This is a genomic window from Planifilum fimeticola, from assembly GCF_003001905.1.
Classification (GTDB): domain Bacteria; phylum Bacillota; class Bacilli; order Thermoactinomycetales; family DSM-44946; genus Planifilum; species Planifilum fimeticola.
Genome location: NZ_PVNE01000025.1, coordinates 1 through 55557, shown reverse-complemented (window position 1 = coordinate 55557; position 55557 = coordinate 1). Strand labels below are relative to the sequence as shown.

64 protein-coding genes and 1 other annotated feature (1 of these 65 only partly in view) are annotated in these 55557 nt (G+C 58.1%); of the genes, 51 read left to right on the top strand and 13 right to left on the bottom strand.

Annotated elements, in window-relative coordinates; translation table 11 throughout:
* The 17 genes from CLV97_RS13970 to obgE form a co-directional block, all read left to right on the top strand.
* Positions 1–29: the 3' end of a nitrilase-related carbon-nitrogen hydrolase gene (locus CLV97_RS13970; RefSeq protein WP_106346140.1), read on the top strand. Its footprint begins 787 nt before the window's first position; 29 of the gene's 816 nt are visible here — the last part of the coding sequence; its start codon lies beyond the left edge, outside the window; it ends in the stop codon at positions 27–29.
* A gap of 142 nt (positions 30–171) precedes the next feature.
* Positions 172–933, top strand: a complete 762-nt coding sequence (locus tag CLV97_RS13965) for a prepilin peptidase (protein WP_106346139.1) — start codon at positions 172–174, stop codon at positions 931–933.
* 44 nt (positions 934–977) lie between these two features.
* On the top strand, positions 978–1970 hold the full coding sequence (gene pilM / locus CLV97_RS13960) for a type IV pilus biogenesis protein PilM (protein WP_106346138.1): 993 nt from the start codon (positions 978–980) through the stop codon (positions 1968–1970).
* On the top strand, positions 1967–2542 hold the full coding sequence (locus CLV97_RS13955) for a PilN domain-containing protein (RefSeq protein ID WP_106346137.1): 576 nt from the start codon (positions 1967–1969) through the stop codon (positions 2540–2542). The genes pilM and CLV97_RS13955 overlap by 4 nt, the downstream gene beginning before the upstream one ends.
* Positions 2539–3297, top strand: a complete 759-nt coding sequence (locus CLV97_RS13950; protein ID WP_106346136.1) for a hypothetical protein — start codon at positions 2539–2541, stop codon at positions 3295–3297. Before CLV97_RS13955 ends, CLV97_RS13950 begins: the two co-directional genes overlap by 4 nt.
* Before the next feature lie 86 nt (positions 3298–3383).
* On the top strand, positions 3384–4541 hold the full coding sequence (locus tag CLV97_RS13945; RefSeq protein WP_106346135.1) for a hypothetical protein: 1158 nt from the start codon (positions 3384–3386) through the stop codon (positions 4539–4541).
* A 138-nt stretch (positions 4542–4679) separates the two neighbouring features.
* Positions 4680–5297: a Maf family protein gene (locus CLV97_RS13940; RefSeq protein WP_106346134.1), complete on the top strand. Its 618-nt coding sequence runs from the start codon at positions 4680–4682 to the stop codon at positions 5295–5297.
* Between the two features lie 85 nt (positions 5298–5382).
* Entirely contained in the window at positions 5383–6066 is a 684-nt protein-coding gene (gene radC / locus CLV97_RS13935) for a RadC family protein (RefSeq protein ID WP_106346155.1), read from the top strand.
* Between the two features lie 190 nt (positions 6067–6256).
* Entirely contained in the window at positions 6257–6934 is a 678-nt protein-coding gene (locus CLV97_RS13930) for a septum site-determining protein MinC (protein ID WP_106346133.1), read from the top strand.
* A gap of 13 nt (positions 6935–6947) precedes the next feature.
* A complete protein-coding gene (minD, locus tag CLV97_RS13925) occupies positions 6948–7742 on the top strand; it encodes a septum site-determining protein MinD (RefSeq protein WP_106346132.1) in 795 nt (264 codons plus the stop codon).
* A 101-nt stretch (positions 7743–7843) separates the two neighbouring features.
* The gene (locus tag CLV97_RS13920) at positions 7844–8617 is read left to right on the top strand and encodes a M23 family metallopeptidase (RefSeq protein ID WP_170070546.1); all 774 of its coding nucleotides are present in this window, start codon (positions 7844–7846) and stop codon (positions 8615–8617) included.
* Positions 8610–9476, top strand: coding sequence for a M50 family metallopeptidase (locus CLV97_RS13915; protein ID WP_106346130.1), 867 nt, complete (start codon positions 8610–8612; stop codon positions 9474–9476). Before CLV97_RS13920 ends, CLV97_RS13915 begins: the two co-directional genes overlap by 8 nt.
* A 134-nt stretch (positions 9477–9610) precedes the next feature.
* Positions 9611–9681: a sequence feature (ribosomal protein L21 leader region), on the top strand.
* A 13-nt stretch (positions 9682–9694) separates the two neighbouring features.
* Positions 9695–10006, top strand: coding sequence for a 50S ribosomal protein L21 (rplU, locus tag CLV97_RS13910; RefSeq protein WP_106346129.1), 312 nt, complete (start codon positions 9695–9697; stop codon positions 10004–10006).
* A 5-nt stretch (positions 10007–10011) separates the two neighbouring features.
* Entirely contained in the window at positions 10012–10353 is a 342-nt protein-coding gene (locus CLV97_RS13905; protein WP_106346154.1) for a ribosomal-processing cysteine protease Prp, read from the top strand.
* A gap of 17 nt (positions 10354–10370) precedes the next feature.
* Positions 10371–10655 (top strand): 50S ribosomal protein L27, encoded by a 285-nt coding sequence (gene rpmA, locus CLV97_RS13900; protein ID WP_106346128.1) that lies wholly within the window; start codon positions 10371–10373, stop codon positions 10653–10655.
* Positions 10656–10890: 235 nt separating this feature from the next.
* Positions 10891–11643, top strand: coding sequence for a Spo0B domain-containing protein (locus CLV97_RS13895; protein ID WP_106346127.1), 753 nt, complete (start codon positions 10891–10893; stop codon positions 11641–11643).
* A 7-nt stretch (positions 11644–11650) separates the two neighbouring features.
* Complete coding sequence (gene obgE, locus CLV97_RS13890; protein ID WP_106346126.1) at positions 11651–12928, top strand: GTPase ObgE; 1278 nt, start codon at positions 11651–11653, stop codon at positions 12926–12928.
* 3 nt (positions 12929–12931) lie between these two features.
* Here the strand turns inward: obgE and CLV97_RS13885 are convergent, their stop codons facing one another.
* Positions 12932–13834, bottom strand: coding sequence for a fructosamine kinase family protein (locus CLV97_RS13885; RefSeq protein ID WP_245891597.1), 903 nt, complete (start codon positions 13832–13834; stop codon positions 12932–12934).
* Positions 13835–14302 carry a low molecular weight protein-tyrosine-phosphatase gene (locus tag CLV97_RS13880; protein ID WP_106346125.1) on the bottom strand — a complete coding sequence of 156 codons (468 nt, stop codon included), beginning with the start codon at positions 14300–14302 and terminating at the stop codon, positions 13835–13837.
* Between the two features lie 371 nt (positions 14303–14673).
* On the opposite strand from CLV97_RS13880, the gene CLV97_RS13875 reads away from it, so the two are divergent.
* Positions 14674–15222 (top strand): YdbC family protein, encoded by a 549-nt coding sequence (locus CLV97_RS13875; RefSeq protein ID WP_106346124.1) that lies wholly within the window; start codon positions 14674–14676, stop codon positions 15220–15222.
* A gap of 658 nt (positions 15223–15880) precedes the next feature.
* On the opposite strand, the gene CLV97_RS13870 is transcribed toward CLV97_RS13875, so the two are convergent.
* Positions 15881–16279 (bottom strand): Asp23/Gls24 family envelope stress response protein, encoded by a 399-nt coding sequence (locus CLV97_RS13870; RefSeq protein ID WP_106346123.1) that lies wholly within the window; start codon positions 16277–16279, stop codon positions 15881–15883.
* Between the two features lie 153 nt (positions 16280–16432).
* Here CLV97_RS13870 and CLV97_RS13865 point away from each other — a divergent pair, with 153 nt between their 5' ends.
* The 6 genes from CLV97_RS13865 (at position 16433) to CLV97_RS13840 (ending at position 21655) form a co-directional block, all read left to right on the top strand.
* Positions 16433–16882, top strand: a complete 450-nt coding sequence (locus CLV97_RS13865) for an ACT domain-containing protein (RefSeq protein ID WP_106346122.1) — start codon at positions 16433–16435, stop codon at positions 16880–16882.
* Positions 16883–16939: 57 nt separating this feature from the next.
* Positions 16940–18013: a threonine synthase gene (thrC, locus tag CLV97_RS13860; RefSeq protein ID WP_106346121.1), complete on the top strand. Its 1074-nt coding sequence runs from the start codon at positions 16940–16942 to the stop codon at positions 18011–18013.
* Positions 18000–18956, top strand: a complete 957-nt coding sequence (gene thrB / locus CLV97_RS13855; RefSeq protein ID WP_106346120.1) for a homoserine kinase — start codon at positions 18000–18002, stop codon at positions 18954–18956. The genes thrC and thrB overlap by 14 nt, the downstream gene beginning before the upstream one ends.
* On the top strand, positions 18953–19837 hold the full coding sequence (gene pheA / locus CLV97_RS13850) for a prephenate dehydratase (RefSeq protein WP_106346119.1): 885 nt from the start codon (positions 18953–18955) through the stop codon (positions 19835–19837). The genes thrB and pheA overlap by 4 nt, the downstream gene beginning before the upstream one ends.
* Before the next feature lie 244 nt (positions 19838–20081).
* Positions 20082–20999 (top strand): branched-chain-amino-acid transaminase, encoded by a 918-nt coding sequence (gene ilvE, locus CLV97_RS13845; protein ID WP_106346118.1) that lies wholly within the window; start codon positions 20082–20084, stop codon positions 20997–20999.
* A gap of 149 nt (positions 21000–21148) precedes the next feature.
* Positions 21149–21655, top strand: a complete 507-nt coding sequence (locus CLV97_RS13840; protein WP_106346117.1) for a GNAT family N-acetyltransferase — start codon at positions 21149–21151, stop codon at positions 21653–21655.
* Positions 21656–21698: 43 nt separating this feature from the next.
* On the opposite strand, the gene CLV97_RS13835 is transcribed toward CLV97_RS13840, so the two are convergent.
* From CLV97_RS13835 to CLV97_RS13820, 4 genes are all read right to left on the bottom strand, one after another.
* Entirely contained in the window at positions 21699–22109 is a 411-nt protein-coding gene (locus CLV97_RS13835) for an acyl-CoA thioesterase (RefSeq protein WP_106346116.1), read from the bottom strand.
* A 195-nt stretch (positions 22110–22304) separates the two neighbouring features.
* Positions 22305–23297 carry an ABC transporter permease gene (locus CLV97_RS13830; protein ID WP_106346115.1) on the bottom strand — a complete coding sequence of 331 codons (993 nt, stop codon included), beginning with the start codon at positions 23295–23297 and terminating at the stop codon, positions 22305–22307.
* Entirely contained in the window at positions 23290–24216 is a 927-nt protein-coding gene (locus CLV97_RS13825) for an ABC transporter ATP-binding protein (protein WP_106346114.1), read from the bottom strand. The genes CLV97_RS13830 and CLV97_RS13825 overlap by 8 nt, the downstream gene beginning before the upstream one ends.
* Positions 24217–24222: 6 nt before the next feature.
* The gene (locus tag CLV97_RS13820) at positions 24223–25026 is read right to left on the bottom strand and encodes an SGNH/GDSL hydrolase family protein (protein WP_170070545.1); all 804 of its coding nucleotides are present in this window, start codon (positions 25024–25026) and stop codon (positions 24223–24225) included.
* A gap of 161 nt (positions 25027–25187) precedes the next feature.
* On the opposite strand from CLV97_RS13820, the gene CLV97_RS13815 reads away from it, so the two are divergent.
* The 5 genes from CLV97_RS13815 to CLV97_RS13795 all read left to right on the top strand — a co-directional run bounded on the left by CLV97_RS13815 (position 25188) and on the right by CLV97_RS13795 (position 29709).
* Complete coding sequence (locus CLV97_RS13815) at positions 25188–26000, top strand: LysM peptidoglycan-binding domain-containing protein (RefSeq protein WP_106346112.1); 813 nt, start codon at positions 25188–25190, stop codon at positions 25998–26000.
* 44 nt (positions 26001–26044) lie between these two features.
* Entirely contained in the window at positions 26045–26986 is a 942-nt protein-coding gene (locus CLV97_RS13810; RefSeq protein ID WP_106346111.1) for a phosphotransferase, read from the top strand.
* Positions 26987–27189: 203 nt separating this feature from the next.
* Positions 27190–28047 carry a nitrilase-related carbon-nitrogen hydrolase gene (locus tag CLV97_RS13805; RefSeq protein WP_170070544.1) on the top strand — a complete coding sequence of 286 codons (858 nt, stop codon included), beginning with the start codon at positions 27190–27192 and terminating at the stop codon, positions 28045–28047.
* A complete protein-coding gene (locus tag CLV97_RS13800; protein WP_245891595.1) occupies positions 28044–28895 on the top strand; it encodes an NAD+ synthase in 852 nt (283 codons plus the stop codon). The genes CLV97_RS13805 and CLV97_RS13800 overlap by 4 nt, the downstream gene beginning before the upstream one ends.
* A gap of 52 nt (positions 28896–28947) precedes the next feature.
* Positions 28948–29709 carry a YebC/PmpR family DNA-binding transcriptional regulator gene (locus CLV97_RS13795; RefSeq protein WP_106346109.1) on the top strand — a complete coding sequence of 254 codons (762 nt, stop codon included), beginning with the start codon at positions 28948–28950 and terminating at the stop codon, positions 29707–29709.
* 57 nt (positions 29710–29766) lie between these two features.
* Here the strand turns inward: CLV97_RS13795 and CLV97_RS13790 are convergent, their stop codons facing one another.
* A complete protein-coding gene (locus CLV97_RS13790) occupies positions 29767–30234 on the bottom strand; it encodes a DinB family protein (protein ID WP_106346108.1) in 468 nt (155 codons plus the stop codon).
* 604 nt (positions 30235–30838) lie between these two features.
* On the opposite strand from CLV97_RS13790, the gene CLV97_RS13785 reads away from it, so the two are divergent.
* The 8 genes from CLV97_RS13785 (at position 30839) to yajC (ending at position 36793) form a co-directional block, all read left to right on the top strand.
* Positions 30839–31651 (top strand): polysaccharide deacetylase family protein, encoded by an 813-nt coding sequence (locus CLV97_RS13785; RefSeq protein WP_106346151.1) that lies wholly within the window; start codon positions 30839–30841, stop codon positions 31649–31651.
* Positions 31652–31739: 88 nt separating this feature from the next.
* Positions 31740–32240 carry a crossover junction endodeoxyribonuclease RuvC gene (gene ruvC, locus CLV97_RS13780; protein ID WP_106346107.1) on the top strand — a complete coding sequence of 167 codons (501 nt, stop codon included), beginning with the start codon at positions 31740–31742 and terminating at the stop codon, positions 32238–32240.
* The gene (gene ruvA, locus CLV97_RS13775; RefSeq protein WP_106346150.1) at positions 32237–32863 is read left to right on the top strand and encodes a Holliday junction branch migration protein RuvA; all 627 of its coding nucleotides are present in this window, start codon (positions 32237–32239) and stop codon (positions 32861–32863) included. The genes ruvC and ruvA overlap by 4 nt, the downstream gene beginning before the upstream one ends.
* A gap of 1 nt (position 32864) precedes the next feature.
* Complete coding sequence (ruvB, locus tag CLV97_RS13770; protein WP_211295760.1) at positions 32865–33860, top strand: Holliday junction branch migration DNA helicase RuvB; 996 nt, start codon at positions 32865–32867, stop codon at positions 33858–33860.
* Entirely contained in the window at positions 33857–34075 is a 219-nt protein-coding gene (locus CLV97_RS13765) for a DUF2905 domain-containing protein (RefSeq protein WP_106346105.1), read from the top strand. Before ruvB ends, CLV97_RS13765 begins: the two co-directional genes overlap by 4 nt.
* A 119-nt stretch (positions 34076–34194) precedes the next feature.
* Positions 34195–35226, top strand: coding sequence for a tRNA preQ1(34) S-adenosylmethionine ribosyltransferase-isomerase QueA (queA, locus tag CLV97_RS13760; protein ID WP_106346104.1), 1032 nt, complete (start codon positions 34195–34197; stop codon positions 35224–35226).
* 83 nt (positions 35227–35309) lie between these two features.
* Positions 35310–36443, top strand: a complete 1134-nt coding sequence (gene tgt / locus CLV97_RS13755; RefSeq protein WP_106346103.1) for a tRNA guanosine(34) transglycosylase Tgt — start codon at positions 35310–35312, stop codon at positions 36441–36443.
* A 56-nt stretch (positions 36444–36499) separates the two neighbouring features.
* Positions 36500–36793: a preprotein translocase subunit YajC gene (gene yajC, locus CLV97_RS13750; protein WP_245891593.1), complete on the top strand. Its 294-nt coding sequence runs from the start codon at positions 36500–36502 to the stop codon at positions 36791–36793.
* A gap of 45 nt (positions 36794–36838) precedes the next feature.
* On the opposite strand, the gene CLV97_RS13745 is transcribed toward yajC, so the two are convergent.
* Both CLV97_RS13745 and CLV97_RS13740 read right to left on the bottom strand, forming a co-directional pair.
* Complete coding sequence (locus CLV97_RS13745; RefSeq protein WP_146130500.1) at positions 36839–37678, bottom strand: phosphatase PAP2 family protein; 840 nt, start codon at positions 37676–37678, stop codon at positions 36839–36841.
* A gap of 215 nt (positions 37679–37893) precedes the next feature.
* Positions 37894–38289 (bottom strand): TIGR04086 family membrane protein, encoded by a 396-nt coding sequence (locus CLV97_RS13740; RefSeq protein WP_245891589.1) that lies wholly within the window; start codon positions 38287–38289, stop codon positions 37894–37896.
* 124 nt (positions 38290–38413) lie between these two features.
* On the opposite strand from CLV97_RS13740, the gene CLV97_RS13735 reads away from it, so the two are divergent.
* A complete protein-coding gene (locus tag CLV97_RS13735) occupies positions 38414–39127 on the top strand; it encodes a DUF421 domain-containing protein (protein WP_106346101.1) in 714 nt (237 codons plus the stop codon).
* Here CLV97_RS13735 and spoVB read toward each other — a convergent pair.
* Positions 39124–40707, bottom strand: a complete 1584-nt coding sequence (gene spoVB, locus CLV97_RS13730) for a stage V sporulation protein B (protein ID WP_106346100.1) — start codon at positions 40705–40707, stop codon at positions 39124–39126. The genes CLV97_RS13735 and spoVB overlap by 4 nt on opposite strands.
* Positions 40708–40961: 254 nt before the next feature.
* On the opposite strand from spoVB, the gene CLV97_RS13725 reads away from it, so the two are divergent.
* The 9 genes from CLV97_RS13725 to CLV97_RS13690 all read left to right on the top strand — a co-directional run bounded on the left by CLV97_RS13725 (position 40962) and on the right by CLV97_RS13690 (position 50798).
* Positions 40962–41840, top strand: coding sequence for a hypothetical protein (locus CLV97_RS13725; protein ID WP_106346099.1), 879 nt, complete (start codon positions 40962–40964; stop codon positions 41838–41840).
* A gap of 140 nt (positions 41841–41980) precedes the next feature.
* Positions 41981–43462 (top strand): sensor histidine kinase, encoded by a 1482-nt coding sequence (locus tag CLV97_RS13720; protein WP_106346147.1) that lies wholly within the window; start codon positions 41981–41983, stop codon positions 43460–43462.
* Positions 43434–44126 carry a response regulator transcription factor gene (locus tag CLV97_RS13715; protein WP_106346098.1) on the top strand — a complete coding sequence of 231 codons (693 nt, stop codon included), beginning with the start codon at positions 43434–43436 and terminating at the stop codon, positions 44124–44126. Before CLV97_RS13720 ends, CLV97_RS13715 begins: the two co-directional genes overlap by 29 nt.
* A 248-nt stretch (positions 44127–44374) precedes the next feature.
* Positions 44375–44887 (top strand): DUF2269 family protein, encoded by a 513-nt coding sequence (locus CLV97_RS13710; RefSeq protein WP_106346097.1) that lies wholly within the window; start codon positions 44375–44377, stop codon positions 44885–44887.
* A 243-nt stretch (positions 44888–45130) separates the two neighbouring features.
* Entirely contained in the window at positions 45131–45442 is a 312-nt protein-coding gene (locus tag CLV97_RS13705) for a post-transcriptional regulator (RefSeq protein WP_170070543.1), read from the top strand.
* A gap of 138 nt (positions 45443–45580) precedes the next feature.
* On the top strand, positions 45581–46819 hold the full coding sequence (gene secD / locus CLV97_RS18245) for a protein translocase subunit SecD (RefSeq protein ID WP_170070542.1): 1239 nt from the start codon (positions 45581–45583) through the stop codon (positions 46817–46819).
* Positions 46809–47711 (top strand): protein translocase subunit SecF, encoded by a 903-nt coding sequence (secF, locus tag CLV97_RS18240; protein ID WP_170070541.1) that lies wholly within the window; start codon positions 46809–46811, stop codon positions 47709–47711. The genes secD and secF overlap by 11 nt, the downstream gene beginning before the upstream one ends.
* Positions 47712–47947: 236 nt before the next feature.
* The gene (recJ, locus tag CLV97_RS13695; RefSeq protein ID WP_106346096.1) at positions 47948–50347 is read left to right on the top strand and encodes a single-stranded-DNA-specific exonuclease RecJ; all 2400 of its coding nucleotides are present in this window, start codon (positions 47948–47950) and stop codon (positions 50345–50347) included.
* Complete coding sequence (locus CLV97_RS13690) at positions 50286–50798, top strand: adenine phosphoribosyltransferase (RefSeq protein ID WP_106346095.1); 513 nt, start codon at positions 50286–50288, stop codon at positions 50796–50798. Before recJ ends, CLV97_RS13690 begins: the two co-directional genes overlap by 62 nt.
* An 82-nt stretch (positions 50799–50880) precedes the next feature.
* Here CLV97_RS13690 and CLV97_RS13685 read toward each other — a convergent pair whose 3' ends face one another.
* Both CLV97_RS13685 and CLV97_RS13680 read right to left on the bottom strand, forming a co-directional pair.
* Positions 50881–51888, bottom strand: coding sequence for a zinc-binding dehydrogenase (locus CLV97_RS13685; RefSeq protein WP_106346094.1), 1008 nt, complete (start codon positions 51886–51888; stop codon positions 50881–50883).
* 149 nt (positions 51889–52037) lie between these two features.
* Positions 52038–52451: a DUF4395 domain-containing protein gene (locus tag CLV97_RS13680; protein WP_245891588.1), complete on the bottom strand. Its 414-nt coding sequence runs from the start codon at positions 52449–52451 to the stop codon at positions 52038–52040.
* Positions 52452–52564: 113 nt separating this feature from the next.
* On the opposite strand from CLV97_RS13680, the gene mobB reads away from it, so the two are divergent.
* The 4 genes from mobB to CLV97_RS13665 all read left to right on the top strand — a co-directional run bounded on the left by mobB (position 52565) and on the right by CLV97_RS13665 (position 55381).
* The gene (gene mobB, locus CLV97_RS13675; protein ID WP_106346093.1) at positions 52565–53071 is read left to right on the top strand and encodes a molybdopterin-guanine dinucleotide biosynthesis protein B; all 507 of its coding nucleotides are present in this window, start codon (positions 52565–52567) and stop codon (positions 53069–53071) included.
* Positions 53072–53206: 135 nt separating this feature from the next.
* Complete coding sequence (locus CLV97_RS13670; protein ID WP_245891587.1) at positions 53207–53989, top strand: carbon-nitrogen family hydrolase; 783 nt, start codon at positions 53207–53209, stop codon at positions 53987–53989.
* Positions 53990–54050: 61 nt separating this feature from the next.
* On the top strand, positions 54051–54197 hold the full coding sequence (locus CLV97_RS18235; protein WP_170070540.1) for a hypothetical protein: 147 nt from the start codon (positions 54051–54053) through the stop codon (positions 54195–54197).
* A gap of 17 nt (positions 54198–54214) precedes the next feature.
* The gene (locus tag CLV97_RS13665; RefSeq protein ID WP_170070539.1) at positions 54215–55381 is read left to right on the top strand and encodes a VWA domain-containing protein; all 1167 of its coding nucleotides are present in this window, start codon (positions 54215–54217) and stop codon (positions 55379–55381) included.
* The last annotated feature ends 176 nt before the right edge of the window (positions 55382–55557 follow it).

The following is a 55557-nucleotide window of genomic DNA, read 5'->3' as shown; positions in this document are numbered from 1 at the left end:
GGGCGGGGCGGGAATACCGGAAGGGATGACCGTCATTTCTTTGTACTTTTTGCAAAGAGAGTATATCATCCCGACAATAAAATGCTTCCGCTGAAGCGGGGAATTGTGCAAAAATAAAGATACAGGAAACAGGTTGAAGGAATATATGCGCTTTGGCCGGGGGAGAAGCGGGTGGCGGAACTGATCTTTTCCTTTGCGATGGGTTGGGCTGTCGGTCTGCTGCTTCCCCGCATTGCCCGGCGGTTGGTGCAGAAGGGGAACGGGGACGCGGTTTATCGCTGTGGCGACTGCAGGCGGTCCGCTGAATCCGGAGGACCCGAAGGCTTTTTTGATCCGGGGAACCGGCGGACTCCCCTCTGCCGGAGTTGTGGTCGTCCGCTCTTTCCGCCCGCCGGATCGGCTTCCTGGTTGACGGGAGGAGGTTTCGCCGCGGCCCAAACCGTCTGGGGAGGAACGGGGGAGCTGTGGGTGGCATGGCTGCTTGTGTCCATCCTCGTCCTCGTGGTTTTGACCGATTTCTGGGCCATGATCATCCCTGACGCCGTGACCGTTCCGGGAATGGCGCTCTTTTTTCTGGTGCGCCTGTGGGTGCGTCAGGATTCTTTTTCCCTTTATCTTCTCGGCTTTGTTGTCTCCTTACTCCTGTCGTACGTCATCGCCAGGGTGACCGGCGGGATGGGAGGGGGAGACGTGAAACTGCTTGCCATGTCCGGAATGGCGCTGGGGTGGCCGAACGGGTTGCTGGCTTTTGCGCTGGCGGTCATGAGCGGCGGACTTCATGCCCTGTATATGATGGCGAAGGGAGGTCGGAGACGGGATCCGCTTCCCTTCGGCCCCCATTTGGCGGCGGGGATTTTTGTCGCCCATGGCTGGGGCGGCGGAATCATCGACTGGTACGGTTCTTTCTTTTTCGTTACGAAGGTCCTTTTTTGATCGGTAGATTAACGACGGTCGAAGCAAAGGGGTAGAATGGCGATATGGGGTTCCGGCGATATCGGTTGGGATTGGAATGGACCGATTCCTTTTTCAAATTGGTCGAGTTGTGTCAAAGACGGGGGAAGATCCTTGTGACCGACGCGGTGGTTCATCCGCTTCCGCCGGGCTGGTTCCGGGAAGGGACGGTCGCGGAACCGGAGAGCGTGGTACAGGCGGTCCGGGATGTTTTGAAGGAGAAGAAACTGCACACGCGCAAGGTTCACATCGCCGTCGGAGGAGGACATGTGCGGGTGATGCGTCGGCGGCTTCCGGAGTTGGGGAAGCGGGGGCTTCGAAAGTGGATTCAAAAAAAGGTTCTTCCCGAGGCGGACCTGCCCTGGGAAGATCCGGTCTTCGATTGTTGCCCGGTGGGACATGTTTGGGAAGACGACGGCGAGCAGGACACGGTGATCGTGGCGGCGTCCCGCAGGACGGTCTCCGCTTTCGCTTCTCTGGCGGAATGGTGCGGATTGGAGCCGGTCGGACTGGAACCGGCACCCCTCGGGCTGCATCGGTGGCTGGTCCACACCCTGCCTGAGGTGTTTTCGAAACGGATGACCGTTCAAATCTCGCCAAGAGCTGTGGAAGTCAGCTTTTTCGATGGTGACGTCTGGTTGGAAACCCGCGTTCTTTCCCTGCCGATGACCCTTTTTGCCGAGGGGGGAGAATCACAATCCGATCCCCTGGCACCCCGGTTAAAGGGAGAAGAGGAGGTCAAACGGTACGGAGAGGCGTTGACGGCGGGTCTAAAGGAGATCCTGGAGGGCTTCAAGGGACGAGCCGGATGGATGCCCAAGGAGTGGGTGCTGACGGGAGAAGGGGTGGATTTTTCCCTGTTGCGTGACCGATTAAAACCGGAAGAGGGCGTCGTGACCATCAGCCCCTCCCCCGGAGAGTTCATGGCGGAATACCTGCGGGAGCGGGTTTCTCCCTGGCTGGGCCCCTGCCTGTCCGTTTCGATCGGCCTGCTCATGGATGGGGGGATGTCGGTGTGAAGGTCAATCTGCTGCCGAAGCCCTCCTGGGGGAGGCGCCATTTCTTCTGGGGACTTTTGCTCGTGATTTTGTGGATCATGGGGTTCATGGCGGCGGTTCTCTGGCTTTTTGCCTTCCAAGAGGAACGGATTTCCGAGGCGCGGTCCAACCTGGCCCGACTTGCGCCCGTGGAAAAGGAGGTGCGTGAACAAGTACGGGAACGGGATGCGTTCATGAAGGAGCACGGCCCTGCGCTTGCCTATGTGGGGGCGGTGGATCGGCTGGATCGGGAGCGGCTGAAATGGGACGAGGCGATCAGCGCATTGGAGGCATCGCTGCCGCCGTCGGCGGTGGTGTTTGATCTTCAGGTAAAGGGAAGCCGGCTGGACGGGAAGGGGGCGTTCCACACGGTGAACGATGTGGCGTTTTTCACTCAGATGATGGAAGAAAGTGAGTCGGTCGCTTCCTTTGCGGTGGACAGCATCGAGAAGAGTGAAACGGATCCCTCCCTGGAAGTGAAACCGAAAAAGGCGTGGATTGTCCGCTTCCATTTGACCCTGGACAAGCCTGCCCAGAAGGGGGATCTGCCGTGAAAGGGCGCTCCCCGCTGTGGTGGAAATCCGGTCGTTTTCTGGCCTGGACCTGGGTGTTGGGCAGCCTTCTAATCGCCGGTTCTGCCCTGCCCTTTTTGTACGAACAGTGGAGGGAGATTGAGGGACTGTCCGCCAAATTCCAAGCGATGACCTCCTATGTCGATGCCCATCGCGAAAAATTGGAATCGTCGGATCCCGGCGATCCGCCCACCCCTGACGCGCTTTCAATGCTGGCTGACAAGGTTCCTCCGGACCGGGACGTCCCCCGCCTGTTGATTCAGCTTCGGGATGCCGCCGAAGGCGCCGGCGTGAAGTTGAACGCGGTCCACGTCGCCGACAGTCGGGAGGAGCTGGACCGGCAGGCCGCCCAAAAGGAGGAGGAGGATGAGAAGGAATCCGGCGTTAAGGAAAAGCGACCTCCGGAGGGCGCGGCTTCAAAACCTCCGAAGATCGAACACGTGGAATCGGTGTGGTTGGATATTTATCTGACGGCGGATATTCCCGGGCTGAAGGAGTGGTTTCGTCAACTCCACGGGATGACGCGGATCGTCTCCGTCCAGGAATGGGAGCACCGGTTGAAAAGCCGGCCGGGATACGGGAATGCCCGGATCCGGATCCTGGTGTATGCGTATCGGGATCCCGAGCTGAAGGAGTTGCCGTCCAAGGGTCCTCCGGAGATTTCCCGGGAATCGGGAGACCCCATCCGGGTCCGCCCCAAAAAAGAAGAAAAAAAGGAGGACCGCTCCTCCCGCTGAACAGGGGCCGTATCTTTCGGTTCTATCGTTTCTATCAAATCATAGATAAATAATAGAAGCAGATTTGACAAGGAGACGATGGACCGATGGAGACCAGAGGAAATCATGTTCGGCCCGCGTTGGGGAAAGAAAAGACCTCATCCCGCGAGGGAACCCCGGGTTCCGTCCACAAGGGGACGGCCCGTCCGGTCAGCGTTCGCATCCGGGCGGCAGGCCGCGCCGCCGATCGTCCCCGGAAAAGCGAAAGCAACCGGGAGGACGCGTTGCAGCCGGTCGGAGGGGGAAGGAAGCCGTTCGTCGAGGAAAAGGGAATCCTTTCTCCGGCAAACCGCCGGCGCGTCGGGAGTGCAGATTCGGAGATTCACTGGGGAGTTTCGCGTTCCCCCTTTTCCAAGAGGCGGGTCAAGCGTCCGGGATATGCGAAGGGAGGGCGTCAGCCGATGGGGACGGTGCTGCTCTCCGTCGGAGCGGCCCTCGTTTTGGGGACGATCATGGGCTTTTCCGTGATCTCCCTGTTCTTCTCCGACGATCCGGCCCTTTCTCCCCGATCCATCGATTCCCACCTGGAGCGGAATCCGTCACCGGAAGGCGACACGGCTTCTTCAAAGGAGCAGGAATCGGTTTTTTCGTTGGCCGATTTGAACGCGGTGTTGCTCCAGGGGGGGAGCTTTGCGGAAAAGGAGCGGGCGCAGCAGGTGATCCAGTCTCACCGCAGCAAGGGTCGTGCCGGGGTGATGACCGATGCCTCCCCCCACCGCATCTATTTGGGGGTGGCAAAAAACCGGGATGATGCCTTGAAACTGTCGGTCACCTATCAGAAGGAAAACGTGGACGTGTACCTCAAAGATTTAAAGGTGAAGGGAGATCGCGTCCGCCTGTCCAAAGGGACGCTTCAAGCGGTGGAGAAGGATCTTCCGCGGTTCGTGGAGGACGGTCACCGGATCTTTCAAACGCTGGCGGCATCCACGACCACCTTTTTGGGCGGCTCCTCGTCGAGTTTTTCCGATCCAAAACAGCTGGAAGAGGTCCATCGCCGGATGATGGATGCGGGCGCCCGCCTGGAAAAACAGCTTCCCTCCGGAGCCCGTCCCCATCTGCAGGACCTGATGATGGCTGCGGATCAGGCCGTACAAAGCGCCCGGGAAGCGAGCCGGAATCCGAGCGAAGCCCTGGTCTGGCAGACGCAGGAGGGACTGGTCCGGTACGCCTTGGCCTATGAGGCGCTGATTTCCTCGTTAAGGTGAATTGCAGGCCGATGCGCGAAAGGGGCCTCGCCCTTGACTCGATTTGGAACATGTGTTCTAATAAGGCATGACCATTTTTTGATCGACTCGACACATTCCGCCTGTGGCAGCTGGTCAAGGGTGAGGTGAAGGTGTACGGTGCAACCGGAATTGGTATTGGCTTCGCGTTCTCCCCGGCGCAGGGAAATTCTCAGTCGGTTGGGCCTTTCCTTTTCCGTTCAACCCGGGGAGGTGGATGAGGCCGGAGTGACGGGAAAGGATCCCGCTGAGCTGGTTGAACGGCTGGCTCTCTCCAAAGCCCTCGACGTGGCCGGGTCCAGGGAGCGGGCGCTGGTGATCGGTGCGGACACCATCGTCGTTCTGGGCGGTGAAGTACTCGGCAAACCGGCGGATTCGGCGGAAGCGGTCGCCATGCTGGAGCGCCTGCAGGGACGGACGCATCAGGTATACAGCGGATTGGCCGTCGTGGAGGTGGAAGCAGGTTCGACCGTAAGAAAAGCCGTCGGTCACCGGGTCACGGAGGTGACGATGCGGCCGGTGGATCGGGAGGAAATCGAATGGTACGTCGGGACCGGAGAACCGTTGGACAAGGCCGGCGCATACGGGATTCAGGGTTTAGGGGTCCTGCTTGTGGACCGAATTGAAGGCTGTTACACCAATGTGGTTGGAATGTCGGTTCCGCTGCTCCTTCAGTTGACGAAGCAGTTGGGTTACGCTCTGGTTCGCGATTTTCGATTGCCGGACGATGAGGCGTGACATCCGCGGACGGGGCATTCGGGTTTTCCTCATTGACCGGCGAGGGTGAGGGAGGCTGGATGTCGTGAATCCTGGAAAGCAATTGATGATTCGCGACGTGCCCGAGGAGGAACGCCCCCGCGAACGGCTGGTCCAGCTGGGAGCCGAACATTGTTCCAACGCGGAGCTGATCGCGATACTGCTCAGGACCGGCGCTTCCTCGGAATCGGTGATCCACTTGGCCAATCGCGTCCTCTCCAAAGCGGGGGGCATCCGGGGCTTGACGAATACCACCCTGGAGGAGCTCATGGAGATCAGGGGAATCGGAATGGCCAAGGCGGTGCAGCTCCTGGCCGGGATCGAACTGGGGCGGCGCATCTCGCGTGCGATGCCAGAGGAGCGCATGACGATCCGCTCTCCCCGGGATGCGGCGGAGATGGTGATGGACGAGATGCGCTATCTCAAACAGGAGCATTTCGTCTGCCTCTTTCTAGACACCAAAAACCACGTCATCGACAAGGAATGCATTTTTGTCGGAAGCTTGGACACCTCCGTGGTGCATCCGCGGGAGGTGTTTCGCGAAGCCATACGGCGCAGTTCCGCGGGAATCATCTGTGTGCACAATCATCCCAGCGGGGATCCGCATCCGAGTCGGGAGGATATCGATATCACCTACCGGCTGTACGAAGCGGGCGAAATCGTCGGTGTGGAACTGATGGATCACATCATCGTGGGCGACGGCTGTTATTTCAGCCTGAAGGAGAAGGGGATGTTTCCCGGCCTGAATTGATGGCCGGAAGGGTTTCCGAATGTGAAAAGGGTAAGGGAAGGGGGGATCGGGCAATCCGCCGGGGGATTGTTCGGATTCCCCTTCTTTTTGCAGCGGTTTGCAAATTTGCAGGGCGATGCCGAGGCGGGGCATCCAGGAAGGAAAACGATGCCCTTTGACGAAAGAGTAAGAGAAGACGGGGTGACGGCATATGAGCAAACTGGTGAAGCCGGGTGTGACGATCAAAGGAACCAAGGACGGTTTGTTGTTTCTGCTGGACGAAACCCGGCCTTTTTCTGCACTTCTGGATGAGATCCGGCAAAAGCTGGAGCATGTTTCCTCACATATTTGGGATGGACCGGATACGCCGGTGCTGATCAAATTGGGGCGAAGGCAGATTACCCGGGAAGAGGAGAAAGAGCTTCGTCAGGTTTTTTCCATTCGTAAAAATTTAATCGTTCGTTCCATCGAAGCGGAAGGGATGCACTACCTGGCCGATTCAACCCCGGGTATCAAGTTGCTTTGCGGAACGATCCGGTCCGGGCAGGTTCTGGATCACCGCGGTGATTTGCTCTTTCTGGGGGACGTCAATCCCGGGGGTTGTATCCGCTCCACCGGCAGCATCTACGTGCTGGGGGCGCTTCGCGGTTTGGCCCATGCAGGAAGCGAAGGGGATGAATCGGCGATTGTTGCCGCTTCCGTCTTTCGTCCGACCCAACTGCGGATCGCTGATGTGATCTCCCGCCCCCCCGATGAATGGGATGAATCGGAAGTGGGCATGCGTTTTGCCTATTTGTTGGATGCGCAGATCGCCGTCGACTCGGTTCATGATTTGGGTCAGATTCGGCCGGAGCTGGAGTGGAGGGATAAACGCTTTAAATCCCTGTGAGGAGGGAGAAAAGGTGGGGGAGTCGATCGTCGTCACTTCCGGTAAGGGAGGGGTCGGGAAAACGACCACTTCGGCCAATGTCGGCACGGCGTTAGCCCTGGAGGGCAAAAAGGTGTGCCTCGTGGATACGGATATCGGCCTGCGCAACCTGGATGTCCTGCTGGGCTTGGAAAACCGGATCGTATACGACCTGGTGGACGTGATAGAAGGCAATTGCACCCGCCAACAGGCGCTCATCAAGGACAAGCGCTGTGACACGCTGTTTCTCATCCCGGCGGCGCAATCCAAGGACAAGTCGGCCATTTCCTCACAGCAGCTCCGGTCTTTGATCGCCGAATTGAAGGAGGAGTTTGATTACGTCATCATCGACTGCCCCGCCGGGATCGAGCTGGGATTCAAAAATGCCGTATCCGGAGCGGATCAGGCCATCGTCGTGACGACGCCGGAGAGCACCGCCGTCCGGGATGCGGACCGGGTGATCGGCCTGTTGGAGAAGGAGGATGTCGGCAAGCCCAAGTTGATCGTCAACCGCTATCGTCCGCGCCTTGTGAAGGAAGGCGGGATGATGAAGGTGGACGACGTGGTGAACATACTGGCGGTCGATCTGCTCGGAGTGGTTCCCGATGATGAGACCATCATCCGCACCGGCAATCAAGGGGAACCCGCCGTTTTTGAAGCCAAGTGTCCCGCCGGACGGGCCTATCGCAATATTGCCCGTCGCATACAGGGGGAAGTGGTTCCCATGCTGCCGCTGGAGAAGCGGGGCGGCATTTTTTCCAGGTTGAAGCGCTGGCTCGGTTTTGGATGATCGATTTCTTTACATACCCGCTTTCCCTTCGCATATTCGGATGAGACAAGTCATATGTTGATACCGAGAAAATGCTTGGCCACAAGAGGCGGGTGACGGATATGCGAGAATGGGGCCGGGGAATCCGCAAGCGTCGTCAGAGACGGGTTCGGGCGATTCGTGAAGGAAGTCCTTACTTCAGTGGCGGCAACAGATGGAAAGAATGGGAAAAAGACGATCTGTCAGGGTGGGATGTCAAACCGTGGAATCGCCCCGGACCCTGGAACGAGAGGACGAAGAAACGAAATGAAAACCGTTTTTTGATTCAATTGTTTTGTTCCTTTCTCCTTCTGACTGTCACCTATTTGATTTTCCAGTCGAACACGACGGCGGGGCGCCAGGCGCAAGATTTTGTCGCCCAGGTGATGGAACGGGATTTTAATTTTGCCGGAGTCGCAGAGTGGTATGAGCGACAGTTCGCAGGCAGTCCGTCGATCCTTCCCGTTTTCAAGCCAAAATCGGAGAAGGACTCCCGCGGTTCTGCCTCCTGGTCCGCTCCCGTACAAGGGGATGTGATCCGGCCCTTCAGCCGTGACGGCCGGGGAATTGTGATCGCCGCGAGCGGTCCGGGTCCCGTCACTGCTTCCGCCGAGGGGCTGGTCGTGTTCGCGGGTGACCGGGAGGGTTTGGGGAAGACGGTGATTGTTCGCCATCCCGGAGGGAAGGAGACCTGGTACGGATGGTTGGACAAGATTCAGGTGCGGACCGATGATTGGGTGAAGAAGGGACAACCCATCGCAACGATCGGCGAACGGTCGGGACAGTCTTTGTTGTATTTTGCCCTGAGAATAAACGATCGGTTCGCCGATCCGGGGGACGTGATTCCGCTTGAGTAGCCTGCCCTGGCAGGGGATCCGCATCCGGATTCACTTTCTTTTTTGGATTGTCATTTTGTGGTCGGTGTTGACCGGCCGTTTTATCGAAATCGTCACATTGTTCGTGCTGGTGATCATTCACGAACTGGGGCATCTCACCGCAGCCTGGAGCCATGGGTGGAGGGTGACGGCCCTGGAATTGCTTCCCTTTGGCGGCGTTGCCCGCACGGATGAGTGGGGGACGGCCCCGGCTCGCGAGGAGATCGTCGTCGCCCTCGCCGGGCCTTTCCACAACGTGATGATGGTCTTGGCGGGGTTTCTCTTTTACTTTTTCGGCCTGTGGACGGAGGAGTGGACCGCTTTTTTCGTCAAGGGAAACGCGATGCTGGCCGGCTTCAATCTGCTCCCGATCTATCCCCTGGACGGGGGCAGGATTCTGCAGGCCCTCCTCAGCTACGTCCTTCCGTATCGTCGTTGTCTCGACTGGTCCTTCAAGGGGAGTTTGTTTCTTTCGCTCGGATTGCTGTTTCTCGGACTGTTCGGATCGGGCGGGGAAGTGCATCTCAACCTGGTGATCGTCGCTCTCTTTTTGTGCCACGCCAACTGGACGGCGCTGAAGCAGAGAGAATTGCAATACATGCGATTTCTCATCCAGAGGCGGGATCGGCCTCATGACGGCGGCAGGATGATCCGTTTGCCCGTCTCCTCCGAAGACCGGTTGCTCGCGGTGCTGAGGCGTTGGAGAAAGGAGGTTTACCATGTGATGGAGGTGTTTGACCTCCAGGGACGGCACTTGGGATGCATCCCGGAAGAAGTAGTATTGAAGCGATTTTTCGAGGGAGGAAATCCGCGGATGCGGATCGGTGAGCTGCTCGGATAAGGATCCGCCCCTTCGCGGCCCCTTATCACGGGCATTTCCCGTTTTCATCCGGAAGGCCGGTTGTCCCGTCTCTCCGGTTTGACAAAACCGCTGATCTGTGCTACGATTTTCCTCGTGTATCTTTGCTTGCCAACCCGGACAAGCAACCGCTCAGAGCGGGTTTTCAAGGGTTATCCACCCGGCTCTGGCGAGTCTCGATGAAGGAGGTTTAACCGGGGATGTACGCGATCATTGAAACAGGGGGCAAGCAGTACCGCGTACAGGAAGGGGACGTCATTTTCGTCGAAAAACTGTCTGCCCAGGAAGGGGAGACCGTCCGCTTCGACAAGGTGCTGCTGCTCGGAAAAGAAGAGGGAACCGTGATCGGAACCCCGACGGTTGAAGGAGCTTCCGTCACGGGAAAAGTGGAAAAGCACGGAAAAGGAAAGAAGATCACCGTTTTCAAGTTTAAACCGAAAAAGCGGTACAAGCGGACAAAAGGGCATCGCCAGCCCTTCACCAAGGTAAAGATCGAAAAAATCGAGGCTTAATGCGCATGATACGCGTCACCGTTTCCAGGTCGTCCGATCGGCGCATCCGGCGGGTGGTCGTCGAAGGTCACGCCGGATATGCGGATCCCGGAGAGGACATCGTCTGTGCGGCGGTGTCGGGGATTACCCTCGGACTGGTCAATTCGACGGAGCGGCTTCTCGGCGTAAGGGTTCACCAGGCCTCGGATCGGGAAGGGAAGGTGGATTGCCGGGTTCCCGAAGGGGTTTCCCCCGAGCTGGCCGAACGGATCCAGTTGTTGATGGAAGCGATGGTGACGTCGCTGGCCATGGTGGCGGAGGAGTATCCCGATTTCGTTCAGCTGTCGGATTCGATCGGGAAGGGATAAAGGAGGAGGTGGCAGAAATGCTGAAAATGAACTTGCAGTTCTTTGCCCAGAAAAAGGGTGTCGGTTCGACGAAGAACGGCCGTGACAGCATCGCCAAGCGCCTGGGCGTGAAGCGCGGCGACGGACAGTTTGTCACCGCCGGAAGCATTTTGGTCCGTCAACGCGGAACCAAAATTTATCCCGGTTTGGGCGTGGGGCGCGGCGGTGATGACACGCTGTTCGCCAAAGTGGACGGCGTGGTCCGCTTCGAGCGGTTGGGACGCGACCGCAAGCGCGTGAGCGTTTATCCGAAGACGGTGTGATTTCGGCCGTATGAACGAGAGCACCCCGGATTTTCCGGGGTTTTTTTGTATCCCGACTTTAAAGTATAATAATAAAGATTGGGAGTTCTGCTCCCTTCGACAAAATGCGCGAAAGATGGTCGCAGTTTTAATGATGGGATCGTTGATCCATGATAAAATCCGTTCCGTGTGCAAGCTGGAAACCCGGTCGCGGCGGCCCGCCCGTAAAAGTTTCTGAAAAAGGGAGTCGGTGAGGATGACACAAGGATGGTGGGCGTGGTTGAAACCCTTGAGTCCAGCTGTCCTTTGTCTGTTTTTTTCAGCGGTTCAACCTTGGGGGTGGAGGGCCGGGATCGTCCTGGTTTCTTTGGGTATTCTCGCGATGTTGATCGGCGTTCGCCGTCTTTATGAACGGGAACAAGCCCGCTTCCGGATCCGCGAAGCGGAGACCTCCCTTGGCCTGTTGGAGCGGAAGCGGCACGATTGGATGAATCATGTCCAGGTCATCATGGGATATTTGTCGATGAAGCAGATCGATCGCATTCGTCCCTATTTGGAGCAGTTGGTCAAACAGGCCCAACGGGAGCGGCGCCTTTCCCAAGTGAAACATCCTCCCCTGGCTGTCGCCCTGGTCTCGCTGCCGCATCGATTTCCCGAATGGGATTGGGAAGTGGAAATCGGGGAAGGATTTCAATCGATTCCCTCCCTCGAAGCCGAACGGATCTGCCGGATGGTGGAGGAGGCGGCCGAGGAGATGGGGCGCATCGTTCCCCCCGAAGACCGGACGACGGTGCGGTTTCGTTTTGACAAGAGGGAAGACGGGGTGATCTTTTCGGTCCATGTTTCCCGGGCGCGGAAGGTGCTTGCGAAGGGCGATTGGGATCGGCTGAAGAAACGGACTGAATCCTGGCAGGGAAAATTTCAGGTTTCCGACGGGGGCTTCATGGCGGAAATTCCCCTCGAAGGGGGGAGATCCCCCGGAAACCGATTGTTGTCGTGGGGCAGGTGACGGACTGGTGTTTGTCGATTACGTGAAAATTTATGTTCGTGGGGGAGACGGCGGAAACGGTGCGGTCGCCTTTCGCCGTGAAAAATATGTTCCCCAGGGAGGACCCGCGGGGGGTGACGGGGGGCGCGGCGGCGATGTGATTTTCCGCGTGGACGAAGGACTCCGAACCCTGATCGATTTTCGCTACCAGAAACACTTTAAGGCGAAACGGGGGGAACACGGCCGGTCGAAGGGGCAGCACGGCGCCAGTGCCGATCCGTTGGTGGTGAAGGTTCCGCCCGGCACCGTGGTGAAGGATGCTGAAACCGGGGAGATGATCGCGGACCTGACCCGAAAGGGGCAGGAGGTGGTCGTGGCCCGCGGCGGACGCGGAGGAAGGGGAAACATGCGCTTTGCCTCCCCGTCCAATCCGGCGCCGGAAATTGCAGAGAACGGGGAGCCGGGGGAAGAGCGCTGGGTCGAATTGGAACTGAAGGTGCTGGCGGATGTGGGTCTGGTCGGTTATCCCAGCGTCGGAAAATCCACTCTGCTTGCTTCGGTTTCGGCAGCCCGCCCCAAGATCGCCGACTATCACTTCACCACCCTCACTCCCAATTTGGGAGTGGTTGATGTCGGGGACGGACGAAGTTTCGTGATGGCCGATCTGCCGGGGCTGATCGAAGGAGCCCACCAGGGCGTCGGCTTGGGGCATCAGTTCCTGCGCCATGTGGATCGGACGAGGGTGTTGGTCCACGTGGTGGATATGGCCGCCCTGGAAGGAAGGGATCCCTATGAGGATTGGGTGAAGATCAACGAGGAGCTCAGGCAGTACCGGGAGGACCTGGCCCGCCGCCCGCAAATCGTGGCCGCCAACAAGATGGATCTTCCCGATGCCCGTGACAATTTGGACGCGTTTCGCAAAAAAGTGGGGCCGGAAGTGCCCGTTTATCCCATATCGGCTGCGACCCGGGAAGGAGTCAGGGAACTGCTTTTCGCTGTGGCGGATCTGCTGGACCAGCAGCCGGAACAACCCTTGGAAGAGGAATCCGACTCCGGGTACAAGGTGTACCGGAGCCGGGAGCCGGAGGAACCCTTTGTGATCCGTCGGGAAAACGAGGTGTTTATCGTGGAAGGGGAGCGGGTGGAAAGGCTGGTGGCGATGACCAACTTCGCCTACCATGATTCCGTTCGCCGCCTGGCCCGCATCCTGCGGGAAATGGGTATCGAAGAGGCGCTCCGGGAAAAGGGGGCGAAGGAGGGAGACACCGTCCGGATCGGAGGAATGGAATTTGAACTGATGGATTGAGGCTCAGCCGCCGTATCGCTCTATAATGCGGTCCACGGCGGGACCGTAGGATTCCCCGAACAGATTCAGGTGGACCAGCAGGTAATAGAGCTGATACAGCGGCTTTCTCGCGGAATACTCCGGCGGAAGGGGAAAGGCTTCGTTGTAGGCGTCGTAGAACCGGGAGGGGAATCCGCCAAACATCTCCGAAAAGGCGAGATCCACCTCCCGGTCGCCGTAGTAGGCGGCGGGATCGATGAGGCAGGGAACTCCCCCGCTGTCCGCGAGGGCATTCCCGTTCCAAAGGTCGCCGTGCAGGAGCGAGGGACGGAGGTCGGGGCGTTCCAACCATTGATCGAGGCGGTCGCACAACCGGTGAAGGAGCCGGCTGCGCCGCTCGGGCAGAAGCCCGCGCTCGGAGGCCAACCGGATTTGCGGCAGCAGTCGACGCTCCCGGTAGAAATCCGTCCAGCTCCGATACCATCCGTTGGGTTGAGGGAGAATCCCGATGAAATTGTCTTCCCCCAACCCGAAGGCCTCCGCCCGGGTCCGGTGGATTTCCGCCAGGCCGAGCCCCAGTCGTTCCGCCGCGCCACGGGAGGACAAGCCCTGGGTACCGGAATCGATCCATTCCATGAGGATCCATCCCTCCCCGCCCTCCGGAGGATCGTCCCATGCGAGGACGCGCGGAATGCGCACCGTCTTTGCCGCCCGGCCGAGTCGATCGAGTCCCCGGGCTTCTGCGGCAAAAAAGCCGGGAGGCGCATTTTGGTTCCATTTGAAAAAGTAGGTGCCCTTTTCCGTCGTAAGCCGATACGCCCGGCTGATGCTTCCGCCCGACACTCCCGCCGCGTGCCGCAGGGGGCCCGGGTCACCGAACCTTCCGAGCGCTTTTAGGGCTGCCAGCTTCCAATCCTTCGAAGGCAATCAGATACCCTCCCGCTCCCGGATTTTTTGGAGAAGGCCGCGGCATCCCGCTTCCACCAGCTCGTACACTTCCTCAAAATTTCCCGTGTAGTACGGATCCGGAACGTCGGATCGATCCGTATCGGGGATGAAATCGGTCAACAAAAACAAGTCGGCGGACGTTTTTTCCGCCATTCGCCGAAGGGCGGCCATATTGCTGTTGTCCATCGCCACGATGATATCGAAGCGATCCAGGTCTTCGCGGGAGATTTGCCGGGCGCGAATGCCCTCATGGGAAATTCCGTAGGTATCCAGAATTTTTCGGGTTCCCCGGTGAGGGGGTTCGCCTTCGTGCCAGCCGCCGATTCCGGCGGAATCGATGCGGATCTGGTTTTCCAACCCGGCCTCCCGCACCATCTGACGAAAAACGGCTTCCGCCATCGGAGAGCGACAGATATTGCCCAGACAGACGAACAATACGGATATCATGAGCCGGCACTCCTTCTCCGTTGGTATTCACGTTCATTATGATAGCACAACGGAAGGGAAGGGGCTTGGCAAAAATGGCGAAACGCCGACAAGTCCGTATTCAGGTAGTTGAATGTGACGGAAGGGACCGATTTTCCGCGGGATGATCCCTGCTGCATGATCGATGCGGGAAAATCGCGAAACGTTGTGAAACGATTTCCATCCGATGCGAAAGAGGGTGTACCGCGTGGTTTTGCCTGCATGGAAAAGGCGCTCAGAGGCACGCCCCTTTCGGGAGCTTGTCCGCCGCACAAGACCGTTTTTGATGCCGCAGGGAGAAGAGGATTGCGGAGAAGGCGTGATCCCGCCGGTAAGAGAGGAAGAGGAAAAAGATGTTGATCAAGTGGATCATATGTCAAGTGCCCGAAAACCGGAGAGAGGCCTTTTCCCGGGCCCAATGCGCTTGGAAGGCCATCAGGGATGTGGACGGATTATACGGACAATGGGGCGGGTGGAATGTCCATCGCCCCGCTGAAGCGGGCATTCTCGCCCTGTGGCGTGATCGCTCCTCCCATGATGCCTTCATGTCCCAGGTACATGACTCCATTTTTCATGCGACCAAACAGGAGCAGACCTATGAACGCCTTTCCGTCACCCTGCTGGTGGGCATCTCGTCCCTTCCCGGGGAAAGGGAAGCCCTCTGCCGGGCTCTGACCAGCCGGTGGATCCGTGTAAGCGACGACCAACTCTATCCTGGACGGGTCGACTCCGATCGGCATGCGGCTGAAGACTTCGACGGAGACGTGGCTGCGCTGTTTATGGGCCGGACGTTGAACGGGCCGGACCGCTGCCTGTCGTTCACCCTTTTGCGGAGTCGACCCGATCTGAAGTCTGTCCGGGATTCCCGGCTCTTTCGCCTGCAGGAAGAGTGGCTGGTGTAACGAGGTGATGAGCATTGCGGGAGATTCGATTGGCCGGTGGGTTGCTCAATTGTTAAGGGAGAGAAGGAGCCTGCTGGCGGCACTGTCTATGAACCCCCGTATTCATGCCCATCAGGATGACCCCCCGTTGTGGGGTTTTAAAGGCATGTGAGGTGCCTGGATGAGCTGGCGGAAGCAGAGCGTTTGGATTACATTCAGACGCTCTGCCGGATCAGGAAGGCGCAGCGCGAGATGCTCGGCGTTGATCGCGTTTATCATTCTTATTTGAGGATGTCACGCACCATTTTCACACATGGATGGTGCCGCGCTGCGGCTGGATGGATGACTTCAGGCGCTCGGCCGAATCGATTTGCCCCGTACTGCTTTTTGCGCGGAAGAAGCGCAACACGGAAGAGGAGATAAACCGCGTCCTGGAGGTCGAAATTCAGCTTCGGGTTTATTTGAACGGCGCGATTCATGACTGACAAGGTTCTGTGGATGCTTCGCGTTCCGTAATTGGATATATGCCGGTTTCCTCAGCGTACAGGGAGCCGGTTTTTTTGACGTCTGAGACATGGGTGCGGAAGGAACATTGCGTAACTCTCGAGGATGCCCTTGTTGGCAAATCTCGGGGTAACCCGTCAAAGGCCCTGCGGTGATGAGAACAGGTCACCCCTTCTCACCGGACCCGCGCGGCGTCCTTGTCGCCCTCCTTTTCCCGGGGAGCGCTTTCATCGGGAAAGCCGACTCCCTCCACATACATGTTCACTTCCACCACCTTCAGCCCGGTCATGTTGGTGATGGCCCGCTCCACGTTTTTCACCACCTGTTCGTAAATCTCCGGAACGTTCCGGCCGTATTCGACCACCACTTTGAGATCAACGGCCACTTCCGTTTCCCCCAGCTCGACGGTGACTCCCTTCGTCAGGTTTTTTCTCCCCAACCGTTCCGTGAATCCTTCGACAATTCCACCGCTCATGGCCAGAATCCCATCCACCTCGCTGGCGGCGATTCCGGCAATGGTTTCCAGCACTTCCGTCGAAAAGCGAAGCCCACCCTTTTGATTTTTGTCCGCCATGCGATCATCCTTTCCATTTGGTTTTTCATAGATTTCATTCCCCGTTTGCGCGAAGGAGAATCCGACGGCAAAAACCCCCTTGATGCATCGGCCGAGGGGGTTTATAATGTGTCTATTAATAAAAGACATTTGTCTTTCTCAGGGGGATGGTCCATGCCGCATTCGGAAGATCCCTTTTATCTCGTACGGGCCGACGTCTTGCCCGAGGCGATTCAGAAGACGATTGAAGCGAAGAAGATGTTGGAGACAGGGGAAGCGCACACCGTCCAGGAGGCGGTGGAAAAGGTGGGATTAAGCCGCAGTTCCTTCTACAAATACCGGGACAGCGTGTTCCCCTTCAACGCCATGATGAGGGAGAAGATCATCACCCTTTCCCTGACGCTGGAACACCGATCCGGCGTCCTGTCCAGCGTCTTGGGTTATCTGGCTTCATTGGGATGCAACGTGTTGACGATCCATCAGACTATTCCGCTTCAGGGAGTTGCCAATGTGGCTCTCTCCGTGGACACGGCACAGGTGGCGAAAAAATTGACGGAAATTACCGACGGCCTTCAGGAGCTTCCGGGCGTCCGGTCGGCGATTTTGGTCGCCTCCGGCGAGTAAAAGGAAAGAGCGCCCAAAATGGCTGAGTACAACGGGAGTGAGGAGGAACCATCGATCATGTGGAAGGGGATATTGGAGCATTACCGGGACCATCTGCCGATTACGGAACGGACGCCGATCATCTCCCTCCAGGAGGGAAACACGCCCCTCATCCGCGCGGAGACGCTCTCGCAGGAGCTGGACATCGATCTGTACTTCAAAGTGGAAGGGGCCAATCCCACGGGCTCCTTCAAGGACCGGGGAATGGTGGTGGCCATTGCCAAGGCGGTGGAGGAAGGAAGTACCGCGGTGATCTGCGCTTCCACGGGAAACACTTCCGCTTCCGCCGCCGCTTACGCCGCGCGGGTCGGCCTCCGCGCCATCGTGTTGGTTCCCGACGGTCACATTGCCGTGGGCAAGCTGTCCCAGGCGGTCATGTATGGAGCCGAAGTCCTGGCCGTGAAAGGGAACTTCGACCAAGCTCTGGACATCGTCCGCTCGATCAGCGAGGAGCACCCCTTCACGCTGGTCAACTCCATCAACCCATACCGGCTGGAGGGACAAAAAACCGCGGCCTTCGAAGTGTGCGACCGGCTGGGGGAAGCGCCGGACGTGCTGGCCATTCCCGTGGGGAATGCAGGGAACATTTCGGCCTACTGGAAGGGCTTCGTGGAATACCACGAGGCGGGTGTCATCCGCCGGCTGCCGCAAATGTGGGGATTCGAGGCGGAAGGGGCGGCCGCCATCGTTCGGGGCGAACCGATTCCCAATCCGGAGACCGTCGCCACGGCCATCCGCATCGGCAACCCCGCCAGCTGGAAACTGGCCGTCCGGGCGCAACGGGAATCGGGAGGGCGCATCGACAGCGTGTCCGATGAGGAGATTTTGCAGGCTTATCGCCGGCTGGCTCGGGCAGAGGGGATCTTTGCCGAACCCGCCTCCGCCGCGTCCCTTGCCGGTGTGATCAAAATGCGGGAGAAGGGACAGCTTGCCCCCGGCGCCCGGGTAGTGGCCGTATTGACCGGCAACGGCTTGAAGGATCCGTCCACCGCCCTGGAGGCCGTCGCCGTGAAACCCCGCGTCATCCCATGCGATCCGGAGGCCGTGCTCCGGGCGATCTCGGAAAGAGGGATGAGTCATGGCGCCCTTTGATGATTTTGAAGTGGTGGTGCCCGCCAGCACCGCCAACATGGGACCCGGTTTCGATTCCCTGGGGATGGCGTTAAACCTCTTTCTCCGCCTGCGCTTTTCGCATCAGGATCGGATGGAGATCGTCCTCAGGGGCGACCAGTGGAGGGGCGTCCCGACCGACGGCCGAAATTTGGTCATCCACGTTATGCGCGAAGCCTTTCGACGAATGGGGAGAGAGATGCCCCCCTTTCGCCTGGAAATGGAGAGCGGCATCCCGCTGATGCGGGGGCTGGGGTCCAGCGCCGCGGCCGTCGTCGGCGGCTTGTTGGCGGCAAATCATCTGCTGGGTGGTCCGTGGAGTGAAGAAGAGATTTTGCTTCAGGCGACGCGCCGGGAAGGGCATCCGGACAACGCCGCCGCCTCCCTCTTCGGCGGAGTGGTGATCTGTTCCTGGGACGGAGAGCGGGTTTATCACGTTCAGGGTCCTCCCCCTCCCCTGCACGTGGTTACGGCGATTCCTTCCTTTTCCCTCTCCACGGAACAGGCGAGAAGGGTGCTTCCCCGAAACCTTCCCCATTCCCGGGCGGTGTTGGCGAGCAGCCGGGCCAATCTCCTGACGGCGGCACTGCTGACCGGAAGATGGGAGCTGTTGGAGGTGGCGATGGAGGACTGGTTTCATCAACCCTATCGGTTTCCGCTGGTCCCCGGCATGGAAGAGGTGCTGGCGGATTCCCGTCGGCACGGTGCGTTGGGCGTCGCTCTGAGCGGCGCGGGTCCCACCTTGATCGCCTTAACGCGGGAACCGGGACGTGTCGGGCGTTTTATGAAGGAAGTGTTCGCCCGCCACGGGATCTCCGTGCGGATCCTGTCCCTGCTCCCCTTTGCGGAGGGGGCATCTGTACGCTTGACAATCGGAATGGGTCGTAGTAAATTCATGGGAAACACCGAAGGAGTTGAAACATGAAAAGGACGGTTGCATATCTGGGACCGGCAGGGACATTCACCCATGAGGCGACGCGCGCTTTTTTCCCCGAAGATGATGTGGAGCTGGTGGAGTATCCGTCGATTCCCGATGTGTTGGATGCCGTCGACGCCGGGCATTGCCATTACGGCGTCGTCCCGGTGGAAAACGCCATCGAGGGATCGGTGGTCCTCACCCTCGATTGGTTGATCCATCAGGTGGATGTGTTGATCGTCGGGGAATTGGTGTATCCGATCGCACAGTGTTTGCTGGTTCATCCCTTCCAGGCGGGCAGGTCCCCGGAGGAATGGACCCGGGTGATTTCTCATCCCCAGGCGGTGGCTCAGTGTCGACTGTATCTGCGGGAACATCTTCCCGGTGCCGAGGTTTCTTTTGCCGAAAGCACGGCGGAGGCCGCCCGGCAGGTGAAAAGCCGTCCCGACGAGGCGTGGGTGGCCATCGGAACCCGGACGGCGGGGGAACTGTACGGCCTCCATGTGCTGGAGGAGGATGTGCAGGACCATCCGAACAATTTCACCCGTTTCATCGCCGTGGGCAAAGAACCGCTTCCCAAAAGGAACAGGGATCCGGAGCTTCACAAGACGAGCATTCTGGTCACGCTGCCTTCCGACTATCCGGGGGCCCTGCACCAGGTCCTGTCCGCCTTCGCCTGGCGTCAGCTCAACTTGTGCCGGATTGAATCCAGGCCGACCAAAAAGGGGCTGGGCAGCTATCATTTCTTTATCGATGTGGAGAAGGATTGGGACCCGGTTTTAATGGCCGGAGCGGTGGCGGAAATCGAGGTCTTGGGCTGCCACGTGCGTCGGCTGGGCTCCTTTCCCTGTTACCGCGTCTCGCAGGGAGCGAAGCCGATTGTTCGTTGACATTTTGTTGTGACGAGACTATAATGTTCGATAAATGAAATATTGCAATCCTTTTGATAGTCAGGAGGATACCTAGGGTTCCGCTTCGCCGAGGGGCGAAGGACTGGTCCGAGCGGTATCAACACCGTGATCGGTGTACACCGTGGGGAAAAAAGCCTCGTGCGGCAGGTTCTGACTGCTGGTCGGAGTCTGCACGGAAGAGGCTTTTATCATTTTGTGCATATATCGGGGGGAGTGCTGAGCAATGGAAGAGAGAGAAGAGCGATGGGTGTACATCAACGGGAAGTATTTTCGAAAGGATGAGGCGAAAGTTTCCGTTTTTGACCACGGTTTTCTGTATGGAGACGGGGTGTTTGAAGGAATCCGGGTCTACGACGGAAATGTGTTTCGTCTGAAGGAACACCTGGAGCGCCTGTACGATTCGGCCAAATCGATCATGCTGAAGATTCCGATGACCATGGAAGAGATGCAGCAGGCCGTCGTCGATGCGGTCCGCAAAAACGGACTGCGTGATGCGTATATCCGGTTGGTCGTCTCCCGGGGGGCGGGATCCTTGTCGCTGGACCCGGAGAGCTGTTCGGATCCCCAAGTCATCATTATCGTCGATCAGGTTCGCCTCTTCTCCCAGGAGCTGTATGACAACGGACTGCCCATCGTGACCGTTCCGACCCGGCGCAACATCCCGGATGCACTGAATCCAAAAATCAAATCTTTGAATTATCTGAACAATATTCTCGTGAAAATCGAGGCAAACCGAGCCGGCGTGGGGGAAGCTCTGATGCTCAACGAAGACGGATACGTGGCCGAGGGATCGGGGGACAACATCTTCATCGTGAAAAAGGGAGTTCTTTACACTCCTCCGGGATATGTGGGAGCTTTGGAGGGAATCACGCGCAAGGCGATCATGGACCTGGCGGATCAACTGGGATACCCGGTCAAGGAACAGCCCTTCACCCGACACGATGTGTATATTGCCGATGAAGCGTTCCTCACGGGAACGGCCGCCGAAGTGATCGCCGTCGTCGAAGTGGACGGCCGCCAGATCGGTACCGGCAAGCCGGGACCGATCACCCGAAGCTTGTTGGAGGCGTTCCGGAAGTTGGTTCGGGTGGACGGCGTGCAGGTGTATCCGGAGGTGAGCGCTGCGTCGCAGTTGGGATGAAGCTGACGCTGTGGGGTGGGCAAATCATCTGCCGCGGGATGAAGATGCTCTGCCGATGCGGCGGGGCATCGTTTCTCCCGACGGCACTTTACGGGGCTTTCGGCCCTTTTTTGTTATCGGCGTGATTCCATGGCCTGGAGGAGAAGAGGATGAACGTACGACTGTTGGATCCGGAAGATGCGGTGTCCTTTCGGGAGCTGAGGTTGAGAGCGCTGAGAGACCATCCCGATGCCTTTGGTAAGTCCTATGAGGAAGCGGTGAATCTTTCCATCGAGGAAACGGCGGAAAGGCTGAAGCCCTCCCCCGATGCCTTCGTCCTGGGAGCCTTTGATGCGGCGGGGAAGCTGGTGGGAATGGTCGGCTTTTACAGGGAGAAGGGGATGAAGAAGAGGCATAAAGGGGTGATTTGGGGGATGTATTGTCTTCCCGAATGCCGCGGGAAGGGAGTGGGAAAGGCGCTGCTGGCGGAGGCGGTGGAACGGGCCAGGAAGATGAAGGGGCTGGAGCTGATCACGCTACGCGTGGTCGCCTCCAATGACTCCGCCAAGAAGCTGTATTTGTCCGCCGGATTTCGAACATGGGGGAAAGAACCGAGATCGCTGAAAATCGGTTCCCGGTACATGGACCAGGAACTGATGGTGTTGGATTTCGGGTAAAAAGCGGGCGGGAGCGTTTTGCCGAAACGCTCCCGCCTGACGTTTATTCATCGGTGTTTATCAACAGCGTTTCCAGGGTGCGGCGCATCTCCGGAGTCAACGGCCGGCTCCGCTGCTCCCGGTAATCGAAGTGGACCAGCACCGCCCGACCGACGGCGACCAGTTTTCCGCTGTCCCGGTCCGTGATCCGGTGAAGGACGGTAAAACTGCTGTTCCCGATTCGCTCGATTTCCGTGGTGATCCGGAGCCATTGGGCGAAGGAGGACTGCGCCTTGTATTCACAACTGGTGGAAGCCACGATCAGTTTCCAATTTTTCACGTCCATCTCGGGATCGAGCATCCGGAACAGCTCCGTCCGGGCTGTCTCCATATACGTGTAATAGACGGCGTTGTTCACGTGGCCCAGCGCGTCGCATTCGTTGAAGCGGACCTGCAGCGTCGTAACCAGCGGCATTTCGGTTCCTCCCCATCGTCGTATTTTTCTTCCTCATTGTAATGGAAAGAGAGCTTTTTTTCACGAAAGGGGCCTGGTCCTGTTCCGGCTGCCCCCATTCGAAGGAAAAAGCGGCATCAGGAGGAGAAGGCCCGTCGATTCCGTTGGCTGCGGGTAACAAAGGGAATCCCTCCGTCGCCCGGCGAGGGATGCGAGTTATGCCAACACGTCCCGCCGGACGAACACGGTGAAGGCGATGATCAGGCCGGCCGCCGACCAGAGGGATAGGACGGACAGGGAGAAGGGAAGGCTCATGCCTTCAATCAGGATCGGTGCGCCGGACAAGTAATCGGTCAGCTTAAGGTTGGTAAAGGCCAAATATTTGAGGGATGTCCATGAAGGAGCGAGCTGTACCAGCAGGCTGCCCGCGATCAGGGCCGCCAGCATGATGCCCATGCTGGCGGCGGTGCTGCGAACGAGCACGGAGACCATGAAGGAGAGAGTGGCCACCGCCGTACAGGTGAACCATGCCAGCCCCAGGGCCATCAGGATGTATTTCCACTGGGGGACCAGATGAACGAAATCGGTGATGACATGTTCGCCTTTCATTTGGAATCCCGTCAACACCGGCATGCCCCATCCCCCGTATCCGAACACGGTTCCGGAGATGAGATAGGCCAATATGCCGGTGAGCAGCAAAATCAGGGAAATGACCAGCAGCAGGGCGACATATTTGCTGAGCAATATCTTCCATCGCCGTACCGGTCTGGCGAGTAGGAGTTTGATCGTCCCTTGACCGTATTCGGAGGATACGATGTCGGAGGCCACGACCACCACCAGTAAGGGAAGGAAGAGGGAGATGGACTCCTCGATGAACTTCCGGACAAAGGTGGGGCCTCCGGGGGCCGAGGGATTGATGTCGTGATCCAAATAGTACTGCTGCACTTGGATGCGCAGGCGCATGAACTCTTTCCATTCTTCCGGAACCCGGTTGGAGGCCAGGCGATTCTGCGTGTCGACGATTTGTTGTTGCAGGAGGGCCCGCCAATCGGAGGTACCCATCTGTTCCGTGGTGGTTTTGTAGGTTCGATATTGGGCGTACGTGAACACGGGAATCAGGACGAGCAGGATGAGAAAGATCACGAGCATGCGCCGTTTTCGAACCAATTTTAGCAATTCGTTGTAGACCAGACCGGTGAAATTACGCAATGGGATCGCCCTCCGTCATCTGCAGGAAGATATCTTCAAGCGTTTTCCTCCGCCGGTGGATTCCGGACACGAGGATGCCCGCATCCACCATCATGCGGACGGTTTCCCCGATGCGCTCCTCCGGGAGCTGCGAAGAGATGTGGTTTTCCCTTCTCTCCACGTTGGAGACGTACGGGAGATCGTTCAGAAGTTCCGCTCCGCGCTCTGGAGGATCCAACGTCCATTCGACGACCAGGGAGTCCCCGTCGACCAGGCGGTCGACGCGGTCGGTTTTGAGCAGCCGCCCCCGGCTGATGATCGCCACGCGGTCGCACATCAGCTGGACTTCATGCAGGATGTGGCTGGAGATGAAAACTCCGATTCCTTCTCCGCGGGCCAGTTTTCGGATGAAATCCCGGAGCTCCCGAATGCCTGCGGGATCCAGGCCGTTGGTCGGTTCGTCCAAAATCAGCAGTTTCGGCCGGCCGAGGAGGGCTTGGGCGATGCCCAATCGCTGCCGCATGCCGAGGGAGTAGGTTTTCACCTTGTCATCAATGCGCTTTTCCAATTCCACCAGGCGAATCACTTCATCAATCCGTTCCGGCGGGATGTCTCCCGCCATGCGGGCGAAATGCTCCAGGTTTTCCCTGCCGGACAAGAAGGCGTACATTTCGGGATTTTCCACGATGCAGCCCACATGGCGTATGGCCTTGAGGAAGTCCCTTTGGAGGTTGTGGCCGGCAATATGTACGGTTCCCCCGGTGGGGCGGATCAGGCCGACCAGCATGCGGATGGTCGTCGTTTTTCCCGCGCCGTTCGGCCCCAAAAAACCGAAGATTTCCCCCGGAAACACATCGAACTGGATGTCTTTTACAATTTCCCTGCCACCAATTCGCTTACACAAACTTTTCACCGACAAAACCGGTTCGCGCTGGGCCATGTGCGGTCATCTCCCCTTTTCCGGTTCTCCCATGGCATGGAGAAGGCGTTCGGCCATCTTCCGGTATCCCGCTTGGTTGGGATGAAAGTGGTCGCTGTACAAGTATCGCGACGGATCGAGTTGAAACAGGTCGAAGGTGGGGACCACCACAACCCGGGAGAATTGACGGGAGACTTCGGTGATCGTCTCGTTCCACTCCATCACCAGCCGGGAGGTTTCCCCCTGTCCCGAAAGATCACCGAAGGGATTGTACAATCCGTAGATAAAGATGGGGGCTTCACCGTTCAGTTCCCGAATCTCCCTCATGATGCGGGACAGATTCTTCCTGTAAGACGTCCTTCCTTCATCAATGGCCACCCGGTCCACCTGTTCCGGGCCCCCGCTGGCCCGGAAGAGGTCGTTGCCGCCGATGGTGATGGTGATCCAGGTGGCGCGCTTCAACAGTTGCCGCACTTCCGGCTGTCGGATCTGTTTGGCCAGATCGGCGGAGGTTTGTCCGTTGATTCCGAGATTCACCGCGGAGACCCGATCACCGTAAATTTTTTTCATCGCTTCGTAGACCAGCCCCACATATCCCTTCCCCGACATGTCCCCGGTTCCCCGGGTGAGGGAATCCCCCAGGCTGACAAGCACCTTGTTTTCTTTCTCGGAAAATCTTTCTTCCGGTGTGCCGGATGTGGGTTTCGGAGCGGGCGGGGCGGGATGGGTAAAGTCGATGACAGCCAGTGCAAAACCGGCTGCCAGAAGGATGAAGGAGAGGAGTGCCGCTGCGCCGACTGCGGTCCACAAGGGTTGTCCTTTGATCGTCAAAACCATCACCTTTTCCGCTAGAAGTGCGACTACTGCCTACGATATCCGGATTGGCAAAGATCGTCAACCGTCCGACGAACTTCCGAAAAGAAGGGAGCAATTCATCCATGGGCGCATATGTATGGTAATGATCATCGCTATTTCGTGGAGGGGAGTTCACCGTGAAAATTCATATCGTGCAACCGGGAGAAACCCTTGAAAGCGTCGCCGAGCGATACGGCATATCCGTCGAGAAATTGCTCCAAGCCAATGAATTGAATGAATCGGATACTCTGGAGGCGGGAATGAAAGTGCGCATTCCCACGGGGCGAGTGCCCGTGACACAGCAAACGGCCGAACCGGCGGGGGAGCGGCCGAAACCTCGGCCCGAGCCTCCGAAACACCGGCCCGAGCCCCCGAAACACCGGCCCGAGTCTCCGAAGCACAGACCCGAGCCGCCGAAAATGGAGCCCCAACCGCCCAAGAAAGAACCCAGACCGCCGAAAAGAGAGCACAGGCCGCCGAAGAAGGAGTATCCGTATCCAAATCCGTATCCATCGCCCTGGATGTCTCCCGACAGAAGCCCGTGGCGGGAAAGTCCCCCGCGTTGGAGGAGTCCGGAATACTGGGAGACCCCCCGCCGTTATCCCTACCCGTTGGATGAGCGGTATCCGGAGCCGGATTATCCCCGTTACCCTGAGCGCCGTCACCCCGGATACCCGGAACCGCACAAGCCGATGATTCCTCCCATGCTTCATCCAGTATATCCGTGGAACCCCTGTTGTTATCCTTGCATGCCCTTTCCGATGATGCCGATGCCGTATCCGATGATGCCCGGACCGCACATGTATCCTCCGATGGTGCCCTACAGGGGAATGGAGGGCGAATCCGTTTGGTATGACTCGATGGATTCCTCCTGGGAGGGGTCGGTGAGAACCTACGAGGACGAAGAGGGCAGTTCTGCGACCGACATGTGGGAATCCCAGGAAAACTAGCTGAACCGTGAAGGAAGCGAGGCGATTGTGGGGGAGGGAGAGGGATGAACCCGAATCACGTTCCCGAATGGGAACAGATATTGGGGATTCCCGTCAACGATTTTTTCCCCTTCCGGAGGAATGTGCGACTGATTACGCCGGCGGGGGATTGGGTGGTGAAGCCGGTCCGTGACCCGGTCCAATTGCGTTGGTGGATGTCCGTCGACCGGGAATTGCGGTTTCGCGGATTTCACGCCATGCCGCCGATTTACACGGACGGCAGCCGATGGGTGATCACGCCGGCGATTGACGGGTTTCCGGCGAACTATCGGAACAGGAAACAGGTCCGCAGGGCGGCGCGCCTTCTGGCCGTATTTCATCGCCTGGGGCGCGGACTGGCGACTCCCCCTTTTCATCGGAGAAGAGACCAATTCCTTCACAGGTTGGAAGCGCGGCTGTCCGAATTCGGCCGCCTGCTGAAAACTTCCGAGGGGATCGAAGGGGAGATCGGCGAACTGCTTCGGATTTACGGAAGGATGTACTTTCGATACGGTTTGGAAGCGCGGAGACAACTCGCCGGCTATCCCCTCTCCCGATTATTGGAACGGGAGCGGCGTGCCCGATGTGTCGTTCATCAAGACTTGGCCAGCCACAATTGGCTGTTGGACCGAGGGGGAAACCTCTGGCTCATCGATTTTGAAACGGCGGATTACGACTGGCAGTTGGGCGACCTGTGGCAACTGCTTTCCCGGGTGTTGCCGGAACAGGATTGGAGCCGATCCGTTTGGGACGAGGTGATTGCGGCCTATGGGGAGATTCGCCCTCTCTCCTCCTTGGAGCTGTCGATTCTGAAGAAGATGCTCGGGTTCCCCAATGAGTTCTTTCGGGAAGCCCTGGGGGTGCTCAAAGGGAAAAGGGGATACCATCCCGAGGTGGTCATTCCGTATCTGAAACGGATCGGGGAATCGACGGACAAGTGGAGACGTTTTTTGAGAATGATCCGCTGACGCGCGACGGCGAATGTTGACGCCTTTTCACCCGCCGGCGATCGGAGGGGCTGCTGCCGGTTGTCTTCCACCTGGAAGCTCCGCGGAGCGCCCCTTTTTTATTGGAAGGGAAGTAAATCCTGCAACTGGTGAGGGAATCGGGCTTGTGTTAAGATGGGGAAAGAACGGGATCGAGCATGGAAAATTGCTGGGAGGCAGCGGGAATGAGAGTGGGACTGGCCCAAATCCGTCCGGTATTGGGGCGGGTGGAAGAGAATTTGAAACTGCACCGGGAGATGATCCGCCGCGCCGAATCCGAGCGGGTGGATTTGCTGGTGTTTCCCGAATTGAGTCTGACGGGATACTCTTTGAAGGATTTGACCCTGGATGTGGCCCGCACCCTCCGGGATGAATCGATTCGGCGGCTGGTGGGTGAGTCGGGACGCATCGATTTGGTGTTCGGTTTGGTCGAGGAAGGACCGGGACATCTGTTTTACAACGCGGCGGTTTATGCGAGCGAAGGAAAGATTCGGCACGTCCACCGCAAGGTGTACCTGCCCACCTACGGGATGTTTGAGGAGGCCCGCCATTTTGCCCGCGGTCGTTCCTTTCGCAGTTTTGAGACGCGGTTCGGCCGCATGGGCCTTCTGATCTGCGAGGATGCCTGGCACCCTTCTGCGCCCTATTTGCTGGTTCAGGACGGGGCGGAATTTCTCCTCGTCCTTTCCAACGCTCCCGCAAAGGGGATGGGGGCACGGGGAATGTCCGCCGAAGAAACCTGGTACGGCCTGTTGACCAACCATTCCCTGCTCCACGGAACGATTACCTTCTATACCAACCGGGTGGGGACGGAAGACGGAATCACCTTTTTCGGCGGGTCGGCGGCGATCGATCCTTTCGGGCGGATTCTCGCGCGGGGAGAGCGGTTTGAACCCCAACTGGTAATGATCGATGTGAATCCGGAGGACGTGCGCCTTGCCCGATATCAGATGCCGATGCTGCGGGATGAAGATCTTGAGCTGACCGCCCGGGAGATCGAACGGATCGTGAAGCGGCGGTCCGAAGGGAGGGAACTCCCGTGAATCCGGTGGAGGAGATGCTTGCCCAGGCGCCCTATTTGCGGTTGGATGCGGAGCTGACCGTGGAACTGCTTACCCGCGCCCTTCGGGAGGAGGTGGAGAAGACCGGTTTCCGGAAGGTGATTCTCGGGGTTTCCGGCGGAATTGATTCGGCTTTGGCCCTGTTTCTGTGTGCCAGGGCGTTCGGGCCGGAGGGCGTGTTGGCCGTCTGCATGCCGTACCGGGAAAGCAGCCCCGACAGCCTGAAGGATGCCCGGGAGGCCGTCGAAGCCGTCGGGGTGGAGTCGGTTACCGTTGACATCACGCCGCAGATCGATGCGTATTTCGCGGGATTTCCCGATGCTTCCCCGCTGCGCAGGGGAAACAAGATGGCCCGGGAGCGGATGAGCATCCTGTACGATTTGTCGGCGGAGCATCAAGCCTTGGTGATCGGAACGAGCAATAAAACCGAGTTGCTCCTGGGTTACGGGACCCAGCACGGGGATATGGCGTCCGCCGTCAATCCCCTGGGGGATCTGTACAAAACCCAGGTCCGTCAGCTGTCGGCCCACCTGGAGGTTCCGGAATCGATCCTGAAAAAACCGCCCAGCGCCGATCTGTGGCCGGACCAGACGGACGAGGCGGAATTGGGCTTCTCTTATCTGGAGGTGGACCGTCTTCTCCATTTCATGGTCGACCGCCGTTATTCGCGGGAACGGTTGGTCCGCCGGGGGTTTGATCCGGAGCTGGTCGACCGGGTGCATCGGCGGGTCGTCGCCAACCAGTACAAGCGGAGGTTGCCGGTGATCCTCAAGGTGAGCGGGCGGACCATCGGCGCCGATTTTCGCTATCCGCGGGATTGGGGGTTGTAAAACTCCCGTGGTACTATAGAGAAGGACTTTTTTGGGTTGAGGAGTGAGGCAGATGGCTGGTCATTCCAAATGGAAAAACATTCAGCATCGAAAAGGGCGTCAGGATGCGCTGAGGGGAAAACTGTTCGCCAAGTTGGCGCGGGAAATTTTCGTCGCCGCTCGGGAAGGGGGCGGCAACCCCGACAACAATCAGAAGTTGCGGTTGGCCATCGCCAAGGCGAAGTCACAAAATATGCCGAATGATAATATAGAGAGGGCCATCAAAAAGGCGACCGGCGAAGACGGAGGGAAAGCCTATGAGCGGGTGACCTACGAGGGATACGGCCCGGGAGGAGTTGCGGTGATGGTGGAGGCCTTGACGGACAATCGGAACCGCACCGCCGCCGACATGCGATACATTTTCTCCAAAAAGGGCGGGAGCCTTGGGGAAGCCGGTTGTGTGGCCTGGATGTTTGACCGCAAGGGGCTTCTCACCATCAATCGGAACAGCACCGATAAAGATGAAGATGAAGTGCTGATGATCGCCCTGGAAGCCGGATCGGAAGACTTCCAGGTCTCCGGGGATTCCTTCGAGATCACCACCGCTCCCGAGGATTTCGAAACCGTAAAAAATGCCCTGGAGGAAATGGGCTTCACCTTCACGACGGCAGAGGTGACGATGATTCCCCAAAACACGGTCTCTCTGACCGGGGAGAACGCATCGAAGATGCTCGCCCTCATCGAAGCCCTGGAGGAACACGATGACGTGCAAAACATCCATTCCAACTTCGACATCGACGAGGAGGAAATGGAGAAGCTCAGCCAGGAGGCGTGAAGATAAAGAGGGGTTCATCGGGAACCGACCCGATGAACCTTCTTTTTCGGCGGGGCATCACTTTTTCGGCGGCTGTACGGTGAAGAAAGGGAGCTGTTCAACGCCGACCATCCGGGCGTAGACAAACAGTTGCCCCTTGTGGTGGATTTCGTGATCCCGCATCGTGATCAACCAATGTTCCCCGGTGGCGCGATAGGGTCCCCAGGGGATGGTTTGATCCAGGTGACGGTCAGTCAAGGCGTTGAAGTCGGATTTGGTTTTTTCGGTATGCTCGCTTACCAGGCGCCGGACATCCTCCATCGTTTCGAAGGAAGGAGGTTCGGATGGTTGCGGAAATTCCCCGTCTTTGACAGCCTGTACGAACATGCTTGAGGAGGTGGCGATATGGACCGCCAGGGCGCCGAGGGAAAAGGCTTCCTTCCAGGGTTTGTAATGCATGTGTTCGTTGCCGATCGCCTGCAACAATTCGTGAAGCACCGTGCGGTGACGAAGCCATTGCTGAAGCAGTGAATCCGCTCTGCTCATCGGTCCGCTCCTTTCTTTGGATGGTTTACGGGAGATCCCTAAAAAATCACCGTGGAAAAATTTTCAATCCATTTAAGAATAGCTCTGAAATCACGGCTTGTCAACTTGCCCGGATGTTCCGGGGCGTCGATTTCGTGGAGATGTGAAGGGCGATTGCCTGCCACCGTGAGCAGAGCCGAAGCGCTCACCTGTCTGATGGGAGTTGGCCGGCGGCGAGGACCGGAGATGAGCGACGGCAAATGCGTTCTTACGGGCTGAAAAATAGGAGAAATGTAGTAGAATAATAGAATATGAGGCCAGCCTTTTAATGCAACACAACAGACTTTGCCACCCCGCGGAAGGGGAGGAACCGATTTTCACACGACTGATATATATAAACAAAGCGGGAGAGGAGAGAAGACCTGTGAGGAAGGGCGTTTGGGCGATGGTTTTTCTGTTGTGTTGGTGGGTGATCGGCCCCGTGCCCTTGGAGAATCAGACTGTGGATGGTTCACAGCCCGGGGTTGATCATCGGGAGGTTCTCGAGAAGAAATTAAAACGGCTGGATTCACAAACTGCGGTTTTAGGAGCGGAGCCCGCGGCCGAGCAAACCGAGGTTTTTGGAATGAAGTCTTCAGCCGAAAAGAAGAAGAACGAAGCGGAAAAGAAGAAGATCGTAGCCGAAAAACAGAAGAGTGAAAAGGCGGAACCAAAGCGGCAAAGGGAGCCCGAAAAAAAGAAATCCGCGGATACCCCCGACCGCCGAACGGATGACGGGAAGCGTTCCGTTCTATACTTTCACGGGCCGAGGGACAAAAAGAGAGTTGCCCTTACCTTTGATGACGGTCCGGATTGGAGGTATACGTCCCGCATTTTGGACATTCTGAAGCGGGAGAAGGTGCGGGCCACCTTTTTCCTCGTGGGGAGGATGGCGGAGCAGCGTCCCGATCTGGTTCGCCGGATGGTAAGGGAAGGGCATGTGGTGGCGAACCATTCGTGGAACCATCCCAATTTGGCCCGATTGGATTCAAGCCGGGTGAGGCGGGAAGTGGACAGGACCAACCGGGTGATTTCGGAGATTACGGGAAGGTCGCCGAAGTTGTTCCGGGCTCCCTACGGGAGTCTGGACCGGCGCGTGGAGCGGCTGATCCGCCAAAGGGGCATGATCATCGTCCATTGGAATGTGGACACGAGGGATTGGGACGGGAGATCTTCCGATCGGATCATCCGAACGGTGCGACAGCAGGCCGGGCCGGGTTCCGTCATTCTACAGCACACCGCCGGTAGGAATCTGGAGAACACGGTGCAGGCCCTTCCCCGGATAATCGCCGACCTGAAAAAGCGGGGCTATGAGATGGTCACCGTGCCTGAACTGCTGAAGGTTCCCGCCTACGAGGAAGATGAGGGAAAACGCGAATCCCTCGGAGCGGTTCGGTAGAGATTCGTGGAGGTTCCCCCCGTGGTTCGAGGAAAAATGTGCTATAATCGTAGAGAGAATGCGCGTTCGCACTCAAGGAGGAAACAGTGTGAAAATCATCGGGATCGATCCCGGCATCGCCATCGTGGGTTACGGCGTGTTGGAGCAGCGGGGAAATCGCTTGATTCCCCTCGATTACGGCTGCATCCGGACGGAGGCGGGCCTGTCCGTACCGGCCCGTTTGAAGCGGATTTACGATGAGGCGCGGTGCCTTTTTCGGGAATACGGTCCGGACGTAGTGGCGGTGGAGAAGCTTTTCTTCAATCGAAATGTGACCACCGCCTTTACGGTCGGACAGGCGAGGGGCGTCCTCTTGCTGGCATCCGAGGAAGCCGGGGTGCCGGTGACCGAATATACGCCGCTGCAGGTGAAAATGGCCGTCGTGGGATACGGCCAGGCGGAAAAGCGGCAGGTGCAGGAGATGGTACGCCTGCTTCTGTCCCTGTCCGAGGTCCCGAAGCCGGACGATGCGGCGGATGCCTTGGCCATCGCCATCTGCCAGGCCCATTCGACCGGGTTGGAGCGCTTGGAAAGGGGAGGATGGGCGTGATCGAATTTGTGGAAGGCGAGGTGGCCTGGACCGGTCCGAATTACCTGGTGATCAAGGAAGGGGGAATCGGTTACCGGGTGGTATGCCCCCGCCCCTACCTCTGGGATGAGGGGAAACGCGTCCGCCTTTACACGCATCCGGTTATCCGGGAGGATGGCTGGACGCTGTACGGCTTTCCCGACCGGGTCGAACGGGATCTGTTCTCCATGCTGTTGGAGGTGTCGGGGATCGGGCCCAAGGCGGGAATGGCCATCCTTGCCCGGGGGACGGTGGGTGAGGTGGTGAGCGCCATCCGGGGGGAGGACCTCCATTTTCTGACCCGCCTTCCGGGCATCGGGAAGAAGACGGCCCAACGCATTGTTCTCGACTTGAAGGACAAGCTGAAGGATTTCGACGTTCCCGTCGTCCAGGAGGATGTCTCTCCGACCGGCCCGCAATGGATCGCATCCGGGACCGCCGGGGAGGCGATTGAAGCCCTGATGGCCCTGGGATATAATGAGAAGGAAGCGAGCCAGGCGGTTCGGGAAGCCCGGAAGCTGATGGGAGACGCCGAACCGGCCCTTGATGATTGGATCCGTCAGGCGCTCCAGGTATCCGCCAAACGACCGGGAGGGGGGGGGTAACGTGGAGGAACGGATCATCTCCGCCCGTCAATCGGCGGAAGACGCGATGGAGGTCAGCCTGCGCCCCCGGTATCTGCATGAGTATATCGGTCAATCCCGGGTGAAGGAAAACCTGAAGGTGTACATAGAAGCGGCCAAGATGCGGAGGGAGGCCTTGGATCACGTCCTTCTGCACGGTCCCCCGGGGCTGGGGAAGACGACCTTGTCCACCATCATCGCCAATGAATTGGGCGTTCAGATCCGGACCACTTCCGGCCCGGCCATTGAGCGCCCCGGGGATTTGGCGGCCATTTTGACCAATCTGCAGCCGGGGGACCTGCTGTTTATCGACGAGATTCATCGCCTGAACCGTTCGGTGGAAGAGGTTTTGTATCCGGCGATGGAGGATTTTGCTCTGGATATCGTCATCGGCAAGGGGCCCAGCGCCCGATCGATCCGCCTGGATTTGCCTCCCTTCACCCTGGTGGGAGCGACGACCCGGGCGGGGTCTCTTTCCTCCCCCCTCAGGGATCGGTTCGGAGTGGTGTGCCGCCTGGAATATTACACGGTGGAGGAGCTGACGCAGATCGTCCGCAGAACCGCCGAGCTGCTCGGGATGTCCATTCGGACGGAAGGCGCCCGGGAAATCGCGGTGCGGTCCAGGGGCACCCCCCGCGTGGCCAACCGGTTGCTCAAACGGGTTCGCGATTTCGTTCAGGTGAGAGGGGCCGGCGTGATCACCCTGGAGGCGGCCCGGGACGCATTGGACCGGATCCAAGTGGACAAAATGGGATTGGACCAGGTGGACCACAAGCTGTTGATGTCCATCATGGAAAAATTCCGCGGCGGCCCGGTCGGACTGGAGACGATTGCCGCCACGATCGGGGAGGAAGCCCAGACGGTGGAGGACGTGTATGAACCGTACCTGATGCAGATCGGCTTTCTGGAAAGAACTCCCCGCGGGCGCGTGGTCACCCCCCGTTGTTATCAACATTTCGGGATGGAGATGCCACGATGAATCAGTTTCCGAAATTCCTGATCGTCACCGGAGTGGTCCTCGTGGTGATCGGCTTGCTGTGGCAGGTGGGCGGCCGTTGGTTTCATCTCGGTCGCCTGCCGGGGGACATCGTGATCGAAAAGGAAAACTTTCGTTTCTATTTTCCCATCGTCACAAGCATTCTTTTGAGCTTCGTGCTCTCACTGGTGCTCTATCTGCTCCGTTTTTTCCGGTAAACGGGTGGTATCCCGTAAAGTTTTGCGGATGACTGCCTGGTGGGCGGCACCTGCCGACCGATATCGCTTTCGGGGGCGGTCTTTTTGTTTGCCCTCGATGACGGGAAGAGGTTGAATGCATGGATGTGTCAGAGTTCGATTTTCATCTGCCCGAGGAGCTGATCGCCCAATCGCCGCCGCCCCGCCGCGCCGACTCCCGACTGATGGTGCTTGATCGGGAGACCGGGGAGCTGGAACACCGGCGCTTTTCCGATCTGACGGAATACCTGCGGCCGGGGGACGTGTTGGTTATCAACGATACCCGCGTCCGGCCCGCCCGGCTGATCGGAATGAAAAAGGAGACCGGCGGCCGCGTCGAGATTCTGCTGCTGAAGCCGCTGGGAGAGGATCGCTGGGAGGTTTTGGCCAAGCCGGCCCGGCGGCTGAAACCGGGGAGCACCATCCTGTTCGGAAACGGGGAGCTTCAGGCGGTGGTGGAAGGGGAATCCGGCGTGGCGGGAGGGCGTATCGTCCGGCTCGCCTACGAGGCGGAGGATTTGGAGGCGCTGCTGGAGCGGCTCGGGGAAATGCCGCTTCCCCCCTATATTCGGAAGCGCCTCGAGGATCCTGAGCGCTATCAAACGGTTTACGCGCGGGCGGTGGGTTCGGCAGCGGCTCCGACGGCCGGTTTGCATTTTACACCGGAACTTCTGGAGGAAATCCGAGACAAAGGAGTGGACATCGCTTCGGTCACCCTGCACGTGGGACTGGGGACTTTTCGTCCCGTCACCGCCGAACGGGTGGAGGAACACCGGATGCATGCGGAATACTACGAGGTGGGCGAAGCGGCCGCGGAAAGGATTCGATCGGCCCGAAAGCGGGGCGGCCGCGTGGTGGCGGTTGGAACCACTTCGGTTCGCACCCTGGAAACCGTGGCCGGATTGCACGGGGAGATCGTTCCGGCCAAGGGCTGGACCGATATCTTCATTTATCCGGGGTATCGGTTTCGGGCGGTGGATGCGCTGATCACCAACTTTCACCTTCCCCGTTCCACGCTGCTCATGCTGGTGAGCGCTTTCGCCTCTCGGCGGCAGATCCTCGCCGCCTATGAAGAGGCGGTGAATCAAAGGTATCGTTTTTTCAGCTTTGGGGATGCCATGCTGATTCTTTAGCGCGATGGTGTCCAAAATGTTGTTGAACAGGTTTAACCCGATTGGGTTGTAAGGTATAATGGTACAAGCGGGAGGCGCGGTTCTTGGCTGTTCGATACGAATTGATCAAGGTATGCAAGCAATCGGGAGCCCGCTTGGGGCGGCTCCACACCCCTCACGGAACCTTTGAAACCCCGATGTTCATGCCGGTGGGCACCCAAGCCACCGTCAAGACGATGAGCCCGGAGGAGCTGAAGGAGATCGGGAGCGGGGTTATCCTGGCCAACACGTACCATCTGTACCTCCGCCCGGGGCACGAAGTCGTGCGGGAGGCGGGGGGGTTGCACCGCTTCATGAACTGGAACCGCGGAATCCTGACCGACAGCGGAGGATTCCAGGTGTTCAGCCTCAGCACGCTCCGGAAGATTACGGAAGAAGGGGTTTCGTTCCGATCGCACATCAGCGGTGAACCGCTGTTTCTAAGCCCCGAGAAGTCGATTGAGGTCCAAAACGCCTTGGGGGCCGATATCATCATGGCTTTTGATGAATGTCCGCCCTTTCCGGCGGAGCGGGAATACGTCCGGGCTTCCCTGGAGAGGACCACCCGCTGGGCCGAGCGCTGTCTGAGGGCTCACCGCCGCCCGGAGGACCAGGCTCTTTTTGGGATCGTTCAGGGCGGGATGTATCGGGATCTTCGGGAGCAAAGCGCCGCGCAACTGGTCGCGATGGATTTTCCGGGATATGCCGTGGGCGGATTGAGCGTGGGGGAACCCAAAGAATTGATGTACGAGATCCTCTCCCACACCACGCCGCTGCTCCCGGCCGGGAAGCCCCGCTATCTGATGGGGGTGGGATCTCCCGACGCCCTGATCGAGGGGGTCATCCGCGGAATCGATATGTTTGACTGCGTTCTCCCCACCCGGATCGCCCGAAACGGCACCACCATGACCAGCCAGGGGCGATTGGTGGTGAGAAACGCGCGATACGCCCGGGATTTTTCGCCCTTGGACCCGGAGTGCGATTGCTATACGTGTCGCCATTACACACGGGCCTATATCCGCCATCTCATCAAAGCCGACGAAACCTTCGGCCTCCGTTTGACCACGTATCACAATCTCTATTTTTTGACCCGTTTGATGGAGCGGGTCCGGGAAGCGATCCGGGAGGATCGACTGCTCGACTTTCGGGATCAGTTTTTCGCGAAATATTACGGCGGTGATCAGGTCAAGGCCTTCTGAAGATGAGATTTCCACCTATAAGTGTTCCAGAAGAATCATGAAAAGGAGGAAGTCCCTTGAATAACGCATTTTTGGCCCAGTTGCTTCCTTTTATCTTGGTGCTGGTCGTGTTTTGGTTTCTTCTGATTCGTCCCCAGCAGAAGAGGCAGAAGGAAAGGAACGCCATGCTGCAATCCCTGAAGAAGGGGGACAAGGTGATCACGATCGGCGGATTGCACGGGACGATCACCGACCTGACCGAAGATCGCGTCACCTTGAAGGTGAGCGACAACACCCGCCTGGTTTTCGAGCGTTCGGCGGTCAATGCGGTGATCCGTCCGGAGGAGGAAGCCGGGGAGAAAAAAGAGTGAGAGTACATAGGGAGAATTCAAGGACCCGTTGCGGGTCCTTTTTGTTTAAAAGGAGGAATGTTCGGCGCGGGTCTTGTTCGGGGAGGGCAGAACCAGTTGACGCGTTCCCAGGGGATATTCGCTCAGCCGATAGGCCAAGCCGGTGGTGATTGAGGCCAGCAGGATCCCGGCGATCACATCGGCATACCAGTGAATTCCCAGGTAGATGACGGAAAACAGGATGACGGCCGCAGAAACGGCGGCGATCCACGCAAAGCGGACATTGCGGGACCGCAGGGCGATCGTCGCCAGGGTCAGGGAAATCGATGTGTGTAGGCTGGGGAAGGAGTTGTCCAATCCGGAAAAAAAGCGGTATTGATCCTCGAAAAGAGGATATGCCGTCAGATACAGGGGAGAAACCTCGGGATGGATGTACCAGGTTTCATTGACCGGTACAAACAGGAAAAAAGGGATGGCGATGACGTAATTGAGACCGAGCCCGTACAGCAGCGCATAGAGGGACCGTCGGTCCTGCTCGTGGTGGTATACGAACAGTGAGGCGAACATCATCACCGTGAAAACGATCACATAAAAGAAGGTCGTCACCTGGGTGAGCGCGTCATGTTCCAGCCACTTTTGAACAAGGGGAGTGATATTCCCTTCAAACAGGTATATGTATTGGGTGAAATCCGTTGTATTCAGATGGGACTCCACGATCAGTTCGAATTTGTTGAACAGGAGAATGAAAATGGCGCCCAGCACATGAGCGAGGAGGATCTTGCTTTTTATCAGATCCCTGCCGAAGTGAAGGATGACGGAAAGGGGATTTTTTTTCAAGGTGACGGTCAAAACAAGGAACAGGGTGACAAGGCCCGTCATCAGAATGGAGACTGCGGATTGAAACACAAAAAACCCTCCCACATCCGGTTTCCCCGCAAAAGAAATGCCCCGGAGGGAGCTTTCCGAAGCCAACGACGACTCTCTTAATTTTATTCCATCCGGGGGAGTTCGGTAAACCGTATTTCTTTGTTTTTACGGCCGATTGAGGAGGGAAAGGGAAGATCCCGCCAAGCGGATGAGGGGTTTTTTGTTTTTTCTCCCTGTACGCGGTCCATTCCGCGTTACGCCCCGCGGGTGTTGACACCGAATATCCCTCCCAGCGCGCCGAGGGCGAAAGCCCCTGCGGCAAAGGCGAGGGGATGGATCTGCATGGCGGCATCAAAGGCCAAAAATCCGATGAGGATGACGATCAAAGCATACAGGCATCCGACGGATCCGCCGTAAAGCCAACCCTTTTCCCCGGCGCGCCGGCCGCTGATCCACCCGCCGCCCAAAAGCGCCACACCGTTGATTCCAAAGGTGAAATAGGGAAGGTATTCTTCATCCACAGCAGCATATCGCAAAAGAAATGCCGCAAGCAGAGAGCCGATCAGCACCACCCCCCAAACGGCCACCAGCCCGAAAATCAGCGGAGAACCGGTTCGCCTCGGCGTCGATTCCGCAGATGGGTGTTTCACCAGAACCCCCTCCCGAATACGGTTTGTACATCCTATGATCGGAGGGGCTCGTTTATGCGGAGGGTAAAAACGGAGCGGGCGGGTCAAACTACAAAGGCAGACGGTGAAAAAGGGGCGAAGTCGGATGGAATGGACCGAGGTGTTTTTTCGGACCTTGTTCATCTATTTTTTTGTCTTGATAGTGATGCGCCTGATGGGGAAGAGGGAGATCGGGAAGTTATCCGTCTTTGATCTGGTGGTTTCCATTATGATCGCCGACCTGGCGGTGATTTCCATCGAGAATGGGGATCGGCCGCTGGTTCATGGGATTCTGCCCATCGCCACGTTGCTGGTGACCCAAATCGGACTATCCTATTTGTCATTGAAGAACAGGACCATTCGGCATATCGTCGACGGCAAGCCCGCGATGTTGATCAAAAACGGCCGAATCCAGGATAAGGTGATGGCCAAAAACCGATACAATCTCGATGATTTGATGGCACAGCTCAGGGAAAAGGGCATCGACAATGTCGCCGATGTGGAATTCGCCATTCTGGAAACATCGGGAAAGCTGAGCGTCTTTCCAAAGGAGGGAAAGAAACCGGTATCCAAGGAAGACCTTTTCCCGCTCCAAAGTACCAAGCCCTCCCAATTGCCCGTCTTTCTGATAGTTGAAGGACGGGTGCTAGAGGAGGGGCTGAGACGGATTGGGCGGGACCGCCTTTGGCTGGAGCAGGAGGTGCGGCGCAGGGGGCATCGCGGTGTCGAGGAGATTTTCCTCGCCACCATGGACGATCGCGGCCGCCTCCATCTCGATGGTCGGGACGATGGGGAGGAGGATTCGCCCGGAGGCGGTTAACGAGGCAGAAGTTTGGCCAGCCATTCGCCGATGACGGGCAGGCGGACGGCATCCTCTTTCCTGATCAGGGACAGGAATAACAGTGACGCCAGATACACTCCTCCGCCGACGGTCAAGGCCGTGAGCACCCGCGGCAGCATCGGCGCATCGTGGAAGGCATAGATCCAGTGGACGACGGCTCCCATCCAGACGACGGCCATGCCCAGTTTCACCCATTCCCGAAGGTGGATGGCAAAGGGAACAATGCGCAAAATCGTCAGGAAGTGAAGGACGGTCACGATGATGACGCCGCAGTTGATGGCGAGCGCCACGCCGTCGATTCCGAGACGGGGGTGTGAGGCCAGGGCGAAGATCAGCCCCGTTTTGATGACGGTGCCGAAGATCGAATTGCGCATGGATTCCTTTGCCCGGTCCAATCCCTGCAACACGGAGGCCAACGGACCCTGCAGGTAGAGGAAGATGGCAAAGGGGGCCAAAATTTTCATCATTCGGGCAACGCCTGCCTCGTTGTACAGCAGGAGGGAGAGCGGCTCCGCCAGAACGTACATCAAAGCGGCACAGGGTGCGCCGACGATGAGGGAGAGGCGGATGGCCTGGTTCAAACGGTGTTCCACCAGGAGATTCATTCTTCGGGCGGCGGCCTCCGAGACGGCGGGCACGAGGGAGACCGACAGGGCATAGGTGATGAACGAAGGGAAGGCGATCAGCGGAAAGGCCATTCCTTCCAACTGCCCGTACAGGGCCGTCGCTGTGGCTGTGCCGATCCCTGCCAGGGCCAGGCTTTGGGAAACGACGATGGGTTCTACCGCATAGGCCAGGGATCCGAACAGGCGGCTGGCCGTCACCGGAACGGAGATGCGCAGAAGCGGGTGAAGGGTGGATTCGAACCGGCGGAAAAGGGCCGCCTTTTCCCGCGCGATTCGACCGCGGAGCTTGAGAACCGGTCTTTTGGGATCCTTTCGGTAAGATCGAATCAACATCATCAGCCCGGCGAACTCGCCGCAGATGATGCCGACCATCGCGCCGGCGGAGGCGTATTCGACCCCGTAAGGAAGCAGAACTTGGGCCAGAATCAACACCGTGAAGATGCGGATGATTTGTTCGATGATCTGGGAAAAGGCGTAGGGACTCATGCGCTGCCTTCCCTGAAAATACCCTCGAAAGATGGAGGCGACGGCGACGATCGGGATGATCGGTGCAATTCCCAGCAGGGGGTACACGGCCCGCTCATCCGTCAGCAGGGTATTGGCGATCACCGGTGCCAGCAGAATCGTCAGAGCGGTGAACAAAAATCCCGTGATGGTCACGATGACGGTGGAGACGATCAGGAGGTTGCGGATCCTCCGTTCGTCTCCCGTCGCTTCCGCCTCGGAGACCAATTTGGAAATGGCCACGGGAAGCCCCGCCGTGGTCAGGGTGATCGCGAACAGCAGGATGGGGTAGGCCATCTGAAAAAGGCCCATTCCTTCGTCTCCGATGATTCGCGAAAGAACGATCCGGTACACAAAACCCAGCACTTTGGTGACGAAACCCGCTCCGACGAGAATGAGGGTTCCTCGGAGGAAGGACTGCTTGGTCAAGGGCGGCCCCTTCTTTCCCGTTGATTTTCATTCCTGATACAAGCCTATGCCCTCCTTCCCGTCTCTGATGACTCGTTCGGGAGCCGCCGTGCGGAACGGATTCCGGCGTTCCGCCGGTTTTTTTATACTTTCTTTAGGATTGATTTAGGGGAGTTTTAGACACGGCCTGTATCATGAGGACAGAAAGGATGAAGAACCTTTCGCGCAGGCGGAGGAAGCCTGATCTTTCGATGACTGGAACGGAGGAGGTTGACATGCGAAAAAAATGGTTGGCGGCGGGTGCGGTGTTGGCCCTCGGGGTCATGATCTTCTTTGTCACCGTCTTTTCCGCGTCGGCAAGCGCAAAGGGATATGAGGTTTACAAAACGGCGCTGGAAAAGACGAAGGAAGCGAAGAGCCTGACGGCCGATGTGGACGTCCTCATCACCGACAACGGAGCGAAGTTGATGACGGGCCGTGCCAAGGTCAAACTGAACAAGGAGATGAAAGCCGGAAGCGTGGAAGCCACTTTCCGCGATGAATCCGGGGACGGATCCAAGCCTTTTTCCCGGCAGGTATACTGGCAGGACGGAAAAGTGATCTTCAAAGAGGGCGATGAGGATGTATATCGGTGGATGGAACATCCGAAGGGAGAAAAAGGAAGGGAGGGGCCTCCCGGCCGGGCCAAAGCGGCGGGTATCGTTGCGAATGTCCTGATGCGTTCGCTGCAGGATGATATGACGGTTGAGCGGGGACCTGACGGAGGAAAACGGGTGGAGCTCACGCTTTCCGAGCGGCAGATTCCCGCGTTTGCGGATGCGATCGGCGCCATGGTCATCTCCAAAGCGTCCCGTTCCCATTCGTGGGGGCCGGTTCGCGAGTGCAAGGTGGAGCTTCCCGAACTGACGAAGGAGGTCAAGGTCGAAGGCATTGATTTGACAGCGGACGTCGCTCCGAAAAATTCGCTTGAGCAGCAAACGGTCAAGATACGCATGACCGGAAACGATGATTCCGGAAAGCGTCACGAGCTCACCCTGCAGATTCGGGTCCGTTTTTCCGGAATTGGCGAGACGGTGCCGGAACGGATCGATCTGACGGGGAAGAAAACGAGGAAGATGGAAGCGGATCGGATGAAATTCGGGTGGCAACATTAAGAGTAAACAACCGGATCGCTTTGTGATCCGGTTGTTTTCGCAAAGCTGTGGTGTGAAAATGAAATCGGGGCTTGCCCATTTCGAAGCCCGGTGCTTTTTTCTTTCTGGGGATCACGTCCTTTTCTGAAGGAGCGGGACTCATGTCCATCAAAACGAGACTGCTTTTGTCCTATATCGCCATGACCGTGATACCCGCCGTCCTGTTCGCGCTCATCGCCTGGGGTCTTTCCTCCGCATTATTTCCCGATGCGGCGCGCACCGGGGATGGAAAACCCGCTTTTCGGGAAAAGTTCGAACGGCGCAACGAGTTGGTTGCCGGAGTCCGGTTCGTGGCCGGAACGGATCCGGACCGGTTTGCCGACCGAAAGTTCCTGAAGAGGGCGGATGAGCAGTTGAACCGGGTAAAAGCGGGACTCGTCGTCGTGCGGAACGGGCGCGTGACCTTCCATTCCCCGCTTGTGGACATCCCGCACCTCGATGACCGCCTCCGGGAGCGGTCCCTGGAGCCGGATCGGAGGCCGTGGGAAAATCCGATCGATGAACGGTTTGCGGTGGAAAAACACGATGTTTCCTTCAGTGACGGCACCAAGGGCGCTGTGTATGTTTTTTCGGACATCGGCTGGTTTGTTGAAAACGGAAAAAGGTTTTTCCCGCTGCTCCTGCTCTCCTTGCTGCTGGTCATCGGATCCACCAACGGAATCCTGACTTTTTTGGTTTCCCGCAGCATTGTCAAACCGTTGTCCCTGTTGAAAAGCGCAGCGGAACGGATCAAGGAAGGGGATTTGGATCAAGAGGTGCGATTGAATCGAAGGGATGAGATCGGGGAGCTGGGAGCGGCCTTCGAGGAGATGCGGCGCCGGCTGAAGGAGTCGATCCACCTCCAGTTGCAGTACGAAGAAAACCGAAAACAATTGTTGTCCCATATTTCCCACGATCTGCGGACGCCGCTCACCGGAATCAAGGCGTGCATCGAAGGCATCCGGGACGGCATCGCGGAGACCGGTCCGATGCGGGAAAAATATCTGAACATGATCGCGAAAAAAGCGGAAGACATGGAGCGCCTGATCGATGAATTGCTGTTGTTTTCCAAGCTCGATCTGAAGCGGGTTCCCTTTCACTGGGAAACGATTGACTTGGCGGCTTTTTTGCGGGACTTTGTGGAGGAGCTGCGCCTCGATCCGCGGATGAAAGGGGTTGCGATACGGTTTTCCACTCCCCGGGAACCGGTCTATGTCAAGGCGGACCGTGAGAAGCTGCGCAGAGTGATCATGAATATCGTCGACAACAGCCTCAAATACATGGACAAGGCGGAAAAGGAAATCCGTGTGGAACTGTCCGGAGCGGGGGAAGCGACGGTATGCCTCCGGGACAATGGTCCGGGGATTGGAGAGGAGGCGCTGGAACAGATTTTTGATCGCTTTTACCGGGGGGAACCCTCCAGAAATACCGCAACGGGAGGCAGCGGTCTGGGCCTTGCCATCGTGAAACAGATCATTGAGGAACATGGCGGACGGGTATGGGCGGACAGCCGAAAAGGAAAGGGGACGAGCATCTATTTTGCGCTGCCGAAGCTCGGACAGGGGGGGAGCGGCCATGAAGCGCATTTTGATCATCGAAGATGATCCGGTGATCGCGGAAGTGCAAAAGGATTATCTGGAAGCGAGCGGTTTTAAGGTGGACATCGCGGTCAACGGGGAGGAGGGTTTGGAGAAAGCGTTGGAGGAAGGGGTGGACTTGATCATTCTCGATCTCATGCTTCCGGGGGCGGACGGCTTTGAAATCTGTCGGCGGATTCGACGGGAGAAAAACATCCCCATTCTCATGGTTTCGGCAAAAAAGGAAGATGTGGACAAGATCCGCGGGTTGGGGCTGGGCGCGGACGATTATATGACGAAACCCTTCAGTGTCGGAGAGCTGGTCGCCCGGGTGAAGGCGCATCTTTCCCGTTACGAACGCTTGACCGCCGATGCGCGTGCGAAAGAGCGGAACGAGATCCGTGTGCGCGGAATCCGGATCGATCGGTGGTCCCGGAAGGTGTTTGTGAATGAAAGGGAAATCACCTTGACTTCCAAAGAATACGACCTGCTGCTCTTTTTGATCAGCCATCCCAACCGGGTGTTCAGCAAGGAAGAGCTGTTCGAGAAGGTTTGGGGCTTGGACGCCTTGGGGGACAACGCCACGGTGACGGTTCATATCAGCAAATTGAGGGAGAAAATCGAAGCGGATCCGTCCAACCCTCAATATATCGAAACGATCTGGGGCGTCGGGTACCGCATGAACGTTTAAGCGGGCTTGAGATCTTTCCGGGGAGGATACCGGTTATTGACAAAGTCTCGAGGGGACAGATTCTTCCGCTGGGGGGAGAAAGTCGAGCGGTGAATCCTGTCCCGACTTATTCAACGCAGGGCCGGCATCCTTCCGTGAAAGGTCTTTTTTTGTGCCTTCGGACGGGTTTTAGCCTTTTTTTAGATTCGGTTTAGAGCCGGTTTAGAAGCGCCCTTTATCATGGAGAATAAAAGCGAAGGGGGTAGAAGATGGTCAAGTTGAGCGTTACCCAGAGGCGTTGGTTGCTTACGATTCATCTGCTGTTTTCGGCGATTATGCTCGGCGTGGCGATGGTCTTTTTGATTTTGAGCATCGTTGCGGCCAATACGGAGGATGAAGGCATCCTCCAGGCGTGTTATGCCAGCATGCACATTCTGGCCAAGACTTCGGTTCGCGCGTCGACGATCGGCACCCTGGTTACCGGGATTCTTCTTTCCGTATTGACCCGGTGGGGGCTGTTTAAGCATTACTGGCTGATTGCCAAGGAAGTGTTGACGGCGCTTGCCATCCTGTTGGGCCCTGTGGGCATGTATTTCTGGACGCTGAAAGCCTTCACCCTGACTTCGTCGAAGGGGATGGGGGCGCTGCAGGATCCGGCTTTTCTCGTAAACCGTGAGCAGTTGTTCATCGGGATTGTTCTCCAAATCCTGTCCCTGGTTTCCATTTTTGTGATCTCGGTTTTCAAACCGTGGGGAAAGCGGACGAAGGAGAAGACCGTATAATTTTTGACAATCTCCTGTGTGTTTTGCCGGCCATTTCCTCCGCGCGGCATCGAGGTTGTCGCGGTGCCGGATGGTCGTGAGGCTCCTGTCCCCGACAGCGCAAACTTTAATTTGTTTGAACATTTTCGGCGTGCTATACTAAATAAAGACGGGCTTGGACCGAAGGAGGGGAGCGCCATCCCATCGCCGCATACCGTCCCGGTCGGCCCGCAGCAGGAATTTGGACAGGGGGAGAGGGTGCCCATGGCGCGGCAACAGGCGCGGAAGTCGCTTAAGCCGGTCAACCAGAAACCGAAATCTTCCGTCGAACTTTTGAGCGAATCGGAGCTGATGGAGTGCATCGAGAGCCTGTGCAACAGCAAGGCGGAAGAGTTTCGCTTTTACGGATACGAAAATGTGACGGGGGAGCAGGTGTGGGCCTGCGTGTCGGAAAATTACCGGAGGGGCTGGCCCCGGCTGAATCGCCTGGTGAATGATATCTTGTCCTTGAAGGCCACCCGCTTTATGAACTGGTTGATGATCAGCGTCTACAAATCGGATCCGATGAAGAAGTGAGCGGGTGAAGGGCCTGAAGACGCCATCGGAAATGCTTGCCGATGGTTTTTTCGTTTTCCTGCGGGGAAAAAATTGACACGGCTCTATCCGCTTGGGATAATGGGAATGGTTGTCTTCGCGTGAAGGAGGAGCCACAGTATGAAGGTTCGTTGGGGCAGGTTAGCGCTGTTTTTTGTTTTGGTGGCGGCGATCTTGTCGACGATCGCTCTGACCACCCGGGATATCCTGAACAACTTGACGCTGGGACTGGACTTAAGAGGCGGCTTTGAGGTGTTGTACGAAGCCCAACCCCTGGAAAAGGGGCAGAAGATTACCCCCCAAGTGTTGGCCGACACCGCTCAGGCGCTGCAAAACCGGATTGACGTTCTCGGGGTGACGGAGCCCGAATTGTCGGTGGAGCCGCCCAACCGGATTCGGGTGCAATTGGCCGGAGTGCCCGATCAGGAGGAAGCCAGAAGGGTCCTCGGCACTCCCGCGAAGCTCACCTTTCGGGACGAAAGCGGCAAGGTGCTTTTGACGGGTCAGGACCTCAAGGAAGGGGGCGCGGCCCAGGATTACGATGAGACGGGTCAACCCGCGGTCCGCCTCAAATTGAAGGATGCCGACAAGTTTGCCAGGATCACGCGGGAGCATGTGGGGCGGATCATGGCCATTTATCTGGACGAGAACGAACTGAGCGCTCCGGTGATCCGGGAGCCGATTCCCAACGGAGAGGCCATCATCAGCGGCAATTTCACGGTGGAGGAAGCGAAGGAGTTGGCCGATCTCCTCAACGCCGGAGCCTTGCCGGTCAAACTGGTGGAGAAACAGAGCTTTGCCGTGGATGCCAGCCTGGGGAAATTGTCCCTCCAGCAGAGCCTGGAGGCGGGTCTGTACGGCATCCTGGTCATTTTCATCTTCATCATCGGATATTATCGGTTGCCGGGACTGGTCGCGTCCATCAGCCTGATCGCCTATGCGTATCTCGTCCTCCTCACCTTTGTTCTGCTGGACGTAACCCTCACGCTGCCGGGGATTGCCGCCTTCATCCTCGGGATCGGAATGGCGGTGGACGCCAACATTTTGATGTATGAGCGGATCAAAGAGGAGATGCGCCACGGGAAGTCGATTCCCGCTGCCGTGAAAGCCGGCTCCCGCCGCTCCTTTCTCACCATCTTCGACGCCAACATCACCACGGTTCTGGCGGCGGCCGTCCTGTTCTATTTCGGGACCGCCGGCGTGCGCGGCTTTGCGGTCTCCCTGATTTTCAGCATCGCCGTCAGTTTCCTGACCGCCGTCGCCCTGTCGCGGATCCTGCTCAATCTGCTGGTTCGGGCCAACGTGGCCAAACGGCCGGGGTTGTTCGGCGTGAAGGGGGATGAGATCGGTGAGTTATAACTGGGATTTTGTGGGCAAGCGGAAGCTGTTCTTTCTGATATCCGCCATTTTGCTGGGAGCGGGTATTCTTTCCCTCCTGATTCAAGGGCTCAATCTGGGCATCGATTTCAAGAGCGGGACCCGGATCGACATCTCGGTGAAGCAACCCGTCGACGTGGAGCAGGCGAAAAAAGAATTTGAAAAGCTGGGATATGAACATCCCTCCGTCCGATCCGGCCAGGAAGGAAAGGTGTTGATCTTCCGGACGGATGAGGCGCTGGATAAAGAGAAGGTTCTTCAAATCCAGAAGCATTTCCAACAGGTCTACGGCGACAGCTTCGCCGGCTTTCAGGAGCAGCGGATCGATCCCGTGATCGGACGGGAACTGGCCCGGAATGCGATCATCGCCACGCTGCTCGCATCGATCGGCATCATCCTCTACGTGACCATCCGGTTTGAGTACCGATTTGCCGTTGCCGCGGTGCTGGCCCTGCTGCACGATGCCCTCTTTGTCATCGGGGCCTTTTCGGTTCTGCAGCTGGAAGTGGATGTGGTTTTCATCGCCGCGATTCTCACCATCATCGGATACTCGGTCAACGACACGATCGTCATCTTCGACCGGATCCGGGAGTTGATGGATCAGGTCAAGCCGAAGAGCTGGGAGGATTTGAGCCGGGTGGTGAACGTGAGCATCCATCAGACCCTCATCCGATCGATCAACACGGGGCTGACCGTCGTCTTTGCCGGCGCCGCCCTCTTCCTCTTCGGAGGAGAGAGCATACGCTACTTCTCCCTCGCCCTCTTGTTGGGCCTTTTTGCCGGGACCTATTCGTCCCTCTGTCTCGCCAGCCAGATCTGGGTGGTTTGGAAGTGGCGCTCCATGCAGCGGGTGAAGGAGCGGCCGGCCAACTGATTCCGAGGCGCGACGAGACGGCGGACAATCCTCAAAATTTGGGAGTGGCGAGGCGATTTTCCGTCGGCTTCACAAGTAGTCGGCGAAAAATCGCCTCCCCAGCCTGACCGCGGGTGCACCGCGGTTTTTTGTTCCAACAAGGCTTCACGGAGCGGAGGAACGATCCCCCTTCAATCCGATGCTTTGGCCAAGCCCTGTTGTGCTATAATGGAAGCGGCAAAGCGAGGTGATGGTTATTGCTGCGGCCCAAGACCCGCTGGCGGTTGGTGGAGGCGGACGAACAGCTTTCCGGCAATTTGGCGGAGACCCTGGGAATCCATCCGGTGGTTGCCCGAATTCTGGTCAGCCGCGGCATTGATAGTCCCGAGAAAGCGGAGCGGTTTCTGAACGTCGACCTTTCCCAGTTTTACGATCCCCTGCTGATGGATGAGATGGCGCCGGCGGTGGAGCGGATCCGTTTCGCCCTGGAGAAGGGGGAAAAGATCCTGGTTTACGGGGATTATGACGCCGACGGCGTCAGCAGCACCGGCTTGATGATGGGGTTGTTTCGCGGATTGGAAGCCGATGTTCGATATTACATACCCAACCGCTTCCGGGAAGGTTACGGTTTGAACCGGGAGGCCCTCCATCACGCGCGGGAGGCGGGGACGGATCTGATCGTCACCGTGGATACGGGGATCAGCGCGCTGGAAGAGGCGGAGGAGGCCCGGAAGCTGGGCCTGGACCTCATCATCACCGACCATCACGAACCGCCTTCGGCGTTGCCGGAGGCGCTGGCGGTGATCAACCCCAAAAAGCCGACCTGCCCCTATCCCTTCAAAGGTCTTGCCGGTGTCGGCGTGGCCTTTAAATTGGCTCACGCGCTCCTGGGGCGGGTGCCGGAGGAATTTTTGGAAGTGGCCGCCCTGGGCACCATTGCCGATCTGGTTCCCCTGCTGGATGAAAACCGGGTGATCGCTTCCCTCGGCTTGGAGCGGATGAATCGGCGTCGTCACCTGGGATTGACGGCGCTGATGGATGTCGCCGGAATCAAGGGAGACGTGAAATCCGGCCATGTCGGCTTTTTTCTGGGGCCGCGAATCAACGCCACGGGTCGTCTCGATTCGGCCGACCGGGCCGTCCGGCTCCTGCTGACAGAAGACCCGATCGAGGCCCAAAGCATTGCGGAAGAGTTGGATCGGATGAACCGGGAGCGGCAAAAGCTGGTGGAGGCCATTTATTCGGAGGCGGAGGCTCAGGTCCGGGAAAATCCCGAACGCCACCGGAGGGTGATCGTCGTCGCCTCCGAGGGATGGAACATCGGTGTGATCGGGATTGTCGCCTCCCGACTGGTGGAAACCTATTACCGACCGGCCATCGTGCTGGGAATCGAAGGGGAAACCGGCATGGCCAAGGGATCGGCCCGGAGCATCGAGGGCTTCGACATCTATCGGGCGCTTACCGCCTGTGCGGATTTGCTGCCGCATTACGGCGGCCATCCGATGGCGGCGGGAATGACTCTGCCGGCGGATCATCTTCCTGAGCTGCAGGAGCGGCTGACGGAACTGGCGGAACAATGGCTGACCGAGGAAGACTACGTTCCCCTGATGCGTGTGGATGCGGAGCTGGACCTGAAGGATGCCGGTCCCGAGCTGATTGCGCAGTTGAATCGGTTGGAGCCTTGCGGATACGGAAATCCCACGCCTTGTTTCCGGATTTCCGGAGCGGGAATGAGCCGGATGCAGGTGGTGGGTTCCGATCGGAACCATTTGAAACTCACCCTGACTCGACAGGGCCATTCCCTGGATGCGGTGGGATTCCGCATGGGGGACCTGGCAAGGGATATCGCTCCCCACTCCCGCCCCGACTGCCTGGGGGAGCTTACCTTGAACGAGTGGGCGGGCCGTCGCGTACCGCAATTGGTGATCCGCGATGTGGCGGTGGAGCATGTCCAGGTGTTCGATTGGCGGAGCAACCGGATCCCGGAAGAGCGCCTCCGGGCCGTCGCCTGTCGACCGGATGCCGCAATGTTCGCAGCCTCCCCGGGCGGAAGCGGAACGGCGGGCGCTCGCTTGTCCTGGGATATGGAAGAGATGCCGGATCTCACTTCCTTCAGGCGGATCGTTTTTGCGGATCTGCCCCCTTCGCTGGATCGATTCGAGCGGGTGGTCCGGGCCGCTTCCCGGGTGGAACGCCTCTATTTTGCCTATGGAGATGCTTCATTGGATCCGGTTTTTTTTCATGTTCCGGATCGGGAGCGGTTCAAACTCCTGTATGCCATTTTGCTGCGGAAAAAATGGGTTCATCCCAGGCTGGACCTGGAGGGACTGCATCGTCGGACCGGAATGTCCAAGCGGATGATCGCCTTCATATTAAAGGTCTTTTCCGAATTGGGATTTCTCGAGGGGGACGGTGAGCGGTGGAGCGTGGTGGAAAAGCCCGCCAAGCGCTCTCTGGAGGAATCGAGGACCTACCGCGATCAGCTGGAAAGGGAGCGGGTGTGGAACCGACTGGTTTATTCCTCTTACCGGGATTTGTGCGCCTATCTTTCCGCCATCACATCCCTCGACATCAGAATGGGAGGATCGGACAAACATGGATTTCAAGGAAAAAATTCGCGTGATTCCCGACTTTCCGCAACCGGGAATCCGGTTTAAGGACATCACGACCCTGTTGAAGGACGGAAAGGCTTTCCACGCGGCGATCGATACCTTGGTCGATCGGCTGAAGGAGAAGGAGATCGACGTGATCGTGGGACCGGAAGCGCGGGGATTCGTGGTGGGAGCCCCCCTGGCTTATGCGATGGGGGTAGGTTTCGTCCCTGTCCGCAAATCCGGCAAATTGCCGGCGGAGACGGTGGAGGTCGGGTATAGCCTGGAATACGGAAAGGATCGCCTGGCCATTCACCGGGATGCCGTCCAGCCGGGACAGCGGGTGCTCGTGGCCGATGATCTCTTGGCCACCGGCGGAACCATCTCGGCCACCATCGAACTGGTGAAAAAGCTCCAGGGGGAAGTGGTGGGCGCCGCTTTCCTCATCGAGCTCTCCTATCTGAACGGACGGGAGAAGCTGTCGGACGTGGATGTGTTGTCGCTGGTCACTTTCTGACGGGCCTTTCGGCGTGTCCCGCAAAAACCGGGAGGACGGCGGGAGACAGATCGAGGGGGTGCTTTGCGCACCCCCTTTTCCGTCAGGAGATTTGGAGAACGATTTTTCCGAATTGACGTCCGTCCTTCATGCGGTTTAAGGCTTCCGCCGCATCCTGCAGGGGATAGGTCTTGTCGAGGACCGGCCGGATGCGGTGTTTCTCAAAGAGGTTCAACATCTGCCCGAACTCTTCGTTATTGCCCATGGTGGACCCGAGAATGTCCAGTTGCTTCAGGAAGACGAAGGGCATCACCAATTGGGGAACGGGGCCCCTCGTCGCGCCGAAGGTGACAATTCTTCCTCCGGGCTTTGTCAGGCGGACCAGCTGGGGGAAGACTTCCCCGCCGACGCTGTCCACGCAGAGGTCTGCTCCGCCTCCGGTCGCTTTTTGTAATTCTTTGACCCAATTTTCGCTGTTGGAATTGACGCCCCCGGCGGCCCCCAGTTCCATCGCTCGGTTGAGCTTTTCATCGCTTCTGGAAGTGACGAAGACCCGTGCCCCCAGGGAGGAGGCGATGAGGAGCAGGAAGGTGGCCACGCCGCCGCCGATGCCCGGAATGACCACCACTTCCCCTTTCTGAAGGCGGCCTCGCGTCACCAGAGCTCTGTACGCGGTCAAGCCCGCGAGGGGGATCGCTGCGGCCTCTTCCCAGGTGAGATGCGTCGGTTTGGGGAATACGTTCTCCGCCGGCACCGCGATCATTTCAGCGTAGGTTCCATCCTTGGGAGAACCGAGGATGGTGAAGTCGGGACCGTTCACCCGCGGATTGTTTCCCCAGTTGAGGGAGGGATTGATGATGACTTCCTGTCCGATTTGAAATCCGTCGACCCCTTCGCCCAGGGCGGCGATTTCCCCCGCGCCGTCGGAACCCAGAATCGTGGGAAGCTGGACGCCGGGGTATTGGTTGTGGGTGATGAAATAATCCCGTCGGTTGAGAGCCGCCGTCTTCAGGCGGATTAACACTTCGCCCGGACCGGGCGTCGGATCGGGCACTTCTTCATAGCGCAACTTTTCCGGACCGCCGAATTCTCTCAGGACGATAGCCTTCATATCGAACCCGGTAATGGGCCGCTGCTTCGAAGTTGAAGCGGGCGGCCGTCGACCGGAAATCCGCCTCCTTTCGGAAAAAATTTTCTGATGACCGGTTTCGGATGGACAGGATGGATGGGTTGCTCGTCTTCACTGTACCACAAACCGGGTCAACTTTTCAGCCGCTGTTGCCTCCACCGCAGGTAGCGGTACCGGATGAAGCAACCGATGCAGAATCCCAGGATCGCCGTCAGGGCGGCGACGCCCACCATCAGGGCGAAGAGGAGGCCGACGACGGGCCACCCCGCCAGGAAACCGAGGAGGCTCAGGGAAAGGCAGAGGACGGAAATCCATTGGTTGAAACGCTGTTGGGCCGGGTCCTCCATCGGATATGCGGAGGGGGATTTGGAAAGCAGGGGTCGAACAAGGAAAAAGAGGGGGTTTTTCCCGGAGATCAGACTGTAAACACCCAAGGCCCAGGAGACGGCCAATATCCACGGCTGATTCAGAAGGAGGGCGAGGGCGACGGTGATCACCAGAAACCATTGGTTTGTCCGGACGAAGGGAAGGGGGATTCCATTCACACCAAATCACCACTTTTCCGATTTTATTTTACAACTTTTATTATACATCGAAAGAATCGGCCTTGAAAGGCATATCCGGTCGGACAGACACGGCGTTTCCGGGAGGTGATGGTATGAAAGGGACGGGGTTTCCCCCGGTGGTCCAGGTCGTGGGATATTCCAATTCCGGAAAGACCACTTTGATCTGCCGGCTGATTCCCCTTTTGACCCAAAGGGGGGTTTTGGTGGGAACCCTGAAGCATCATGCCAAAGCGTTGGATCTGGATCGGCGCGGCAAGGATACCTGGCGCCACCGGGAGGCCGGGGCCCGGGTTGTCTCCATCTCGGCGGAGAATCAGTCGGCGGTGTGGTACCGGGAGCCCCGGTCGATGGAGGAGCTCCTGACCCATTATGCCGGTCTGGATGTGGTTTTGGCGGAAGGCTTCAAGGAAGCGGGCTATCCCAAACTGGTCGTCCTCCGCGAGAGGGAGCATGTGAGCCTGTTGGAGCGATTGACCAACATCCGGGCTGTCGTCAGCTGGTTTCCCGATGATCATCCTTCCTTTCCCTGGTACGGGATCGACGAAGTGGAGGCGGTCGCCGAAGAGGTGCTTTCCATCCTGCGAGAACCTCCGGCATGAGCGCTTCGGCAAGGCCGTGCAAGTGTTGGGTTTGCTTGAAAAGATTTCTTAAAGAAAATATAATATTATCCGTAAAATTGCCGGAATCGTGCTTTTTCCCGTGATGGGACAATGATTCGGAAGAGGTGGGACCGCATGCGGATATCTCTCTTGCAAACGGATGTCGTCGCCGGTCAGCCGGAGGAGAACCGGAAGCGAATCGGCGAATGGATCAAAAGGACGGTGCGGAAAGAGCGTCCCGACGTGGTGGTTCTTCCGGAAATGTGGAACATGGGCTTTCTGTTTCCCCGGCTGGGGGAGTTGGCGGATCGGGGGGAACTTCCTCGGTGGTTGTCGGCGGTTGCGGCGGAGCACGGCGTTTATCTGGTCGCCGGTTCGATCGCGGAGGAGGAAGCGGGGGGCTTCTATAACGCCAGTTACATGTTTGCCCCCGATGGCCGGAGAATCGGGCATTATCGGAAAATCCACCTCTTCCGTCTGTTGAAGGAAGAAAAGTATCTGAAGCCGGGCGGCGGGCGCTGCCTTTTCCGGATCGGGGATGTCACGGCGGGAACGATTATCTGCTACGACTTGCGCTTTCCGGAGCTGGTTCGGTCCATGGTCCTGGACGGCATGCAAATTCTGTTCGTACCGGCGGGCTGGCCTCGTCCCCGCATCCGCCACTGGCGGATCCTGAACCAGGCGCGGGCGGTGGAGAACCAGATGTTCGTCGTGGCGGTCAACCGGGTCGGGGAAGAGGAGGGGACCTTGTACGGCGGCCACTCGATGGTGGTGGATCCCTGGGGCGAAATTCTCGCGGAAGGGGACGGGGAAGAGGCGGTTCTGACCGTGGATATCGATCCGACCGCCGTCCGACGCGTGCGCACGACCATCCCCGTCTTTGAGGACCGTCGGCCGGAGATGTACGATCGGAAATAGGGTTTTCGATGACAGCAACCATCGCATCATCCTTTGCAACCGGGAAGGAGAAGATGTCTGGATGAAACGGACCCTGGTCATGATGCTCGTTTTCGGTTTGATCTTTGTCGGCGGATGCTCCCTTTTGTCCAAGAACCCGGGTGCCGAAAGCCCGGACGGCAACGAAGCGGAATCGTTCCGGGCGGCTTCCGACATGACGGTATGCTGAAGGAAGGCCCCGGCAAATTGGCGGGGGACAAATATGACGAAGCGAAGCTGAAAAAGGAACTGGAGGGGCTTCCGAAAGGTTTGTCGGCGGAGGAGGCATACAACCGCCTCATCTATCTGCTGGCGGAGGATTACGGTCCAGTTGTGAAGGAGATTGAAAATTTCAGACCGGCTTTTGACGTGGGGGATCTTGAAGGTTCGGGAAAAGCTTCGGAAGAGAAAGGGAAAAAGCCGGACCGCGTCAACGTTTCCATTCTCCTGGACGCCAGCGGAAGCATGGCCGGCAAGGTGAACGGAAGGGTCAAGATGGATCTGGCCAAGGAGGCGATCCGGGATTTCGTGTCCAATCTGCCGGAGCAAAGCCGGGTTTCCCTCAGGGTTTACGGTCACAAGGGCAGGAACAGCCAAAAGGACAAGGAGGTCTCCTGCAACAGCACGGAGGAGGTTTTTGTCCTGGGGGAATATGATGAAAGCCGATTCTCAAAGGCTCTCGGCCGGTTCAAGCCCACGGGCTGGACGCCCTTGGCCTCCGCCATTCAGGGGGCGCAACAGGACCTGTCCGCGGAAAAGGGTGAAAACGTCAAGAACGTGGTATATGTAGTGAGCGACGGGATTGAAACCTGCGGCGGGGATCCGGTCAAGGCAGCCAAAGCGTTGCACGAATCGGATATCCAGGCCGTCGTCAACATCATCGGCTTTGACGTGGACAACGCCGGCCAGCGGGCTCTCAAGAAGGTGGCCGAAGCCGGGGGCGGGGAGTATCAGACCGCCCGCACCGGGGAGGATCTCCGAAGGCTGTTCGAGAAGAATCGGAATTCCATCGGTAACTTGTTCCGTACCACGGGGCGGGTGGGTAACCTCTACGAAATGAACGCATACAAGTTGAACATGATCGACGAGATCGAAAATCTGCTCGGAAGCAACCCGTTTGTCGGAAGCAAATTTCTGGAGGTTTACGACCGGGAGAACAAGCGGCTGATGGAAGCGGCGAATCTTTTGGTCTCCCTCGAGAAAATCGACGAGAAGAACCGGGATGCCCTGCGCGAGAAGATCGGCCACCGATTGAAGTTGATGCAACAGTATCGGGATGAGAAGAAGGAAGAGTTGCACGAACGATTGGATCAGGCCCTGGAGAAGGCCCGCCGGCAGATGGAAGAAAACATCGATGAGGCGTTGAACCCGTGAGGTTCTCCATGGGTTTGGCCGCGGTCTCTCTAATTATTGACCCTTGTGCCGACATCAAAAAAGGCCCGTATTACGGGCCTTGAGGCTGTTGACAAAGAAGGGTCAACAGCCTTTTTTGTTGAATTCGGAATAAAACAATTCCGAAGGAAGGTTTTTATATGTTCAGGACGAACCCA

Excerpts from the sequence above, each read along its gene's own strand:
- pilM (WP_106346138.1), top strand. The coding sequence starts at position 978 with ATGGGGTTCCGGCGATATCGGTTGGGATTGGAATGGACCGATTCCTTT.
- CLV97_RS13945 (WP_106346135.1), top strand. The coding sequence starts at position 3,384 with ATGGAGACCAGAGGAAATCATGTTCGGCCCGCGTTGGGGAAAGAAAAG.
- radC (WP_106346155.1), top strand. The coding sequence starts at position 5,383 with ATGATTCGCGACGTGCCCGAGGAGGAACGCCCCCGCGAACGGCTGGTC.
- CLV97_RS13930 (WP_106346133.1), top strand. The coding sequence starts at position 6,257 with ATGAGCAAACTGGTGAAGCCGGGTGTGACGATCAAAGGAACCAAGGAC.
- CLV97_RS13920 (WP_170070546.1), top strand. The coding sequence starts at position 7,844 with ATGCGAGAATGGGGCCGGGGAATCCGCAAGCGTCGTCAGAGACGGGTT.
- rplU (WP_106346129.1), top strand. The coding sequence starts at position 9,695 with ATGTACGCGATCATTGAAACAGGGGGCAAGCAGTACCGCGTACAGGAA.
- CLV97_RS13905 (WP_106346154.1), top strand. The coding sequence starts at position 10,012 with ATGATACGCGTCACCGTTTCCAGGTCGTCCGATCGGCGCATCCGGCGG.
- rpmA (WP_106346128.1), top strand. The coding sequence starts at position 10,371 with ATGCTGAAAATGAACTTGCAGTTCTTTGCCCAGAAAAAGGGTGTCGGT.
- CLV97_RS13895 (WP_106346127.1), top strand. The coding sequence starts at position 10,891 with ATGACACAAGGATGGTGGGCGTGGTTGAAACCCTTGAGTCCAGCTGTC.
- CLV97_RS13880 (WP_106346125.1), bottom strand. The coding sequence starts at position 14,302 with ATGATATCCGTATTGTTCGTCTGTCTGGGCAATATCTGTCGCTCTCCG.
- CLV97_RS13875 (WP_106346124.1), top strand. The coding sequence starts at position 14,674 with ATGTTGATCAAGTGGATCATATGTCAAGTGCCCGAAAACCGGAGAGAG.
- CLV97_RS13870 (WP_106346123.1), bottom strand. The coding sequence starts at position 16,279 with ATGGCGGACAAAAATCAAAAGGGTGGGCTTCGCTTTTCGACGGAAGTG.
- CLV97_RS13865 (WP_106346122.1), top strand. The coding sequence starts at position 16,433 with ATGCCGCATTCGGAAGATCCCTTTTATCTCGTACGGGCCGACGTCTTG.
- thrC (WP_106346121.1), top strand. The coding sequence starts at position 16,940 with ATGTGGAAGGGGATATTGGAGCATTACCGGGACCATCTGCCGATTACG.
- thrB (WP_106346120.1), top strand. The coding sequence starts at position 18,000 with ATGGCGCCCTTTGATGATTTTGAAGTGGTGGTGCCCGCCAGCACCGCC.
- pheA (WP_106346119.1), top strand. The coding sequence starts at position 18,953 with ATGAAAAGGACGGTTGCATATCTGGGACCGGCAGGGACATTCACCCAT.
- ilvE (WP_106346118.1), top strand. The coding sequence starts at position 20,082 with ATGGAAGAGAGAGAAGAGCGATGGGTGTACATCAACGGGAAGTATTTT.
- CLV97_RS13840 (WP_106346117.1), top strand. The coding sequence starts at position 21,149 with ATGAACGTACGACTGTTGGATCCGGAAGATGCGGTGTCCTTTCGGGAG.
- CLV97_RS13835 (WP_106346116.1), bottom strand. The coding sequence starts at position 22,109 with ATGCCGCTGGTTACGACGCTGCAGGTCCGCTTCAACGAATGCGACGCG.
- CLV97_RS13825 (WP_106346114.1), bottom strand. The coding sequence starts at position 24,216 with ATGGCCCAGCGCGAACCGGTTTTGTCGGTGAAAAGTTTGTGTAAGCGA.
- CLV97_RS13810 (WP_106346111.1), top strand. The coding sequence starts at position 26,045 with ATGAACCCGAATCACGTTCCCGAATGGGAACAGATATTGGGGATTCCC.
- CLV97_RS13805 (WP_170070544.1), top strand. The coding sequence starts at position 27,190 with ATGAGAGTGGGACTGGCCCAAATCCGTCCGGTATTGGGGCGGGTGGAA.
- CLV97_RS13795 (WP_106346109.1), top strand. The coding sequence starts at position 28,948 with ATGGCTGGTCATTCCAAATGGAAAAACATTCAGCATCGAAAAGGGCGT.
- CLV97_RS13790 (WP_106346108.1), bottom strand. The coding sequence starts at position 30,234 with ATGAGCAGAGCGGATTCACTGCTTCAGCAATGGCTTCGTCACCGCACG.
- CLV97_RS13785 (WP_106346151.1), top strand. The coding sequence starts at position 30,839 with ATGAAGTCTTCAGCCGAAAAGAAGAAGAACGAAGCGGAAAAGAAGAAG.
- CLV97_RS13765 (WP_106346105.1), top strand. The coding sequence starts at position 33,857 with ATGAATCAGTTTCCGAAATTCCTGATCGTCACCGGAGTGGTCCTCGTG.
- queA (WP_106346104.1), top strand. The coding sequence starts at position 34,195 with ATGGATGTGTCAGAGTTCGATTTTCATCTGCCCGAGGAGCTGATCGCC.
- CLV97_RS13735 (WP_106346101.1), top strand. The coding sequence starts at position 38,414 with ATGGAATGGACCGAGGTGTTTTTTCGGACCTTGTTCATCTATTTTTTT.
- CLV97_RS13725 (WP_106346099.1), top strand. The coding sequence starts at position 40,962 with ATGCGAAAAAAATGGTTGGCGGCGGGTGCGGTGTTGGCCCTCGGGGTC.
- CLV97_RS13720 (WP_106346147.1), top strand. The coding sequence starts at position 41,981 with ATGTCCATCAAAACGAGACTGCTTTTGTCCTATATCGCCATGACCGTG.
- CLV97_RS13715 (WP_106346098.1), top strand. The coding sequence starts at position 43,434 with ATGAAGCGCATTTTGATCATCGAAGATGATCCGGTGATCGCGGAAGTG.
- CLV97_RS13710 (WP_106346097.1), top strand. The coding sequence starts at position 44,375 with ATGGTCAAGTTGAGCGTTACCCAGAGGCGTTGGTTGCTTACGATTCAT.
- CLV97_RS13705 (WP_170070543.1), top strand. The coding sequence starts at position 45,131 with ATGGCGCGGCAACAGGCGCGGAAGTCGCTTAAGCCGGTCAACCAGAAA.
- secD (WP_170070542.1), top strand. The coding sequence starts at position 45,581 with ATGAAGGTTCGTTGGGGCAGGTTAGCGCTGTTTTTTGTTTTGGTGGCG.
- CLV97_RS13690 (WP_106346095.1), top strand. The coding sequence starts at position 50,286 with ATGGATTTCAAGGAAAAAATTCGCGTGATTCCCGACTTTCCGCAACCG.
- CLV97_RS13685 (WP_106346094.1), bottom strand. The coding sequence starts at position 51,888 with ATGAAGGCTATCGTCCTGAGAGAATTCGGCGGTCCGGAAAAGTTGCGC.
- mobB (WP_106346093.1), top strand. The coding sequence starts at position 52,565 with ATGAAAGGGACGGGGTTTCCCCCGGTGGTCCAGGTCGTGGGATATTCC.
- CLV97_RS13670 (WP_245891587.1), top strand. The coding sequence starts at position 53,207 with ATGCGGATATCTCTCTTGCAAACGGATGTCGTCGCCGGTCAGCCGGAG.
- CLV97_RS18235 (WP_170070540.1), top strand. The coding sequence starts at position 54,051 with ATGAAACGGACCCTGGTCATGATGCTCGTTTTCGGTTTGATCTTTGTC.